This is a genomic window from Streptomyces sp. NPDC023573 (genome assembly GCF_055559735.1).
In genome coordinates this window covers 111044-165751 of the sequence record NZ_JBVHKB010000007.1, presented here as the reverse complement: position 1 = coordinate 165751, position 54708 = coordinate 111044, and the positions used below count along the sequence as shown (strand labels likewise).

54 protein-coding genes (2 of these 54 only partly in view) are annotated in these 54708 nt (G+C 71.6%); 35 read left to right on the top strand and 19 right to left on the bottom strand.

The annotated features are described in order from the left end of the window. A protein-coding gene (locus tag ACZ32T_RS23140) for a tyrosine-protein phosphatase (RefSeq protein ID WP_467269060.1) crosses the window boundary here: on the top strand, positions 1 to 123 show its 3' portion. It extends 675 nt beyond the left edge of the window; the window shows 123 of its 798 coding nt (coding positions 676-798); the start codon falls outside the window, past its left edge; its stop codon occupies positions 121 to 123. Between the two features lie 105 nt (positions 124 to 228). Here ACZ32T_RS23140 and ACZ32T_RS23135 read toward each other — a convergent pair whose 3' ends face one another. Together ACZ32T_RS23135 and ACZ32T_RS23130 are read right to left on the bottom strand one after the other, a co-directional pair. Then, on the bottom strand, positions 229 to 771 hold the full coding sequence (locus tag ACZ32T_RS23135; RefSeq protein WP_467269062.1) for a hypothetical protein: 543 nt from the start codon (positions 769 to 771) through the stop codon (positions 229 to 231). After that, a complete protein-coding gene (locus ACZ32T_RS23130; protein ID WP_467269064.1) occupies positions 768 to 1346 on the bottom strand; it encodes a hypothetical protein in 579 nt (192 codons plus the stop codon). The genes ACZ32T_RS23135 and ACZ32T_RS23130 overlap by 4 nt, the downstream gene beginning before the upstream one ends. Before the next feature lie 227 nt (positions 1347 to 1573). Between ACZ32T_RS23130 and ACZ32T_RS23125 the strand changes: the two genes are divergently transcribed. Together ACZ32T_RS23125 and ACZ32T_RS23120 are read left to right on the top strand one after the other, a co-directional pair. Next, on the top strand, positions 1574 to 1978 hold the full coding sequence (locus ACZ32T_RS23125) for a DnaJ family domain-containing protein (protein WP_467368716.1): 405 nt from the start codon (positions 1574 to 1576) through the stop codon (positions 1976 to 1978). Positions 1979 to 2022: 44 nt separating this feature from the next. Continuing rightward, entirely contained in the window at positions 2023 to 2505 is a 483-nt protein-coding gene (locus ACZ32T_RS23120) for a GNAT family N-acetyltransferase (protein WP_467269067.1), read from the top strand. Positions 2506 to 2574: 69 nt separating this feature from the next. On the opposite strand, the gene ACZ32T_RS23115 is transcribed toward ACZ32T_RS23120, so the two are convergent. Further along, positions 2575 to 2961, bottom strand: coding sequence for a VOC family protein (locus ACZ32T_RS23115; RefSeq protein WP_467269069.1), 387 nt, complete (start codon positions 2959 to 2961; stop codon positions 2575 to 2577). Positions 2962 to 3267: 306 nt separating this feature from the next. Between ACZ32T_RS23115 and ACZ32T_RS23110 the strand changes: the two genes are divergently transcribed. Continuing rightward, complete coding sequence (locus tag ACZ32T_RS23110) at positions 3268 to 3840, top strand: DUF6328 family protein (protein ID WP_467269071.1); 573 nt, start codon at positions 3268 to 3270, stop codon at positions 3838 to 3840. Positions 3841 to 3845: 5 nt separating this feature from the next. Here the strand turns inward: ACZ32T_RS23110 and ACZ32T_RS23105 are convergent, their stop codons facing one another. From ACZ32T_RS23105 to ACZ32T_RS23095, 3 genes are all read right to left on the bottom strand, one after another. Next, positions 3846 to 4673 (bottom strand): VOC family protein, encoded by an 828-nt coding sequence (locus ACZ32T_RS23105; protein WP_467269073.1) that lies wholly within the window; start codon positions 4671 to 4673, stop codon positions 3846 to 3848. 103 nt (positions 4674 to 4776) lie between these two features. Further along, a complete protein-coding gene (locus tag ACZ32T_RS23100) occupies positions 4777 to 5691 on the bottom strand; it encodes a cation diffusion facilitator family transporter (protein ID WP_467269075.1) in 915 nt (304 codons plus the stop codon). Between the two features lie 25 nt (positions 5692 to 5716). After that, a complete protein-coding gene (locus ACZ32T_RS23095) occupies positions 5717 to 6076 on the bottom strand; it encodes a DUF6479 family protein (RefSeq protein ID WP_467269077.1) in 360 nt (119 codons plus the stop codon). Positions 6077 to 6164: 88 nt separating this feature from the next. Here ACZ32T_RS23095 and ACZ32T_RS23090 point away from each other — a divergent pair, with 88 nt between their 5' ends. From ACZ32T_RS23090 to ACZ32T_RS23040, 11 genes are all read left to right on the top strand, one after another. Beyond that, complete coding sequence (locus tag ACZ32T_RS23090) at positions 6165 to 7130, top strand: LLM class F420-dependent oxidoreductase (protein ID WP_467368714.1); 966 nt, start codon at positions 6165 to 6167, stop codon at positions 7128 to 7130. A gap of 162 nt (positions 7131 to 7292) precedes the next feature. Next, a complete protein-coding gene (fdh, locus tag ACZ32T_RS23085; protein ID WP_467368712.1) occupies positions 7293 to 10565 on the top strand; it encodes a formate dehydrogenase in 3273 nt (1090 codons plus the stop codon). Beyond that, on the top strand, positions 10562 to 11464 hold the full coding sequence (locus tag ACZ32T_RS23080) for a 4Fe-4S dicluster domain-containing protein (RefSeq protein ID WP_467368710.1): 903 nt from the start codon (positions 10562 to 10564) through the stop codon (positions 11462 to 11464). Before fdh ends, ACZ32T_RS23080 begins: the two co-directional genes overlap by 4 nt. Beyond that, entirely contained in the window at positions 11461 to 12393 is a 933-nt protein-coding gene (nrfD, locus tag ACZ32T_RS23075; protein ID WP_467368708.1) for an NrfD/PsrC family molybdoenzyme membrane anchor subunit, read from the top strand. Before ACZ32T_RS23080 ends, nrfD begins: the two co-directional genes overlap by 4 nt. 12 nt (positions 12394 to 12405) lie before the next feature. Further along, the gene (locus ACZ32T_RS23070) at positions 12406 to 12801 is read left to right on the top strand and encodes a hypothetical protein (RefSeq protein WP_356706992.1); all 396 of its coding nucleotides are present in this window, start codon (positions 12406 to 12408) and stop codon (positions 12799 to 12801) included. Between the two features lie 36 nt (positions 12802 to 12837). After that, positions 12838 to 13410 (top strand): 2Fe-2S iron-sulfur cluster-binding protein, encoded by a 573-nt coding sequence (locus ACZ32T_RS23065; RefSeq protein WP_467269088.1) that lies wholly within the window; start codon positions 12838 to 12840, stop codon positions 13408 to 13410. Further along, on the top strand, positions 13407 to 14402 hold the full coding sequence (locus tag ACZ32T_RS23060; RefSeq protein ID WP_467368706.1) for an FAD binding domain-containing protein: 996 nt from the start codon (positions 13407 to 13409) through the stop codon (positions 14400 to 14402). Before ACZ32T_RS23065 ends, ACZ32T_RS23060 begins: the two co-directional genes overlap by 4 nt. A gap of 44 nt (positions 14403 to 14446) precedes the next feature. Continuing rightward, positions 14447 to 16543: a xanthine dehydrogenase family protein molybdopterin-binding subunit gene (locus tag ACZ32T_RS23055; protein ID WP_467368704.1), complete on the top strand. Its 2097-nt coding sequence runs from the start codon at positions 14447 to 14449 to the stop codon at positions 16541 to 16543. 152 nt (positions 16544 to 16695) lie between these two features. Next, the gene (locus ACZ32T_RS23050; RefSeq protein WP_467368702.1) at positions 16696 to 17211 is read left to right on the top strand and encodes an ATP-binding protein; all 516 of its coding nucleotides are present in this window, start codon (positions 16696 to 16698) and stop codon (positions 17209 to 17211) included. A 149-nt stretch (positions 17212 to 17360) separates the two neighbouring features. Continuing rightward, the gene (locus ACZ32T_RS23045) at positions 17361 to 18782 is read left to right on the top strand and encodes an NADP-dependent succinic semialdehyde dehydrogenase (protein ID WP_467368700.1); all 1422 of its coding nucleotides are present in this window, start codon (positions 17361 to 17363) and stop codon (positions 18780 to 18782) included. A 38-nt stretch (positions 18783 to 18820) separates the two neighbouring features. Then, positions 18821 to 21208: a phosphoketolase family protein gene (locus tag ACZ32T_RS23040; protein WP_467368698.1), complete on the top strand. Its 2388-nt coding sequence runs from the start codon at positions 18821 to 18823 to the stop codon at positions 21206 to 21208. An 82-nt stretch (positions 21209 to 21290) separates the two neighbouring features. Here ACZ32T_RS23040 and ACZ32T_RS23035 read toward each other — a convergent pair whose 3' ends face one another. Beyond that, entirely contained in the window at positions 21291 to 21698 is a 408-nt protein-coding gene (locus ACZ32T_RS23035; protein ID WP_467368696.1) for a hypothetical protein, read from the bottom strand. A 111-nt stretch (positions 21699 to 21809) separates the two neighbouring features. Further along, positions 21810 to 22925 (bottom strand): baeRF3 domain-containing protein, encoded by a 1116-nt coding sequence (locus tag ACZ32T_RS23030; RefSeq protein WP_467269102.1) that lies wholly within the window; start codon positions 22923 to 22925, stop codon positions 21810 to 21812. A 136-nt stretch (positions 22926 to 23061) separates the two neighbouring features. Between ACZ32T_RS23030 and ACZ32T_RS23025 the strand changes: the two genes are divergently transcribed. After that, positions 23062 to 23556 (top strand): DUF1269 domain-containing protein, encoded by a 495-nt coding sequence (locus ACZ32T_RS23025; RefSeq protein ID WP_467269104.1) that lies wholly within the window; start codon positions 23062 to 23064, stop codon positions 23554 to 23556. A 64-nt stretch (positions 23557 to 23620) separates the two neighbouring features. Further along, the gene (gene glsA, locus ACZ32T_RS23020; protein ID WP_467368694.1) at positions 23621 to 24973 is read left to right on the top strand and encodes a glutaminase A; all 1353 of its coding nucleotides are present in this window, start codon (positions 23621 to 23623) and stop codon (positions 24971 to 24973) included. Between the two features lie 214 nt (positions 24974 to 25187). On the opposite strand, the gene ACZ32T_RS23015 is transcribed toward glsA, so the two are convergent. Next, positions 25188 to 26009 carry an endonuclease I family protein gene (locus tag ACZ32T_RS23015; RefSeq protein WP_467269108.1) on the bottom strand — a complete coding sequence of 274 codons (822 nt, stop codon included), beginning with the start codon at positions 26007 to 26009 and terminating at the stop codon, positions 25188 to 25190. 211 nt (positions 26010 to 26220) lie between these two features. On the opposite strand from ACZ32T_RS23015, the gene ACZ32T_RS23010 reads away from it, so the two are divergent. Together ACZ32T_RS23010 and ACZ32T_RS23005 are read left to right on the top strand one after the other, a co-directional pair. Continuing rightward, entirely contained in the window at positions 26221 to 26427 is a 207-nt protein-coding gene (locus ACZ32T_RS23010) for a hypothetical protein (protein WP_467269110.1), read from the top strand. 72 nt (positions 26428 to 26499) lie between these two features. Continuing rightward, positions 26500 to 27657 carry a methyltransferase gene (locus tag ACZ32T_RS23005; RefSeq protein WP_467269112.1) on the top strand — a complete coding sequence of 386 codons (1158 nt, stop codon included), beginning with the start codon at positions 26500 to 26502 and terminating at the stop codon, positions 27655 to 27657. A 6-nt stretch (positions 27658 to 27663) separates the two neighbouring features. Here the strand turns inward: ACZ32T_RS23005 and ACZ32T_RS23000 are convergent, their stop codons facing one another. Then, a complete protein-coding gene (locus ACZ32T_RS23000; RefSeq protein WP_467269113.1) occupies positions 27664 to 28119 on the bottom strand; it encodes a hypothetical protein in 456 nt (151 codons plus the stop codon). 147 nt (positions 28120 to 28266) lie between these two features. Between ACZ32T_RS23000 and ACZ32T_RS22995 the strand changes: the two genes are divergently transcribed. Both ACZ32T_RS22995 and ACZ32T_RS22990 read left to right on the top strand, forming a co-directional pair. Next, the gene (locus tag ACZ32T_RS22995; RefSeq protein WP_467368692.1) at positions 28267 to 29157 is read left to right on the top strand and encodes an oxygenase MpaB family protein; all 891 of its coding nucleotides are present in this window, start codon (positions 28267 to 28269) and stop codon (positions 29155 to 29157) included. A gap of 34 nt (positions 29158 to 29191) precedes the next feature. After that, positions 29192 to 31432: a serine/threonine-protein kinase gene (locus ACZ32T_RS22990; RefSeq protein WP_467368690.1), complete on the top strand. Its 2241-nt coding sequence runs from the start codon at positions 29192 to 29194 to the stop codon at positions 31430 to 31432. Here the strand turns inward: ACZ32T_RS22990 and ACZ32T_RS22985 are convergent. Further along, the gene (locus tag ACZ32T_RS22985; protein WP_467368688.1) at positions 31381 to 31662 is read right to left on the bottom strand and encodes a hypothetical protein; all 282 of its coding nucleotides are present in this window, start codon (positions 31660 to 31662) and stop codon (positions 31381 to 31383) included. The two genes, ACZ32T_RS22990 and ACZ32T_RS22985, sit on opposite strands and share 52 nt — an antisense overlap. 180 nt (positions 31663 to 31842) lie before the next feature. Between ACZ32T_RS22985 and ACZ32T_RS22980 the strand changes: the two genes are divergently transcribed. Then, entirely contained in the window at positions 31843 to 33417 is a 1575-nt protein-coding gene (locus tag ACZ32T_RS22980) for a phytoene desaturase family protein (RefSeq protein ID WP_467368687.1), read from the top strand. Positions 33418 to 33512: 95 nt separating this feature from the next. Here ACZ32T_RS22980 and ACZ32T_RS22975 read toward each other — a convergent pair whose 3' ends face one another. Both ACZ32T_RS22975 and ACZ32T_RS22970 read right to left on the bottom strand, forming a co-directional pair. Then, entirely contained in the window at positions 33513 to 34157 is a 645-nt protein-coding gene (locus ACZ32T_RS22975) for an SIMPL domain-containing protein (RefSeq protein ID WP_467269123.1), read from the bottom strand. A gap of 27 nt (positions 34158 to 34184) precedes the next feature. Beyond that, entirely contained in the window at positions 34185 to 36047 is a 1863-nt protein-coding gene (locus ACZ32T_RS22970; protein WP_467269125.1) for a serine hydrolase domain-containing protein, read from the bottom strand. Between the two features lie 230 nt (positions 36048 to 36277). Between ACZ32T_RS22970 and ACZ32T_RS22965 the strand changes: the two genes are divergently transcribed. Then, positions 36278 to 37837 carry a fatty acyl-CoA synthetase gene (locus ACZ32T_RS22965; RefSeq protein WP_467269127.1) on the top strand — a complete coding sequence of 520 codons (1560 nt, stop codon included), beginning with the start codon at positions 36278 to 36280 and terminating at the stop codon, positions 37835 to 37837. A 61-nt stretch (positions 37838 to 37898) separates the two neighbouring features. After that, positions 37899 to 38552, top strand: coding sequence for a DNA alkylation repair protein (locus tag ACZ32T_RS22960; RefSeq protein WP_467269247.1), 654 nt, complete (start codon positions 37899 to 37901; stop codon positions 38550 to 38552). A gap of 87 nt (positions 38553 to 38639) precedes the next feature. Here ACZ32T_RS22960 and paaK read toward each other — a convergent pair whose 3' ends face one another. Together paaK and ACZ32T_RS22950 are read right to left on the bottom strand one after the other, a co-directional pair. Continuing rightward, complete coding sequence (paaK, locus tag ACZ32T_RS22955; protein ID WP_467269129.1) at positions 38640 to 39929, bottom strand: phenylacetate--CoA ligase PaaK; 1290 nt, start codon at positions 39927 to 39929, stop codon at positions 38640 to 38642. 115 nt (positions 39930 to 40044) lie between these two features. Next, positions 40045 to 40512 (bottom strand): nuclear transport factor 2 family protein, encoded by a 468-nt coding sequence (locus tag ACZ32T_RS22950; RefSeq protein ID WP_467269131.1) that lies wholly within the window; start codon positions 40510 to 40512, stop codon positions 40045 to 40047. A gap of 147 nt (positions 40513 to 40659) precedes the next feature. Between ACZ32T_RS22950 and ACZ32T_RS22945 the strand changes: the two genes are divergently transcribed. Then, positions 40660 to 41223: a TetR/AcrR family transcriptional regulator gene (locus ACZ32T_RS22945; protein ID WP_467368685.1), complete on the top strand. Its 564-nt coding sequence runs from the start codon at positions 40660 to 40662 to the stop codon at positions 41221 to 41223. A gap of 56 nt (positions 41224 to 41279) precedes the next feature. After that, positions 41280 to 42800, top strand: coding sequence for an alpha/beta fold hydrolase (locus tag ACZ32T_RS22940; protein WP_467269135.1), 1521 nt, complete (start codon positions 41280 to 41282; stop codon positions 42798 to 42800). Between the two features lie 39 nt (positions 42801 to 42839). Here ACZ32T_RS22940 and ACZ32T_RS22935 read toward each other — a convergent pair whose 3' ends face one another. Further along, the gene (locus ACZ32T_RS22935; protein WP_467269137.1) at positions 42840 to 44477 is read right to left on the bottom strand and encodes an FAD-dependent oxidoreductase; all 1638 of its coding nucleotides are present in this window, start codon (positions 44475 to 44477) and stop codon (positions 42840 to 42842) included. A 271-nt stretch (positions 44478 to 44748) separates the two neighbouring features. On the opposite strand from ACZ32T_RS22935, the gene ACZ32T_RS22930 reads away from it, so the two are divergent. The 7 genes from ACZ32T_RS22930 (at position 44749) to ACZ32T_RS22900 (ending at position 49998) form a co-directional block, all read left to right on the top strand. Then, positions 44749 to 45867: a TcmI family type II polyketide cyclase gene (locus ACZ32T_RS22930; RefSeq protein WP_356706964.1), complete on the top strand. Its 1119-nt coding sequence runs from the start codon at positions 44749 to 44751 to the stop codon at positions 45865 to 45867. 68 nt (positions 45868 to 45935) lie between these two features. After that, positions 45936 to 46370 (top strand): cupin domain-containing protein, encoded by a 435-nt coding sequence (locus ACZ32T_RS22925; protein WP_467269139.1) that lies wholly within the window; start codon positions 45936 to 45938, stop codon positions 46368 to 46370. Next, positions 46367 to 47635 (top strand): beta-ketoacyl-[acyl-carrier-protein] synthase family protein, encoded by a 1269-nt coding sequence (locus tag ACZ32T_RS22920; protein WP_365931909.1) that lies wholly within the window; start codon positions 46367 to 46369, stop codon positions 47633 to 47635. Before ACZ32T_RS22925 ends, ACZ32T_RS22920 begins: the two co-directional genes overlap by 4 nt. After that, complete coding sequence (locus ACZ32T_RS22915; RefSeq protein ID WP_467368683.1) at positions 47632 to 48891, top strand: ketosynthase chain-length factor; 1260 nt, start codon at positions 47632 to 47634, stop codon at positions 48889 to 48891. Before ACZ32T_RS22920 ends, ACZ32T_RS22915 begins: the two co-directional genes overlap by 4 nt. A 16-nt stretch (positions 48892 to 48907) precedes the next feature. Beyond that, a complete protein-coding gene (locus ACZ32T_RS22910) occupies positions 48908 to 49165 on the top strand; it encodes an acyl carrier protein (RefSeq protein ID WP_104791180.1) in 258 nt (85 codons plus the stop codon). 1 nt (position 49166) lies between these two features. Continuing rightward, positions 49167 to 49646: an SRPBCC family protein gene (locus ACZ32T_RS22905; RefSeq protein WP_467269143.1), complete on the top strand. Its 480-nt coding sequence runs from the start codon at positions 49167 to 49169 to the stop codon at positions 49644 to 49646. A gap of 19 nt (positions 49647 to 49665) precedes the next feature. Further along, positions 49666 to 49998, top strand: a complete 333-nt coding sequence (locus ACZ32T_RS22900) for a TcmI family type II polyketide cyclase (protein ID WP_401620486.1) — start codon at positions 49666 to 49668, stop codon at positions 49996 to 49998. 69 nt (positions 49999 to 50067) lie between these two features. Here ACZ32T_RS22900 and ACZ32T_RS22895 read toward each other — a convergent pair whose 3' ends face one another. Continuing rightward, complete coding sequence (locus ACZ32T_RS22895; RefSeq protein WP_467368681.1) at positions 50068 to 51153, bottom strand: methyltransferase; 1086 nt, start codon at positions 51151 to 51153, stop codon at positions 50068 to 50070. A gap of 34 nt (positions 51154 to 51187) precedes the next feature. Beyond that, positions 51188 to 52291 carry a right-handed parallel beta-helix repeat-containing protein gene (locus ACZ32T_RS22890; protein ID WP_467269147.1) on the bottom strand — a complete coding sequence of 368 codons (1104 nt, stop codon included), beginning with the start codon at positions 52289 to 52291 and terminating at the stop codon, positions 51188 to 51190. Between the two features lie 120 nt (positions 52292 to 52411). Here ACZ32T_RS22890 and ACZ32T_RS22885 point away from each other — a divergent pair, with 120 nt between their 5' ends. Next, the gene (locus tag ACZ32T_RS22885) at positions 52412 to 52813 is read left to right on the top strand and encodes an ACT domain-containing protein (RefSeq protein WP_467368679.1); all 402 of its coding nucleotides are present in this window, start codon (positions 52412 to 52414) and stop codon (positions 52811 to 52813) included. A gap of 46 nt (positions 52814 to 52859) precedes the next feature. Beyond that, positions 52860 to 53360, top strand: a complete 501-nt coding sequence (locus ACZ32T_RS22880; protein WP_325748050.1) for a hypothetical protein — start codon at positions 52860 to 52862, stop codon at positions 53358 to 53360. On the opposite strand, the gene ACZ32T_RS22875 is transcribed toward ACZ32T_RS22880, so the two are convergent. Beyond that, positions 53323 to 54708: the 3' portion of a family 2 encapsulin nanocompartment cargo protein terpene cyclase gene (locus ACZ32T_RS22875; protein ID WP_467368677.1), read on the bottom strand. It continues 852 nt past the right edge of the window; only the last 1386 of its 2238 coding nucleotides appear in the window; its start codon lies off the right edge, out of view; it ends in the stop codon at positions 53323 to 53325. The genes ACZ32T_RS22880 and ACZ32T_RS22875 overlap by 38 nt on opposite strands.

The following is a 54708-nucleotide window of genomic DNA, read 5'->3' as shown; positions in this document are numbered from 1 at the left end:
GAGGCGGCCCTGGACGCGATGGACGAGCGCTGGGGAGGACTCGACGGCTATCTGGGGAAGGCGCTGCGCCTGCCCCCGGCAGTGGCCGAGCGGCTGCGCGCCGAGCTGGCCGTCCCGGCCTGACGGTCCCGGCCCGCGCCCGGCACGGCGGACCCGCCCCGGACGCGGGCCGGCCCGGCGCCGCGTCGGGGGACGTGGAGCCGGGCCGGTGTACGGCAGGCGTGCCGCTCAGATCCTCAGCAGTTGTTCGCCGATGTCCCGATAGCGCTGCAACGCTATGCGCAGCTCCTCCGTCTGGGCCTCGGTGTCCTGCTCCTGCCAGCCGGCGCGCAGGACGCGCCTGCGTTCCGCGAGGGCCTCGGTCAGGCCGGACACGATCCGGTCGAACGTGGCGTCCGCCTCCTCGACCGCCCGCCGGGGGCTCTCGACGAAGTCCGTGACCGCCTGCTGCATGCGCAGCGCGAGCCTGTCCTGGTCGTCCGGGGGGATCAGCGGTCCGGTGCCGGTGGCGATGGTCCCGTGGTGGCCGGTCCGCTCGGGCCCTGGCGCGGCGGGGGCCGCCCGAGGTGCGGGCGGAACGCTGAGATCTCCCGGCCCTCCGCTCCTCGGCTCGGGGTCCACGCTCCTGCCGGTCATGGGCCCGGCCGCCGTTGCCGGGGCCGCGTCCCGTGCGGCTCCGGGCGTCCTGGCGGACATGGTCCCCGGAGCGTCGACGGGCGGGGGCTCGGTGGCGGAGACGGGCTCGGTCGTGTGCTCGGTGCGGTTCGTCATGCTGCTGCGCTGCCTTTCGCCTCGTGCCGGCCCGTCCGGGCCGGCTCGGCCGGTGCGTCCGCGAGAAGTACGTCGAAGAGGGCCCGGGACTCGATCAGGGCCCTCCTCATCTCCTCCGTGCCGCCCTGGCCCCGCACGGCCGTGTGCACCCTGCGGTAGCCGTCGACCTGCTCGGCGTGGTGGACGGAGAGGGCGGCCGTCTGCTCCTCGAAGCTGTCGCCGGCCGGGAAGCCCCGGTCGTGCGCCAGCTTTGCCAGGAGCGCGTCGGCCTCGACGACCGCCTCCCTGGGGGAGTCGATGAACTGTTCCTGTATCTCTGTCCAGCGGCGGGCGTACGCCTCACGGGCTTCCGGGCGCAGGGGCCGCTCGGACAGCGAGCCGTGCAGCTTCACCCGCTCGGAGAGCTCGTGCTCGGCCGCAGCGGTGTCGCCGTCGTGACGGGCGACCGTCCGGTCGTACTCGGGTCCGAAGCGGCGTTGCAGCCCACGCCCGCCGGTCCTACGGCCACGGACGACGAAGAAGAAGGCGAGCGCGGCCACGAGGACGACGGCAACGATGATCACCACGGTCGTCATGGCCGACGCTCCCGTCGGTTCGCGGTCGGTGCGTCGTGCTGTTTCACTCTCGTCAACCCCTTCCGGTTCGGGCCCGGTTCGGTGTGACGCCCGGGCTGGATGCATCAGGCGTGTTACCCCGTGGGAGCCGTTCATGCGAAAACGCCACCGGTATCCTGGAACCGGCGGACCCGGACGTGTCCGGCGGGCGCGGTCCCGTCCGGTACGAGTGGCGAGAGGGGCGTGCGGTGACCGAGCGCAAACCAGCAGGGGTCAGCTTCGAGACCTGGGTCGACCGGCAGATTCGCGAGGCGGAGGAGCGGGGAGCCTTCGCCGGCCTCCCGGGAGCCGGCAAGCCGATCCCCGGCCTGGAGCGGCCGTACGACCCGATGTGGTGGATCAAGGCGAAGATGGAGCGTGAGGGACTGTCGGCGCTCCCGCCCTCGCTGACGCTTCGGAAGGCGGCCGAGGACGCCCGGCAGGAGGCGTCGCAGGCGCGGTCGGAGGCCGAGGTCCGGCGCATTCTGGCCGAGATGAACGAGAGGATCCGCGAGGCGCTCGCCAGGCCCCCGGAGGGGCCGCCGCTGAACCTCGAGCCCTTCGACATCGACGCGATCGTGGCCGAGTGGCACGCCGGACGAAGCGTGCGCTGACCATCACGCGACTTCCGCTACCCGAAGTGCGTAATACTCATCACATGAGACCGAGCATTACGGACAGGTCTGCCGCCGTCCGCGTCAGACGAGCCGTCGCGCGGGACGCCAAGCGGCTGACCCGTCTGGTCACCAGGTCGCGCGCCTACGAGGGTCCGTACGCGCCCATGGTCGCGGGGTACAAGGTCGGCCCCGACTACATCGAGGCGAACGTCGTCCATGTGGCCGTGGACGCGGACGGCCGCGTGCTCGGCTTCTACGCCTTGGTCCTCTCCCCTCCCGAGCTCGACCTGATGTTCGTCGCCGACGATGCCCAGGGGCGGGGTGTCGGGCGGCTCCTCGTCGCCCACCTGCGCGACGAGGCGCGCCGAGCCGGTGCCGACGCCGTACGTGTGGTCGCGCACCCGCCTGCGGAGGGCTTCTACCGCAGCGTCGGCGCCGAACGCACCGGCACCGTCGCGGCCCGCCCTCCCGCCGTGATGTGGGACCGGCCCGAGCTGACGCTGAGGACCGACGGCGGTCCCTGAGCCGAACGGCCCTGCCCCGGCCACGGGCCGGGGCAGGGGCCGATCACCCGCGCCGGGGTGCTGGGTCGCTTACGACCAGCCTCCGTACGGGCGGGTGATGATCTCCATCCCGTGACCACTCGGATCAGGGAAGTACACCCCGCGCCCGCCGTCGTTGTGATTGATCTCGCCGGGGTGCTTCTTGTGGGGATCGGCGTAGTACGTGATTCCCCGCGTCTCGATGCGCTCGAAGGCCGTGTCGAACTCCGCCTCCGAGATCAGGAACGCGTAGTGCTGCACCGCGATCGACTCGGAGGGAACGGTCGCGAAGTCCAGCGTGACACCGTTCGCGAGGACGACCGGGATGAAGGGTCCCCATTCCGTCCCGACGGTGAGACCCAGGATGTGCGCCAGGAACTCCGCGGACTCGCGGTTGTCCCGGCTGTGGACGATGGTGTGATTCAACTCGACAGACACTGTGGAATGCCTCCAACAGGCATCTCACGGGCTACCTCCACGCCTCACCCGGCCGGTGACCGACGCGCGATGCCGTACGACGATCCTAGGCGAGCAGTCACTGTGCGTCGAGGTCTGGCCCTTGGGCTGCGGTCCTGCCGCCCTTCCCGCCGCTGCTGTGGTGGTTTCCCCGGCGGCTGCCACCATGGAGAGCACGGCCGGCGAGCCGCCCGTGCTGACCGGCCGCCCGGGCAACACGGGCGGGCCGGGATTCACGGCCGCGCGACGGGGCACCAGTACCACCTCTACGAGGTGGGGGAGGCATCCATGGGACAGGGACCGGTGGGCGGCGGGAACGGGACGCACCCCCGCAGCGGACGTCACGAGAGCGACGAGGAGCGGGCCGACCGGCAGTGGAGCGACCTGCTCCAGGAACTCCGGGTCGCGCAGACCGGGGTCCAGATCCTGTTCGGCTTCCTGCTCGCGGTGGTCTTCCAGCCCCGCTTCGCCGATCTGCCCACCGTCGACCGGAACATCTACGTCGTGACCGTCATGCTGGGGTCCGCGACCGCGGCCGCGCTGATAGGGCCGGTGTCGTACCACCGGCTGCTCACCGGCCGCCGGATGAAGCCGCAGACGGTCACCTGGGCATCCCGTATAACGAAGCTGGGGCTCGGCCTGCTCTTCTGCACGATGTGCAGCACGCTGCTGCTCATCCTGAGGGTAGCGCTGCACAACGTGGCGGCACTGTGGCTGGTCGGCGGGATGGCCCTGTGGTTCCTGGTCTGCTGGTTCGTGTTCCCGCTCTGGGCCATAGCCCGGGACAACGGCCACCGGCCCGCCGGGAGAGAGGCCCAGGCCCCCCGGGAGCCGGGCCCCGGGGACGACCCGCGTGCCTGACCGCCTCAGTCCTCGTCCACGCCCGCGGGGCCGCGTACATCCGTCACGGTGAAGAGCCCGCCGTCCGGGTCCCTCAGCGTCGCCTCGTCGCCGTACCGCACGTCACGCCGCTCCACGACGGTCCCGCCGTTCCGCTCCGCCGCCCGGACGGTCGCGTCCACGTCGGGGACCGGAAACTGCACCTGCCAGTGCGGACGCACCTGCGGGTCGGGAGCGGCCTCCACGGCGCCGGAGCTGATCCGGGCCAGCGGGCGGCCGTTGCAGCGTACGAGCACCTCCTCCTTCACGTACGCCACCTCGCAGCCGCCGGGCTCCCCGCTCTCCCAGCCGAGGACCTCGCCGTAGAAGATCGCGGCGTCGAAGGCGTCCCTGGTACGCAGCCGCAGCCAGGCGTGCGCCCGGTTCCCGGACGGCGCGAGGGTGGCCGCGCGGCCTGTCCACTCCCAGACACCGAAGGACGCTCCGCCCCGGTCGGCGGCCAGGACCGCACGTCCCTGCCCGACCGCCAGCGGGCCCACGGCCACGGTGCCGCTCCGTTCCCGGATGCGGTCCGAGACGACGTCGGCGTCCCGGACCGAGAAGTAGGGCATCCAGGCCACGCCCACCTGGTAGGCGGACGCGACCGCGCCGATGCCGGCCACCGGCACACCGTCGGAGCGCGCCATCAGGTAGTCCCTGCCCAGCGGTCCGGGACGGAAGGTCCAGCCGAGAACGGCGCCGTAGAAGCGCCGCGCGTCCTCGAGATCGCGGGTCACCAGATGGACCCAGCAGGGGGCGCTCGCACCGCTCAGCACTGCCGGTTCCGGCGCGCCCCGCGGATCGCTAGGAGTCATGGTCCACTGCCTTATCGGTTCTGCGGCATGACTTCTTCGGTGCCGCGCGGCCAGGACCAGCCTCATCCGACCCGGCGACTCCCGCAACACGCGGCGTCCGCGGTCACACTCCGCCCCGGGGCGGCGCGTTCGTGATGTCGAGGAAGATGTGCTCCGCCTCCGGCCAGGCCCGGGCGATCGACCGCTTGATCCGGACGGCGACCCGCTCGACCTCCTCGCTGTCGATGCCGGGTGCCAGGTCGATCCTGGCCGCCACCAGCACCGAGTCCAGACCGAGGCCCATGGTGAACAGGGCCGCGACGTTGTCGATCTCGGCCTGGGACGCGAGGAGCTCCTCCACGCCCCGGCGCAGCCCTGGCTCGGCGGACTCCCCGATCAGCCGGTCGCGCGCGTCCCGGCCGAGCCGGAAGGCGACGTAGACCAGCAGCAGGCCGATCCCCAGCGAGGCCGACGCCTCCCACACGACATCGCCCGTGACCAGGTGCAGCACCATGCCCGCCATGGCCAGCACCACACCCAGCACCGCCGTGCTGTCCTCGGCGATCACCGTCCTCAGCGCGGGGTCACGGGCCGCGCCCTTCTCCCCGCGGAGCTGGAGCAGGGCGCGGACCAGGGAACCGCCTTCCGCGAGGAAGGCGACCCCGAGGACGATCAGGCCCACCGTGTACCCCTCGGGTGACTCCTGTTCGTCCCGGCCCAGTGCCTCGAAGCCCTGGAAGAACGAGAAGCAGCCTCCCACGACGAAGATTCCGACGGCCGCGAGCAACGACCAGAAGTAGCGCTCCTTGCCGTACCCGAAGGGGTGATGGGCGTCGGGCGGGCGGCGGCTGCGCCTCAGCGCCGCCAGCAGGAAGACCTCGTTCACGCTGTCCGCCACGGAGTGGGCGGCCTCGGACAGGAGGGCGGGGGATCCCGACAGGAATCCCCCCACCCCCTTGGCCACAGCGATGACGAGGTTGGCGGCCAGGGCGACCAGGACCGTGATCCTGGTCCGGCGGTCGGACTTCGACCGGTTCATATTCCCCCCGTCGTCGGCGCCGCGGTCAGTCGCGCGGACGCTCGGGGCCGGGGCCGGTGTCCGGGGTGTCGTCAGGCGGGATCACCTCGTTACCACGGTCACTGAGTTCGTACGGCGACATGGCTCGCCCGTCCTCGGGGAACCGGTCCGAGCCGTGCTGCCCGCTCTCCTGGATCTCCGTCCGGTGCTCCGGACGCGGCGGCTGCTCATCGGGGCGCGGCGGCCGCGACTCCTTGTCGCGTCGCTTCATCCCCAGCCAGAACCCGCCGATCAGCAGAAGCACCACGAACAGCCCGACGATGCCGATGATCACGCCTACCGCTCCCGGCCCCTCGCCGTCGCTGGTGCTGGCGAGCGATTCCCATACTCCGTTCGTTACGTCCATGCATGGCGCATACCCCGGGGAGTCGATCACAGACAGCCATTGACATGAATTCATGTTTTATGGCGATGTCGCGGTAAATGAGTTTCATATGGTTCAGATCGGCTACACGATGATGACCGAGCAGGCCGGCCCCCTCGCCCTCGTCCGGGACGTGGTCGCGGCGGAGGAGGCCGGGTTCGACTTCTCCGTCACCTCCGACCACTACTTCCCCTGGCTGGCTTCCCAGGGACACGCGCCTTATGCCTGGTCGGTCCTGGGAGCCGCCGCACAGGCCACCTCCCGCATCCCGCTGATGACGTACGTGACCTGCCCGACCACCCGTTACCACCCCGCGGTCGTCGCGCAGAAGGCGGCGACGCTCCAGCTCCTCGCCGAGGGCCGCTTCCGTCTCGGCCTCGGTTCCGGAGAGGACCTCAACGAACACGTCGTGGGCGCGGGCCGGCCCTCCGCCCACGTCCGGCTGGAGATGCTCGAGGAGGCCGTACAGATCATCCGCGCTCTCCTCGACGGCGGTTACGTCAACCACCACGGCACCCACTTCGACGTGGAGAACGCCACGCTCTGGGACCTGCCGGACAAGCGTGTCCCCATCGGCATCGCGGTCTCCGGGGAGAAGTCCTGCGAAATCGCGGGAAGACTGGGCGACCTGGTCATCGCGACCGAACCCAGGAGTGAACTCCTGAGCGCCTTCGACCGGCACGGCGGGGCGGGCAAGCCCCGCGTGGGTCAGGTGCCCGTCTGCTACGACACCGACAGGGACGCGGCGGTCGCCCGCGCCCACGACCAGTTCCGCTGGTCGCTGGGCGGCTGGAAGGTCAACTCGGAGCTGCCCGGCCCCTCCGCCTTCGAACAGGCGACCAAGTTCGTCCGCGAGGACGACATCGCCGGAGCGATCCCGTGCGGCTCGGACGTCGAGGCGTTCGCCGAGGCCGTACGCCCCTACCGCGAGGCCGGCTTCACCGAGGTCGCACTCGTCCAGATCGGCGGGGACCACCAGCAGCCCTTCATCGACTGGGCCAGGAGCACGCTCCTGCCGGCGCTCCGCGAGCTGTAGGCGCCCGGCCGGTACACGCCGCGGGCGGGCGGTCACGTTTCCCCGCCGCACACCGGGTACGAGATCTTTCGCGGGCCTGCCCGTCGGACCGCCGCTCGTGTCGCCGACACGGAGCCGTGGGGCGAGCCTGGAGTCAGTCCCCGGACCGCTGGAGGAAATGCGATGGGAGCAGGCAACCCGCTCAACCGCTGGCCCGTGTTCCGGCAGCTGACAGGCGGTGATCCGCTGGGCAGAGGGCGCGCGGTGGTGTCGCGGGAGACGGAGGAGACCCGGCCCCGCACGGCCACGGCGGACCGCGTCGTCCAGTCCGTCTGCCCGTACTGCGCGGTGGGCTGTGGCCAGCAGGTGTACGTCAAGGACGACCGGGTCGTCCAGATCGAGGGAGATCCGGACTCACCGGTCAGCCGCGGAAGGCTGTGCCCCAAGGGCTCCGCGACCCTTCAGCTCACCACCGGCCCGGCCCGCCGCCACCAGGTCCTGTACCGGCGCCCCTACGCGGCCGACTGGGAGCCGCTCGACCTGGAGACGGCGATGGACATGGTCGCGGACCGTGTCGTCGAGACCCGGCGCAGGACCTGGCAGTGGGAGCACGAGGGACTGCGTACGGCCCGGACCCTGGGCATCGCCAGCCTCGGCGGCGCCACCCTGGACAACGAAGAGAACTACCTGATCAAGAAGCTCTTCACCGGGCTCGGCATCGTGCAGGTGGAGAACCAGGCTCGGGTCTGCCACAGCTCCACCGTGTCCGGCCTCGGCACCTCGTTCGGCCGCGGCGGAGCGACCACCTTCATGCAGGACCTCCAGCACGCGGACTGCATCATCATCCAGGGGTCGAACTTCGCCGAGGCCCACCCGGTCGGCTTCCAGTGGGTGATGGAGGCGAAGGCGCGCGGGGCCCGGATCATCCATGTGGACCCGCGCTTCACCCGGACGAGCGCACTCTCCGACCTTTTCGTGCCCATCAGGGCCGGCAGCGACATCGCGTTCCTCGGCGGCATCATCAACCACGTCCTCAGCGAGGAGAAGGACTTCCGGGAGTACGTCCTCAACTACACCAACGCCGCCACACTGGTCGGCGACGACTTCAGGGACACCGAGGACCTCGACGGCGTCTTCTCCGGCCTGGACGAGGAGCGGGGCCACTACGACCCCCGCTCCTGGCAGTACCGGGGCACCGAGGTGCAGGCGCCCTCCGGCGACGTGGACGAGCAGTACGGGGACCGCGCCGGCGACGACGACGCGCACGAACGGGTCCACTCCGCGGCCGGGTCCGAGACCCACGGCTCGGGAGGGCCCCAGGCCCACGCATGGCCCCCACGTGACGAAACCCTTCAGGACCCCCGCTGCGTCTACCAGATCCTCAAGCGCCACTACGCCCGCTACACCCCCGAGATGGTCGAGGAGATCACCGGGGTGAAGCGCGAGGTCTTCCTGGAGGTGTGCGACGCGCTGACCTCCAACTCCGGACGGGAGCGGACCACCGCCTTCGCGTACGCCGTCGGCTGGACCCAGCACACCACCGGTGCCCAGTGCATCCGAGCGGCGAGCGTCCTCCAGCTGCTCCTCGGCAACATCGGGCGGCCGGGCGGCGGCATCCAGGCCCTGCGCGGACACGCGTCGATCCAGGGGTCCAGCGACATCCCGACCCTCTTCAACCTGCTGCCGGGCTATCTGCCGATGCCGCACGCCCACGCCCACGAGGACCTCGACGCGTTGATCCGGGCGAGCCGCACCGACAAGGGCTTCTGGGGCAACATGCGCGCCTACTTCGTCAGCCTGCTCAAGGCCTACTACGGCGACGCGGCCACGGCCGAGAACGACTTCTGCTTCGACCACCTGCCCCGCCTCACCGGCTCCCACGGCACGTACGAGACGGTGATGGCGCAACTGGCGGGGGAGTGCAAGGGCTACTTCCTCATGGGGGAGAACCCTGCCGTCGGCTCCGCCAACACACGGCTGCAGCGGCTCGGCATGGCCCAGCTCGAATGGCTGGTCGTCCGTGACTTCTCGCTCATCGAGTCCGCCACCTGGTGGCAGAACGGCCCGGAGACCGAGACCGGCGAGATGACCACCGGGGAGATCGGCACCGAGGTCTTCTTCTTCCCGGCGGCCGCGCACACCGAGAAGTCCGGCTCCTTCACCAACACCAACCGGTGGCTCCAGTGGCACCACGCGGCCGTCGAGCCCGAGGGCGACGCGCGCAGCGACCTCTGGTTCACCTACCACCTCGGCCGGCGCATCAAGGAGCGCCTCGCGGCGTCCGCCGATCCGATGGACCGCGCCGTCCAGGACCTGGCCTGGGACTACCCCGTCGACGGGCCGCTCGACGAGCCGGTGTCGGCAGCGGTCCTGGCCGAGATCAACGGGCACGGCCCGGACGGCGCCCCGCTCTCGGCCTACACCGAGCTCAAGGACGACGGTTCGACCCGGTGCGGGTGCTGGATCTACTGCGGGGTGTACGCGGACGGAGTGAATCAGGCCGCCCGCCGCAAGCCCCACACGGAACAGGACTGGGTGGCGGCCGAATGGGCCTGGGCCTGGCCCGCCAACCGGCGCATCCTCTACAACCGGGCCTCGGCGGCCCCGGACGGCAGCCCGTGGAGCGACCGCAAGGCCTACGTGTGGTGGGACGACGTCGAAGGCCGCTGGACCGGGTACGACGTCCCGGACTTCGTCCCCGACCGCGCCCCCGGCCACGTACCCCCGCCCGGCGCCGAGGGGCCCGACGCGCTGCGCGGCGACGACCCGTTCATCATGCAGGCCGACGGCAAGGGCTGGCTCTACGCCCCCAGCGGCCTCGTGGACGGCCCGCTGCCCACGCACTACGAACCGCAGGACTCGCCCTTCACCAACGCGCTCCACCCCGCGCACTCCCGCTCGCCGGTCAGACAGCTGCACCCCCGCGAGGGCAACCGCTACCACCCGAGCGGCGACGAACCGGGCGCGGACGTCTACCCGTACGTCGTCACCACCCACCGCCTCACCGAACACTTCACGGCGGGCGGGATGAGCCGCTGGTCGCCCTATCTGTCCGAGCTGCAGCCGGAGTTCTTCTGCGAGGTGTCGCCGCTCCTCGCCTCGGAGAGAGGGCTGGAGCACGGCGGCTGGGCCACGATCGTCACGGCGCGCAACGCCGTCGAGGCCCGCGTCATGGTGACCCGCCGGATCACGCCCCTGACCGTCCGGGGCCGGACCGTGCACCAGATCGGCCTCCCCTTCCACTGGGGACCCAACGGCGTCTCCACCGGCGACGCGGCCAACGAACTGGTGGCCATCGCACTCGACCCCAACGCCCTGATCCAGGAGGACAAGGCGCTCACCGCCGACATCCGGCCCGGACGCAGGCCCAGGGGACCCGCACTGCCCGAACTCGTCGCGGAGTACCGCCGCCGGGCCGGGATCACGGAGACCACCGGAACGCAGGAGACGCAGTGAGGAACAACCTCTTCAGTGGGCCCGAGCCCGACCCGGCGGGCGACGCCGGACACGAGAACGCCCCGCCGCGCGTGGGGTTCTTCACCGACACCTCCGTCTGCATCGGCTGCAAGGCGTGCGAGGTCGCCTGCAAGGAGTGGAACGCCCTCCCCGAGGACGGGCTTTCGCTCACCGGCATGTCGTACGACAACACGGCAGGCCTGGGCGCCTCCACCTGGCGCCACGTCGCCTTCATCGAACAGGCCGTGCCCGCCGGGCGCACCGAACTGCCGCTCGTCGAGCCGGACCCCGCACAGCCCGACGACACGTCCGGCGTCCGGTGGCTGATGTCCTCGGACGTCTGCAAACACTGCACCCACGCCGCCTGCCTGGACGTCTGCCCGACCGGATCACTGTTCCGCACGGAGTTCGGCACGGTCGTCGTCCAGGAGGACATCTGTAACGGCTGCGGCTACTGCGTGCCCGCCTGCCCGTACGGCGTGATCGAGCAACGCCCCGCGGACGGCCGGGCATTCAAGTGCACCATGTGCTACGACCGGCTCGGCGCCGGGCAGGAGCCGGCCTGTGCCAAGGCCTGCCCCACCGAGTCCATCCAGTTCGGGCCGCTCGACGAACTCAGGGAACGCGCCGCGCTGCGGGTGGAGCAGCTGCACGGGGCCGGAGTCACCGAGGCACGGCTGTACGGCCATGAACCGGACAACGGGGTCGGGGGAGACGGGGCGTTCTTCCTCCTCATGGACGAGCCCGAGGTCTACGGCCTGCCCCCGGACCCCGTGGTCACCACCCGGGACCTGCCGGCCATGTGGCGTCACGCGGGGATCGCCGCCCTGTCGCTGGCCACGGGCGCCGCCCTCTCCTACGCCCTTCCCGCACTCACCCGAAGGAGCGGCCGGACATGACCAGCAGCACGTCCAGCAAGGGGGCGGACCGTACCGGGCCCACCTCCTACTACGGCAGGCCCGTCATCAAGGCACCGTCGTGGTCCGCCCGGGACATCGCCGGGTACTTCTTCCTCGGCGGACTGGCCGGCGCCGGTTCCGTCGTCGCCGCCGGAGCCCAGCTGACCGGCCGTGACACCACCGCCAAGGCCCTGAAGGTGTCCTCCCTCGCGGCCGTCAGCCTCTCCGCGGCGGCGCTCGTCCACGACCTGGGCCGCCCGTCGCGGTTCCCCCACATGCTCCGCGTCTTCAAGCCGACCTCCCCGATGAGCATGGGATCCTGGCTGCTCTCCGGCTACGGACCTGCCGCGGGCGTGGCCGCCCTCACCGCAGTCACCGGCCGGCTGCCCAGGACCGGTGCGGCGGCCACCGCGGCCGCCGCCGTCCTGGGGCCCGTCCTGGCGACGTACACCGCGGTCCTGGCCGCCGACACCGCCGTCCCGGCCTGGCACGGCGCACACCGCGAGCTCCCCTACCTCTTCGCGGCGTCGGCCACCGCCGCGGCGGCCGGAATGGCCCTGGTCGCCGGGCCGGTCCACGAGAACGCCCCGGCCCGGTACGCCTGCGTAATCGCCGCCGTCGCCGACGGCGCGGCGAGCCGGGCCATGGAGCGCCGCCTCGGCACCGTCGCGGTGACCTGCCGTGAGGGCCGTGCCGGGACACTGATGCGCGCCGCGCGCGGGCTGACCGCCGCCGGCGCGGCGGCGGCGCTCGTGCTCGGACACCGCAGCCGACCCGTCGCCGCAGCCGCGGGACTCGCGCTGCTCGCGGGCTCGGCCTGCACACGCTTCGGGGTCTTCGCGGCGGGCATCGCCTCCGCCGAGGACCCCGTACACACGGTCGGCCCCCAGCGTGAGGCCGCCGAGCAGCGCTCACAGCGCTCCCAGTGAAAGGAACCCGGAGTGAACAGCACGCAGGAACAGACACAGGAACACCAGGAGAGCGGCGACGTCGTGGTGGCGGTGACCGGGTGCCCCAAGGAGGACGCGCGCACCGTCTTCGACGTGCTGCGCCGTTCCTTCGTCTCCGACCGGCCGGCGGGCGACGCCCCGCAGGACGCGTCGGACACACGGCCCACCGTGTGGACGGCGACCGTCGACGTCACCGAGACGAAGGCCGGCCCCGGGCCCGCGCGGCTCTCCGAGCCCGTGACGGTCGAGGCGCAGGGCGGCTACTGGGCGGTCGACCGGCTCCGCAAGCAGCTCGCGGACGCGTTCACCGTCCGGCTCGTAGGAACAGCGGCGGGCGACCAGGAGCAGGAGATCCGCCTGCGGCTCGAGAGCCACCGGCCCGCGTGACGCCCGCACGAACCGAACCCGGAAGGTAACGCGTACATGGATGCCACCCCGGGGACCGTCGACGCGGATGCGGCCCAGGTGCCGACTCCCGACGACTGTTCCACCTACACCCTGCACGTCAACGGCACAGCACGGACCCTGACGCTCGATCACCGCACCAGCCTGCTGGACGCCCTGAGGGAGCACCTCGGGCTGATGGGCGCGAAGAAGGGCTGCGACCACGGCCAGTGCGGGGCCTGCACCGTGCTCGTCGACGGCCGGCGCGCCAACAGCTGTCTCCTGCTGGCCGTCGCCCAGGAGGACACCCACATCACCACGGTCGAGGGGCTGGCCGAGGGCGACCGGCTGCACCCCCTGCAGTCGGCATTCCTGGAGAGGGACGCCCTCCAGTGCGGCTACTGCACCCCCGGGCAGATCTGCTCGGCGGCCGGCATGCTCCGGGAGGCCGAGGACGGCTTCCCCTCCCACGCCACCCCGCGGTCGGCGCTCGCCGCCGGAGGGCCGGCCTCGCTCGACGCGGACGAGATCCGCGAGCGGATGAGCGGCAACCTCTGCCGGTGCGGTGCCTATCCGCACATCGTCGAGGCGATCAAGGACGTGGCCCCGTGAAACCCTTCGCCTATCTACGCCCCGCCACCGTGACCGAAGCCGTCCGAGCGGGCGCCGGACACCCCGGCGCACGCTTCCTCGGGGGCGGAACCAACCTCGTCGATCTGATGAAGCTCGGCGTGGAGTCGCCCGGCCTGCTCGTCGACGTCAGCCGGCTGCCGCTGGACCGCGTCACACGGACGGACGACGGCGGTCTCCGGATCGGCGCGACCGTGCGCAACAGCGAGCTCGCCGCCCACCCCGACGTACGGAGCGGCTATCCCGCCCTCTCGCAGGCCCTGCTGGCCGGTGCGTCCGGGCAGCTCCGCAACACCGCCACCACCGGCGGAAACCTGCTCCAGCGCACCCGGTGCCCGTACTTCCAGGACGTTTCCAAACCCTGCAACAAACGGACCCCCGGCTCGGGGTGCCCCGCCCGGGAGGGAGTGCACCGCGATCTCGCGGTGCTGGGCCACTCGCAGGACTGCGTGGCCACCAACCCCTCGGACATGGCGGTCGCCCTCGCCGCCCTCGACGCCGCCGTCCTGCTGCACGGCCCCGAGGGGGAGCGGACCGTGCCCGTGACCGACTTCCACCGGCTGCCGGGCGACAACCCGGACCAGGACACGGTGATCCGCCCGGGCGAGCTGATCACCGAAGTGGTGCTGCCGCCGCCTCCCGCCGGTGCCGCCTCCATGTACCGCAAGGCCCGGGACCGCGCCTCGTACGCCTTCGCCCTGGCCTCCGTCGCGGCCGTGCTGAGTGTGCGCGACGGCCGCGTCGACCGTGCCTCGCTCGCCTTCGGCGGGCTCGCGCACCGGCCGTGGCGTGCCCGGGTGGCCGAGGACGTGCTGCGCGGAGCCCCCGCGAACGAGGACACCTTCACACGCGCGGTGGACGCCGAACTCGCGGCGGCCAGACCCCTGCGCGACAACGGCTTCAAGGTGGACCTGGCCCGGCGGCTGGCCGTCGGCACCCTGGCCGAACTCACCACCGAGGCCGCGGCCGACTGATCCGCCGTCGCCCCGCACACCCCCACGAACCGAGGACTTCCGTCATGAGCGACTCCCCCCGGGCGCTGGGCGCGCCCGTCGTCCGCCGCGAGGGCCGGGACAAGGTCACCGGCACCGCCCTCTACGCCGCCGAGCACACCGCCGCGGGCTGTCTGTACGGCTGGATCGTCCCCGCCACCGTCGCGAGCGGCCGCGTCACCGCGATCCGCACCGCCGACGCGCTCGCGGTGCCGGGGGTCCACACCGTCCTGACCCAGGACAACGCCCCGCGGCTGAAGGAACCCGACGACCCGATCCTCGCCGTGCTCCAGGACGACCAGGTGCCGCACCGGGGCTGGCCCGTCGCCCTGGTCCTGGCGGAGAGCCTGGAATCCGCACGGGCAGGCGCGGAGGCCGTGCACGTCGAATACGCCTCCACCGGGCACGACGTCGTCCTCACCGGGGACCACCCCGGCCTCTACACCCCAGAGGAGGCCAACGGCGGCCACCCGGCTCTTCGCGAACGCGGCGACGCCATGCGCGCGTTCGACGCGGCGCCCGTGAAGATCGACGCCACGTACACACTGCGGGGGCTGCACAACCACCCCATGGAACCGCACGCCTCCACGGCGCGGTGGGCCGACGGACATCTGACCGTCCATGACTCCAGCCAGGGATCGACCGCCGTCCGCGAGAGCCTCGCCACGGCCCTCGGGCTCGACCCGGACCGCATCACCGTCATCTCCGAACACGTCGGCGGCGGGTTCGGGTCCAAGGGCACCCCACGCCCCCAGGCCGTCCTCGCCGCGATGGCCGCGCGGCACACCGGTCTCCCGGTCCAGCTCGCCGTCCCCCGTCGGTACATGCCGGCGATCGTCGGCCACCGCGCACCCACCCTGCAGCGGGTCCGGCTGGGCGCCGACCGCGACGGCGTCCTCTCCAGCGTCTCCCACGAGATCGTCACGCACACCTCGCGGATCAAGGAGTTCGTCGAGCAGGCCGCCGTCCCCGCCCGCATCATGTACGCCTCGCCCCACAGCCGTACGGAGCACCGGGTGGCGGCGCTCGACGTGCCCAGCCCGTCCTGGATGCGCGCACCGGGGGAGGCCTCGGGGATGTACGCCCTGGAGTCGGCCATGGACGAACTGGCCAACGCCCTCGGCCTGGACCCCGTCGAGCTGCGGCTGCGCAACGAACCGCAGACCGAGCCCGACAGCGGGCGCCCGTTCAGCAGCCGCAACCTCGCCGCCTGTCTGAGCGAGGGCGCCCGGCGCTTCGGCTGGCACGACCGGGACCCGCAGCCCGCCGCCCGTGAGGACGGGCCCTGGCTCCTCGGCACGGGGGTCGCCTCGGCGACGTACCCCGTCATGGTCTCCAAGTCCGCGGCCTTCGCCCGGGCCGCTCCCGACGGTTCCTACCGCGTCGGGGTCAACGCCACCGACATCGGCACCGGCGCCCGCACCGTCCTGGCACAGATCGCCGCCTCCGTGCTGGACACCCCTCAGGAGAACGTGACGATCGACATCGGCTGCAGCGATCTGCCCGCCGGGTCCGTCGCGGGCGGCTCGTCGGGCACGGCCTCCTGGGGCTCCGCGGTGCACAAGGCGGCCACCGCGCTCGTGCGCCGGCTCGAAGAGCGCACCGGGCCGCTGCCGCCGGAGGGCGTCACCGTCACCGCCGACACCGGCGAGGAGACGGCGCGGGAATCCCCGTACGCACGCCACGCCTTCGGCGCCCACTTCGCCGAGGTGGCGGTCGACTCCCTCACCGGCGAGGTACGGGTGCGCAGAATGCTCGGCGTGTTCGCCGCCGGACGCATCCTCAACTCCCGTACGGCACGCTCCCAGTTCATCGGCGGCATGGTCATGGGCCTAGGCATGGCCCTCACCGAGGGCAGCACCATGGACCCCGCCTTCGGTGACTTCGCCGAGCGCGACCTGGCCTCCTACCACGTGCCGTCCTGCGCCGACGTACCCGACCTCCAGGCCCACTGGATCGAGGAGGACGACCCGCACCTCAACCCCATGGGCAGCAAGGGCATCGGCGAGATCGGCATCGTCGGAACCGCGGCCGCGATCGGGAACGCCGTGCGCCACGCCACCGGCGCCCGGGTGCGCGAACTCCCCCTCACCCCCGACAAACTGCTGCCCTACCTGCCGTGACACCCGGTGCCCGGCTCCCTCGGTTGCGCAAGAGGCCCCCTCGGGTCACCCTGATGAGTGACCCAGAAGTGATTACTGCTCACGCTTCGTGTTCGGGGGTCGTTGGTTCGAACGGGGGAAGCACGTGAGCCTCGCGGTGAGGAGCCTCGACGATGACCGTTCCACTCGACCGGCACTATCTGGTCGAACTGCAGGTGTCGGCAGAGCGCATTTCCCAGCTGCGGCGCATAGTCGCCGCGCACCTTCGTCACTGGAGTCTCGACCTGCACGTCCGGCCGGTGTGCCGGGCCGCGGAGGAGCTCCTGACGAACGTCCAGCGACACGTCGGCGACGACAACCACTGCGTCGTCGAGCTCCGCTGGAGCGGCCGGCACCTGACGGTGTCCGTGGCCGACGACGATTCCCGGATGCCCCGGCTGCTCGACGGCGGTGGCGGCGGCCTCAGCCGCGTCATGGCCCTCAGCGACAGCTGGGGCACCTGTCGGACCACCGACGGCAAGGTCGTGTGGTTCACGCGCTACGCCGAGACGCCGCGCACCACCGGACTGCTGCCGCGTACGCCCCTCCCCGGCGGGCGCACCTTCCTCGGTGGCCCGATGGACGAAGCCGGCCCGGTGGCCGAAGGCAGCCCGGCGGTCGAAAGCGGCCCGGTCGCCGAACTCGTGTGACGAACAGCCCGGTGCCGGCCCGGCCGGCGCGGACGACGTGCCCGAGGCACGCATGATCCGCGCCGGCCGGGTACGTGTGCGTGAGGGGCCGCGTTGCGCGCTGCGGCGTGGCGCGGCACGGTCGAAGAACAACGCAAGGAGGCAGTGCCATGCCCATCGCGACGGTCAATCCCGCGAACGGCGAGACGCTCAGGACATTCGACGCGCTGGACGAGCGGGAGACCGAGCGCAGGCTCGCCGCCGCCCACAGCGCGTTCCGCAGCTACCGCACCACGGACTTCGCCGAGCGCGCCCGCCTGCTGAACCGGGCCGCCGATCTCCTCGACGAGGACCAGCGGGACATCGCCCGCACCATGACCACCGAGATGGGCAAGCCGGTCAAGGCCGCGCGCGCCGAGGCCGCGAAGTGCGCCAAGGCGATGCGCTGGTACGCGGCCAACGCCGAGCGCCTGCTCGCCGACGAGCACCCCGACGACACCGATGTCAAGGACTCCGGTGCCTCCGGCGCCCGGGTGCACTACCGGCCGCTGGGCGTCGTGCTCGCCGTGATGCCGTGGAACTTCCCGCTCTGGCAGGTCATGCGCTTCGCCGCGCCGGCCCTCATGGCGGGTAACACCGGCCTCCTGAAGCACGCCTCGAACGTGCCGCAGACCGCCCTGTACATCGAGGACCTCTTCACCAGGGCCGGGTTCCCCGCCGGCTGCTTCCAGACGCTTCTCATCGGCTCGGGCGCCGTCGAGGCCGTCCTGCGCGACCCGCGGGTCGCCGCGGCGACACTCACCGGCAGCGAACCGGCGGGCCGCTCGGTCGCCTCCGTCGCCGGCGACGAGGTGAAGAAGACCGTGCTGGAACTCGGAGGAAGCGATCCCTACGTCGTCCTCTCCTCCGCGGACGTCGAGAAGGCCGCCGTGACCGCGGTGACCGCACGCGTCCAGAACAACGGCCAGTCGTGCATCGCCGCCAAGCGCTTCATCGTCCACACGGACGTCTACGACGCCTTCACCGAGCGGTTCACCGCGGGGATGCGCGCGCTGACCGTCGGCGACCCGCTGGAAGAGACCACCGACGTCGGCCCCCTCTCGAGCGAACAGGGCCGCACCGACCTGGAGGAGCTCGTCGAGGACGCCCTCGGCAAGGGCGCCACCGCGCTGTGCGGGGGCGGCCGGCCCGACGGGCTGGACCGCGGCTGGTTCTACGAGCCCACCGTCCTCACCGGGATCACCCCCCGGATGCGCATCCACCGCGAGGAGACCTTCGGCCCGGTCGCCACGCTCTACCGGGTGGCCGGCCTCGACGAGGCCGTGGAGCTCGCCAACGACACGCCCTTCGGGCTCAGCTCCAACGTCTGGACGCGTGACCAGGGGGAGATGGAGCGCTGTGTGCGCGACATCGAGGCCGGTGGGGTGTTCTTCAACGGCATGACGGCCTCCCATCCCGCGCTCCCGTTCGGTGGAGTGAAGCGCTCCGGCTACGGGCGGGAGCTCGCGGGGCACGGCATCCGGGAGTTCTGCAACGCCAAGACCGTCTGGTACGGGCCCGGCTCGGCCCCCGACGTACCGGACGCCCGGTAGCCCGGACGCCGTCCAGCCAAGCCCCAGGGAGACGCCTGATGACCGAAGCCCGAACGCCGGCCGGGGCGACCACCCTGTCCGACACCGAGACCGCCGCGCTCGACGCGCACTGGCGCGCCGCCAACTATCTCGCGGTCGGCCAGATCTACCTGATGGCCAACCCCCTCCTCGAGGAGCCGCTGGCCCCCGAGCACATCAAACCGAGACTCCTCGGCCACTGGGGCACCTCGCCCGGGCTGAACCTGGTCCACACCCATCTCAACAGGATCGTCAAGGCGCGCAACCGGCAGGCGCTCTGCGTCTGGGGCCCGGGCCACGGCGGCCCCGCCGTCCTCGCCAACTCCTGGCTGGAGGGCAGCTATTCGCAGACGTACCCCGATGTCAGCCGCGACCGCGCCGGAATGGGGGCCCTGTTCAAGCAGTTCTCCTTCCCCGGCGGTGTGCCCAGCCACGTCGCCCCGGAGACCCCGGGCTCCATCCACGAGGGCGGTGAGCTGGGATACGCCCTCACCCATGCCTACGGAGCCGCCTTCGACCATCCGGAGCTGCTCGTCGCCTGCGTCATCGGGGACGGAGAGGCGGAGACCGGGCCGCTGGCCGCGTCCTGGCACTCGAACAAGTTCCTCGACCCCGTCCACGACGGCGCCGTCCTGCCGATCCTCCATCTCAACGGATACAAGATCGCGAACCCGACGGTGCTCGCCCGGCTGCCCGAGGACGAACTCGACGCGCTCCTGCGCGGATACGGCCACGACCCGGTCTACGTCGAGGGCGACGAGCCCGCCGTCGTCCACCGCGCGCTGGCCGCCGCCATGGACCTCGCCGTGGACCGCATCGGGGAGTACCAGCGAGCGGCCCGCGCCGAGGGCGCCTCCGTGCGGCCCCGCTGGCCGATGATCGTGCTGCGCACGCCCAAGGGCTGGACAGGACCCGAGGCCGTGGACGGCCTCCCCGTGGAGAACACCTGGCGCGCTCACCAGGTCCCGCTGCCGGGGGTCCGGGAAAACCCCGGCCACCTGCGCCAGCTGGAGGAGTGGATGCGCTCCTACCGACCAGAGGAGCTCTTCGACTCCGAGGGCCGGCCCACCGCCCAGGTCCTGGAGTGCGTCCCCGAGGGCACCGCCCGGCTCGGCTCGACGCCGTACGCCAACGGCGGGCTGCTGCTGCGCGATCTGCCGCTCCCTCCGCTGGAGGACCACGCGGTGCGGGTCGACAAGCCGGGCACCGCCCTGCACGAGCCCACCCGTGTCCTGGGCGGGCTGCTCGAAGACGTCATGGCGGCCACCGCCGGCCGCAGGAACTTCCGCGTGGTGGGCCCCGACGAGACCGAGTCCAACCGCCTGGGCGCGCTCTACGAGGCAACCGGCAAGGCCTGGCAGGCGGAGGTCCTGGCGACCGACGAGCATCTGGCCCGCGACGGCCGGGTGATGGAAGTGCTCTCGGAACACCTCTGCCAGGGCTGGCTGGAGGGATACCTCCTCACCGGACGGCACGGGCTGTTCTCCTCGTACGAGGCCTTCGCGCACATCGTCGACTCGATGGTCAACCAGCACATCAAGTGGCTGCGCACCTCGCGCAGGCTGCACTGGCGGGCGCCCATCGCATCCCTGAACTACCTGCTCACCTCGCACGTCTGGCGCCAGGATCACAACGGCTTCTCGCACCAGGACCCGGGGTTCGTCGACCACATCCTCAACAAGAGTCCCGAGGTCGTCCGGGTCTATCTGCCGCCGGACGCCAACACCCTGCTGTCCACCGCCGACCATGTGCTGCGCAGCCGCGACTACGTCAACGTGATCGTCGCCGGCAAGCAGCCAGGCTTCGACTGGCTCACCCTGGACGAGGCGCGCGCGCACTGCGCCCGGGGGGCCGGGGTGTGGGACTGGGCGGGCACCGAGGACGGCAGCCGCGAGCCCGACGTCGTGCTGGCCTGCGCCGGCGACGTACCCACGCTGGAGACGATGGCCGCGGCCGGGCTGCTGCGGCGCCACCTCCCGGAGCTCGCCGTGCGTGTGGTCAACGTGGTCGACATGACGCGGCTGCTGCCTCACGAGGAGCACCCGCACGGCATGCCGGACGCGGAGTACGACTCCCTCTTCACCCGGGACAAGCCCGTGATCTTCGCCTACCACGGCTATCCCTGGCTGGTGCACCGGCTCGCCTACCGGCGAGCGGGCCACGCTCATCTGCACGTCCGGGGCTACAAGGAGGAGGGGACCACCACCACGCCGTTCGACATGGTGGTCCGCAACGACCTGGACCGCTACCGGCTCGTCATGGACGTGGTCGACCGGGTGCCCGGTCTGGGGGTCCGCGCGGTCGCCGTCCGGCAGGCCATGGCGGACGTACGCACCCGCCACCACGACTGGATCCGGGAGCACGGAACGGACCTGCCCGAGGTGGCCGACTGGACCTGGGAGAGCTGACCGCGTGGGGCGGTGGGCCCCGTTGACGACTCCGGCCGGCCCGTTTCCTCGCGGGCCGGCCGGAGTGCGTTCACGCGCGGGCTCAGTGCACGATCGTGCGGACGACGGGCGAGACGGCGCCGCCGCCGACGATCCGAAGGGCGTTCTCGCCCCTGATGCCCAGTTTCACGCGGAGGGTGTACTCGCCGCTGCGGGCGGTCCTCACCGTGGCGGGCAGGGACACCCAGCGCTCGCCCTGCTTCTGCTGGAGGGTGACCGGGGTCCCGGCGCCGACGTTGCGGGCGGAGCCGTGGACGCGGAACTCCTCCCACGCCGTCACGGTGCGGGCGGTCGCGTGCGCGGAGAGGGCCGGACGCGCCGCCAGGTCGTGCGCGCGTTCCCCGGACGGCGGGGCGGGGACCCCGGACGACGCCACGGCCCCGCCCACCGCTCCGGCCAGTGCCACCGCTGTGAGCAGGGCCGCCGCCGATGCGCGCCTGAATCGGTCCATGAATGGCTCTCCTTCGTGCACGACGTGATCAGAGGGATCAACGCGGTGAGATCGACTTCGGAGCGCCAAACCTAGACAAAATTCACATAATCATCACGCAGGGACACGCGGTCAGAAGCGCAGAGCCGCTGCGATCCGGCCGTGGCCGGCGAGGGAGTCGTCGGCCACGAACACCACTTCGCCTCCGTTGTCCAGGACCGTCTCGACGAGTTCGTCAACGATGTCCTCGCGGACCCCTTCATCCTCCGGCGCGACCTCCGAGGGGTCCACGGGCCGCAGGTGGCTGTCGGTGACCCTGACCGTCTGCTGGAAGTGCTCCTCGACCGCCACGAGGGCCACGCGGCTCTCCCTGGCGGCTGTCCAGACCTCGTCGAGGCCGCTGGTGAAGGACTTGGCGCCGCGGGCCGTGTCGAGCCTGTCCCGGACGGCGGCGTCCGACTGCCGGCGCCAGTCGTCCAGTGCCGCCTTCAGCTCGCCGGCCAGCTCGGGCGCGGTCGTTTCCGCCGTCGTTCCCTTCGGGACCTTGCAGGCGGCCGACTTCGCGCACTCGCCGACGTCCTCCAGCAGGGAGAGCGCCTGCGGGAGTCCGACCAGGAACAGCGGCCGGGGGTCCGCCGCCAGCACGCCGCGCAGCTTGCCGTCGACCGTGCGGAAGAAGCTGCGCGTGTCCTCGCTGGAGTAGAGGCTCGGGGCGCCGCCGCTCCGGGCCTGGCGCTCCGGGTCGAAGTTCTCGTGCGGGGGGCTCAGCGGGAATCCGTGCCGGTCCTCCGGGCGCAGCACCTCGTTCGTCCCCGACCAGAGCGCGGCGTGTTCGGCCGAGACGGTGAGGACCCAGAACAGGTCCGCTCCCGCCTTCGCCGCGACGAGGTTACGGGTGAGGTAGGAGTCGCTCAGGACCACCCGCTCGGGGGCCGTGCGCGGCAGCTGCCAGATCTGGTAGCCGTCCGTGTCGGCCAGGACGACCAGTGATTCCAGGGCGCGTCGCTGGTCGACGTCGGCGGCCGCACGGTCCAGCTGGGCCTTCACGGCCTTCCGTGTCTCATGCGTCACCCGGGGGTCCGCGTCCAGCCGGTTGCCGGCCTCGGTCACGAGGTTCCGCAGCCGTACGGCGTCCTGGGTGTTGTCCGGCGCGCGTCGGTGGGTCGGCATCGTCAGCGACACAGCCGGATAGGGCCTGGTCGCGCGAAGTTCCTGCAGCAGGCCGGGCGTCAGGGCGTCCGTATCCATCGTTCCCTCCCGGAGGGTTCGGGGTCCGCGGTGCTGGAGCCGCCCCTCGGTGCGGAGCGGTCGTTCAACGAGTCAATTCATACCTTTTGATCCTAATATGGGCGAATTATTCCCTGTGTTTTCGGAGGTAGATGCGATGTCCACGCTCACGGTGTGGAAGTTCCGGACGGCCGAAGCCGCGGAGAGTGTGGAGACCGCTCTGAAGTCCCTCCAGAAGGAAGGACTGGTCAGGATCCTCGACGCCGCGGTCGTGACCTGGCCGGCCGGGCGTTCCAAGCCGAAGACCAAGCAGTTGATCAACCTCGTCGGCGCGGGCGCGCTGAGCGGCACCTTCTGGGGCATGCTTTTCGGGCTCATCTTCCTGATGCCCCTGCTGGGCGCGGCCGTCGGAGCAGCCGCCGGTGCGCTCGGCGGAAGACTCGCGGACGTGGGCATCGACGACGAGTTCATCGCCGAGGTCAAGCAGAAGGTGACGCCGGGGACCTCTGCGCTCTTCCTGCTCACCCTGGACGAGGTGCCCAGCCGCATCAGCGAGTCGCTGCCCGGCGGCGGCGCCGAACTGCTCCACAGCAACCTCGACGCGGAGCGTGAGGCCAGGCTCCGCGAGATCTTCGGCGACGAAGCGGAATGACGACGCGGGGGCATCGCCTCGGGCCCCCCGCCGGACGCCCCGGCCGGCATCCGGCGGGACCCCGATGAGTGCCTCAGAGGCCGTCACGGACGCGCTGCGCGAGCTCCACGGACGCTTCGCCGCCGTACGCGAAGGGCGGTGCGCCACCTATATCCCGGAGTTGGCCAGGTCGGATCCCGACGACTTCGGTCTCGCCCTCGTCAGCATGGACGGGCACTCCTACAGCGCGGGTGCGGCGGGCACCCCTTTCACCCTGCAGTCGGTCTCCAAACCCTTCGTCTACGCCCTCGCCCTCGCCTCCCTCGGTCTCGAAGAGGTGGGCCGCTGGGTGGGCGCCGAACCGAGCGGTGAGGCATTCAACGCCATCAGCCTGGAACCCGGCACCGGCCGGCCGGCCAACGCGATGGTCAACGCCGGCGCCATCGTCACCACCGCCCTGGTCCCCGACAGCCGCGAGGCGCCCGCCTTCGAGCGCATCCTGACCTGCCTGAGCCGGTTCGCCGGACGGAGGCTTGACGTCGACGAGGACGTGTACGGCTCCGAGGCCGCGACCGGGGACCGCAACCGGGCGCTCGCCTACCTCATCCGCAGCACGGGGACCCTGCCCGTCGACCCGGTGGCCGCGGCGGACACCTACTTCCGGCAGTGCGCGGTGCGGGTCACCGCCCTCGACCTGGCCGTGATGGCCGCCACGCTGGCGCACGGCGGTGTCAACCCGGTCACCGGGGAGAGGGTCGTGTCCCCCGAGGTCGCGGCGCAGGTCCTCGCGGTCATGGCCACCTGCGGGATGTACGACGGCTCCGGCGACTGGCTGCTGAGAGTCGGGCTGCCCGCCAAGAGCGGCGTGTCCGGCGGGCTGATCGCCGCCGGACCGGCCCGCTTCGGCCTGTCCGCCTACAGCCCCCCGCTCGACGCGGCGGGCACGTCGGTGCGCGGCCGGGCGGCGCTCGGCGAACTCTCCGAACGCCTCGGTCTCCACCTCATGAGGAACCCGGCGCTGCCCGGCTCCACCGTCACGCTGGTCACCACCGCCGATGTGCTCCCCTCGGCGCCCTCCGGCCGGCGGGAGCGCGCGCTGCGCGAGCGCGTGGGTGTCGTCGCCGCTCAGGGGGCCCTCGACTTCACCGCCGCCGAGCGGGTGCTGTACGCCATGGACGAGTCGGGCCGGGAGGGGGCCGGTGCGGTGGTGCTCGACCTGCGGGAGGTGACCGGCGCCGACTCCCTCGCCCTCGCACTGCTGCACGCCGGCCTGTCCCGGCTCGCCAGGGAGGGGCGGCGCGCGGCCGTCGTCGACCCGGGTGACCGGCTGGGCCCGCCGGATCAGGTCCGGGAGCGGACCGGCCAGGACCTGCCGCGCTTCGCCTCCCGCGAAGAGGCCGTCGAGCACGGTGCGCGGGCCATGGCCGGACCGGGCTGACCGGACGGGCCCTCCCGGCGGGGGGCTGCCCCACATCGGCCCGACGACGGTCTTGCGCTTGTGCCCGTAGACCACCGGTGTCCGTACGCCGGCGAGCTCCGGCCGCTTCGGCAGCCCGTCCGGGACCACCGCGGCGGAGCCGGTCACGCCCGAGCCGCCGTGCGGGCGGCCCCGCGCGTGACCGGCGGAGCCCGTTGAGCTCCTTGCCGGCTCTCTACCAGATGGCCTCGACCCACTCGGGGTGGTCGATGAACGGGTTCCGGTTGTGCTGGAACCGGTCGAATATCACCTCGTTGCGGTTCTGCTCGAAGCTGTCCGGCGGGTCCTCCTGGCTCCACTGCTTCAGCACGGAGAGCCGCCCGATGTTCGGGGCCGACCCGTTGCTGACGCTGTCGTTCGGCTCCAGGTCGGCGAAGGAGTCGTCGCCCTCGTACCGCACCGCCATGTAGAGGATCATCCGGGCGACATCGCCCTTGACCGCGTCGCGCGGTTCGAAGGAGTCACCGTCGGTGTAGTTGCCGGGCGCCCCGGAGACCGCGCTGCCGCCGTTGTCGAAGTCCTTGTTGCCGCGGGTGGAGTTGACCTGGACGTCCTCGGGGCGCAGGTGGTGGATGTCGGTGCCGGGGCCGGTCGCCGTTCCGAAGTCGCCGTGGGACTTGGCCCAGACGTGCTCACGGTTCCAGTCGCCGGTGTCGCCCCCGTTCTCACTCTTGGACTGGGAGCGGCCGGTGTAGAGGAGGATCACGTTGGACGAGTCGGCGGGGTCCTCGTCGGTCGCCTTGAGCGCGTCCCACACCTGGCTGTAGGAGAGCGTGGTCTGCTCGCTGATGATCGAGTGCAGGGAGCTCTTGAGGGCGGTGCCCGTCTTGCCGAGGGCGTCCTGGTAGTAGGTGTCGTCGAGAGCGGCGGCCGCGGGAGACGATCCGCCGGCCGTGGGGGTCGCGGCGGGCGCGGTGGCCGCGACGCCTGTGAGTACGACGATCGATGCGGCTGTGGCGAGTAGTGGACGCGCGTAGAAACGGCGACGACTGGACATGTGGGGTGTCCTCTCCGGATGGCGGAACGCTGTCGTGACGGCCGGACGTTGGCTGCTCGGTCGGGAGCCTTCCACACGCACGGTGCCGGTCGTGTGAACGTTGCGTATTCATCATGTGCAGGTCAAGTGACAGCTTTTCCGGCCGTGCCGGGGCATCGGATGCGGGGATGTCGCCCCGGCGCGAGAATTGCCGCAAGGACGAGGAGGCGGTATGAGCGAAGAGTCCGAATCCGTATCCGTACCGGAAGTGCGGGGGGTGACCCCTGACCGTCTGCTGCACACCGGGGGCGGCGATCAGCCCACCGCCGAGGATCTGGTGCTCGCCTCCGGGCGGGATCTGACCCCCGAGAACTTGGAGTGGGCACAGCGCAGGCTGTCCGAGGAAGGCCGCTCCGCCATGGACAAACGGCTCCCGTAGAACCCCTGGGACCACCCCGGCGGCGGGGAGCGTGCGGAGCGCTCCCCGCCACTCGGTTAGCCTGAACGCAATATGAACCGTTTGACGACGTCACAGGGCGAATTCGATCTCGCCCGCTTTCCCGAGAACCCGCGCGATCCGTTCCGTGCGTGGGACGCCGCCGACGAGTACCTGCTGCGGCGGCTGGAGGGGGCGGAGGGCAGCGAACCCGTCCGTCCGTCCGGCACCGTGGCCGTCGTCGGCGACCGCTGGGGCGCCCTCGCCACCGTGCTGGCCGCGCACAGCCCCGTCCAGATCACCGACTCGTACCTCGCCCTCCGGGCCACCCAGGCCAACCTGGCGCGCAACGGCGCCGCTCCGGACTCGGTGCGCATGCTGTCGGTCCGCGACACCCCGCCGGACCGCGTCGACCTGCTGCTCGTGCGGGTCCCCAAGAGCCTCGCGCTCCTGGAGGACCAGCTCCACAGGCTCGCGCCCGCCGTGCACGCGGGGACCGTCGTCATCGGTACCGGCATGGTGAAGGAGATCCACACCTCCACCCTCAAGCTGTTCGAGCGGATCATCGGCCCCACCCGCACCTCCCTCGCGGTGAAGAAGGCGCGTCTCATCTTCTGCACCCCCGACCCGTCCCTGCCCAGGACGCCCAGCCCCTGGCCCCACCGCTACCAGCTGCCCGACGACGTCGGCGTGGTCTCCGGCCGCACGGTCACCAATCACGCCGGGATCTTCTGCGCCGAACGGCTGGACGTCGGCACCCGCTTCTTCCTGAAGCACCTGCCGAACCGGACGGGGCCCGACCGCGTCGTCGACCTCGGCTGCGGAAACGGCGTCCTGGGGACGTCGGCGGCGCTCGCCAACCCCGACGCCACGGTCACCTTCGTCGACGAGTCGTACCAGGCCGTCGCCTCCGCCGAGGCGACCTTCCACGACAACGCGGGGGCGGACGCCAAGGCCGAATTCATGGTCGGCGACGGAATGGCGGACGTGCCCCGGACGAGCGTGGACCTGGTCCTCTGCAACCCGCCGTTCCACTCGCACCAGGCGGTCACCGACGCCACGGCCAGGAACATGTTCCACGGAGCGCGTGCCGCGCTGCGCCAGGGCGGGGAGCTCTGGGTCGTCGGCAACCGGCACCTCGGCTACCACACCCAGCTGCGCCGGATCTTCGGCAACTGCGTCACCGTCGCGGGCGACCCCAAGTTCGTGGTCCTGCGGGCCGTCAAGCGCTGAACCACGTCAGGGGAGGTCGTCCCGGCCGAGCCAGGACGGCACCTCGGGCACCTGCGCGTCCCAGGCGGGCGGTGGTCCGGGGTCCGGCTGCGGGAGCTTCGCCTCCGGCGGCGCGTGCCCGCTCACGCCGGGCTCCTCCCGCTCTTCCACCGGGGAGCCAGGCGGCTCCGCGGCGGGCTCGGGCGCCGCGCTGTCGTACAGCTGCTCGGCCACGGTGAACCGGCAGTGGAAGGGCTGCCAGACCCCCTCGACGACCAGCAGGAACCCCTCCGCCTCGCGGTACAGCGTCCGGCGTTTCCGGGTGGTCGGATGGACGGGCTCGAAGCGTTCGGCCCGCGCCCTCAGAGCCCTGAGCGCGTCCTCACGCGTTCCCTCCACGTGGTCCATCACGTCGACCGACCACATCCGCCCCTGCCGCCCGAACCCCAGGTTCTGTTCCACCACCAGTCCCCACCTGGACACAGACACAGCCCCACCCCTCCCCGGAACGTACGCGCCTGCGGTATGCATGTAACTGCGCGGGGACGTCATCCTACGAGTCATGATCTTCCCGGTACGACCGCGCCCGGCCCGAGAGCCCGGCCCCCGCCGAACGGAAGGCACGAGCCGATGAACGACCGGGACCCGGGACTGTTCGGCCCAGGCTCCGTCACCTGGCAGATGCACGGGGACCCCATGATGTGGGTGGCCGGCATCCGCGCCCTCTATCTCCAGGCGCTCCACCCCCGCGCCGTGCGCGGCGTCATGCAGAACAGCGACTTCCGCCAGGACGCCTGGGGCCGCCTGCTGCGTACGGCCGATTTCGTCGGCACCCTCACCTACGACACCACACGCGACGCCGAGAAGGCCGGGGCGCGCGTGCGCAGGATCCACCGGCTCCTCAAGGCCACCGACCCGGTGACCGGCGAGATCTACGGCATCGACGAACCCCAGCTGCTGCTCTGGGTGCACTGCGCCGAGGTCGATTCCTACCTCCAGGTCGAACGCCGCTCCGGTTTCCCGGTCGGCGACTCCCAGGCCGACCGTTACGTCGACGAACAGCGGGAGGCCGCCCGCCTCGTCGGTCTCGACCCCTCCGACGTCCCCGCCACGACCGCTGCCCTGGCCGCCTACTTCGAACAGGTCAGGCCCCAGCTCGCCGCAGGCCGGGAGGCGTCGGACGTCGACGACTTCCTGCGCGACCCGCCGGTGCCCGCCCTGCTGGCCCCGGCGCGCGCCCTCCTCTGGCGACGCGTCGCCGCACTCGCCTACGACTCCCTGCCCGCGTACGCCCATGAGCTGTACGGGAGGGCCGCACCGCCCCCGGCAGCGGTCGACCGCCGCCTGCGCGCCACGGGAACCGTCCTGCGCTCCGTCCCCGCCCGCCTCCGTTGGCAACTGCCGCCCGGCCACATTGTGAAGGCGATGGCACGCCTCGGCCCCGGGAGCCGACCCGCCCCGTACAAACTCCGCAGACGGGCAGCCATACTGGACGGGCCGGGGAGGGCGCAGCGGCGATAGCGGGCAGCGAAGCAAACGGGGGCGACAACAGGCGATGGCGGACACCAGGCTGATCCAGAGCCGGTACCGGCTGCTCGATCTGATCGGGCGCGGAGGCATGGGCGAGGTGTGGCGCGCGCGCGACGAATCGCTGGGCCGGCAGGTGGCGGTCAAGTGTCTGAAACCCATGGGGCCGCAGCACGACCAGGCCTTCACCCGCATACTGCGCGAGCGCTTCCGCCGGGAGGCGCGGGTGGCCGCGGCCCTCCAGCACCGTGGCGTCACCGTCGTCCACGACTTCGGCGAGTCGGACGGCGTGCTCTACCTCGTCATGGAGCTCCTGGAAGGACGCAATCTCAGCCAGCTCCTGGAGGACAACAAGCAGCACCCGCTGCCGGTGGCCGACGTCGTGGACATCGCGGACCAGGTCGCCGACGCCCTCGGCTACACCCACCAGCAGGGCATCGTGCACCGCGACCTCAAGCCCGCGAACATCATGCGGCTCGACGACGGTGCCGTGAAGATCTGCGACTTCGGCATCGCCAGGCTCGGCCACGACATCGGCTTCACCTCGCGTCTCACCGGTACCGGCATCGCCATGGGAACCCCGCACTACATGTCGCCCGAGCAGATAAGCGGCGGGGAGGTCGACCACCGCAGCGACCTCTACTCGCTGGGCTGTGTGCTGTACGAAATCGCCACGGGCGTACCGCCGTTCGACATGGACGACGCCTGGGCCGTGCTCGTCGGACACCGCGACACCCCTCCCGAGCCGCTGCGCACCCACCGCGCCGAACTCCCGGGGTTCTTCGACAAGGTCGTCCTGGACCTGCTGGCCAAGACGCCCGGGGAGCGGCCGGCCGACGCGGGCGACCTGCGGCAGCGCATCGCACTCGGACGCACCGGTGAGCGGAAGGAGACGGGGCGGCTCCAACTCGCCCCTCCCGCCCCGGCCCAGCGCACCGGCGGCGGCACGCCCCGGCTGCCCTTCTGGACCCGGGACATGACCACCGGTCACAAGGCGACCGGCGCGTCGTACGCGGGCACCGCCGCCGTCGACCACGCGGCCGCGCTGACCGGGGCGTGGACCGCAGGGACCGGTCACGTTCGCGTCCGTGAACTTCCGTCCGGGGGCCGCCCCGCCCCGCCGCCCGAACTGCTCGCCACCCTGGCCGGCCGGCACGGCGCCGGACTCGATCTGGGACGGCTGGGGCACTGGGAGGAGGCCGGCGAGGTACACCGGGCGGTCGCCACCGAACGCGAACGCGCCCTCGGCCCCGACCACCCCGACACCCTCGCCAGCAGGTACGAGGTCGGATTCACCCTCAGCCGCACCGGACGGGCCGCTGACGCGCTGCGCGAGTTCGCCCGGGTCGCGGACGGCCGCGAGCGCACCCTGGGCCCCGACCACCCCGAGACCCTCGCGGCCCGGCAGGAGACGGCGTACGTCCTCGGCCAGCTCGGCCGTCACTTCGAGGCCCACCACGTCTATGCCTCGGTGCTCGCCTCGCGGGAGCGCTCCATGGGGCCGGACCACCCCGACACCCTGCGCTGCCGCCACAACCTCGCCTTCAACCTGAGCAGGCTCGGCCGCCTGGAGGACTCGTACCGTATGGCCCGGGAGGTCGCGGCGGCCCGCGGCCGCCTGCTCGGCGCGACGCACCCGGACACCCTGGTCACGCTCTACGAGGTGGCGTACACACTCGGCCGCCTGGACCGCTGGACCGAGGCCCTGCAGACCTACCGTGACGTGGCGCAGGGCCGCGCCGCAGCCCTCGGCCCCGATCACCCCGACACCCTGGCCGCGCGTTACGAGGTGGGCATCAGCCTCGGCAGGCTGGGCCGCAGCGCCGAGGCGCTGGAGCTCTACCGTGCCCTGGTCGAGGACCGCACCCGGGCCGCCGGTCCCACCGACCCCGAGACGCTGCGCGCCCGGCACGGGCTCGGCGTCAACCTGGGGCGGATGGCGCGCTGGGAGGAGGCGCTCGAGGAGTCACGCGAGGTCTGCGCGATCCGGGAACGCACCCTGGGCCCCGACCACCCCGACACTCTGGTCAGCCGTCGAGAGGTGGCCGTGGGGCTGGGCTGGCTGGGCCGCTGGGCCGAGGCGCTCACCGACTACCGTGCGGTCGCCGAGATCCGGGAGCGGGTGCTGGGCGCCGACCACCCCGACACCCTCGCCGGCCGCAACGACGAGGCGCACTGCCTGGAACAGCTCGGCCGCAGCACGGAGGCGGTGGACCTCTACCGGCGGGTCGCCGACCTGCGCAGGCAGCGCGGGATGCCACCGCACTGAACCCGGACCGGGCGGTGGGGGCACGGTCCGTCAGGCCAGGCCCCCCGTACGCGGTAGAGGTCCCGCAGCAGCGCGATCCTTCCCACCGGTACTCCTCGCCGGTCAGCGCCGGCCTCCACGTCCGTGCCGTTGCCGCTGTCCACGGACGGGCCCGAGAGCCGTCCGGTGAGCCGTTCGCGCGCCTGGTCGAACTGCTCCAGCAACGGGACCGGACGGGCGGGTGCGTTCATGGGATCTCCTGTGCCGGGCGGGGGAGGACGGGGTCCGGGCCGCATCCTGCCGCCGAGGCGGCCGGAGGCCCCACGGGTTTTCCCCGTCCACGCCCCGTCCACGCCCCGCCCCCGCCCGCCCACGCCCGCCACGAGCCGTCACCCCTGTCCGGAGGCGATCCGCCCGTGTTACGAAGGAGCATGAGCGCAGACGAGACATCCTCACCCGGCGCCCCCGCGCACCCCGCCTACGACGCGGTGATCGTCGGCGGCGGCCACAATGGCCTGGTCGCCGCCGCCTATCTCGCCCGCGCCGGGCAGTCCGTGCTCGTCCTGGAGCGTCTCGGCAGCACCGGGGGAGCGGCCGTGTCCACCCGCCCCTTCGAAGGGATCGACGCCCGGCTCTCCCGCTACTCCTATCTCGTCTCGCTCCTCCCGCAGAAGATCATCCGCGAGCTCGGCCTCGACTTCGCCGTGCGGAAGCGGACCGTCTCCTCGTACACCCCGGCCGTGCGCGGCGGCCGGCCCACCGGACTGCTCGTCGGCGGTGACGGCACCCGGGAGTCCTTCGCCGCGCTCACCGGCGACGGCCGGGAGCACGAGGCCTGGCACCGCTTCTACGGGATGACGGGCCGCCTCGCCGAGCGGGTGTTCCCCACGCTCACCGAGCCCCTGCCGGCCCGCGAGGCCCTGAGGGCGCGCGTGGACGACGCGGACGCCTGGCGCATGCTGTTCGAGGAGCCCATCGGCGTAGCCGTCGAGGAGAACTTCGCCGACGACCTCGTCCGCGGAGTCGTGCTCACCGACGCCCTGATCGGGACCTTCGCCGATGCCCACGACCCGTCCCTCGTCCAGAACCGCTGCTTCCTGTACCACGTGATCGGCAATTCCACGGGGGACTGGGACGTCCCGGTCGGCGGCATGGGCGCGCTCACGGACGCCCTGGCCGGTGCCGCCCGCGCGGCGGGAGCAGAGATCCGCGTGCTGCACGAGGCGACCCGTATCGAGACCGACGGCACCCGCGCCGAGGTCACCGTCCGCTCACCCGACGGGGAACACGTCGTCGGCGCCCGCCGGGTCCTGGTCAACGCGTCGCCGCAGGCCCTGGCCGAGCTCCTCGGCGAACAGCCGCCCGCCCCCGCCGAAGGTGCCCAGCTGAAGGTGAACATGCTCCTCACCCGGCTGCCGAGGCTGCGTGACCCCGCGGTCGACCCGCGCCGGGCGTTCGCCGGAACCTTCCACATCGCCGAAGGGTACGAGCAACTGGCCACCGCCTACCGGGAGGCGGCGGCCGGACGACTGCCCGGGAGTCCGCCCAGCGAGATCTACTGCCACTCGCTGACCGACCCCTCGATCCTCGGGCCCGACCTCGCGGCCCGTGGCTACCAGACCCTCACCCTGTTCGGCCTGCACACCCCCGCCCGGCTGTTCGCGGCGGACAACGAAACGACGCGCGAAGCCCTGGTCGGCGCCACTTTGGCCGAACTCGACGCCCATCTCGAGGAGCCCCTCACCGAGTGCCTGGCCCTCGACGCCGACGGCCGGCCGTGCATCGAGGCGAAGACACCCCTCGACCTGGAGCGCGACCTGAGACTTCCCGGCGGCCACATCTTCCACCAGGACCTCGCCTTCCCGTACGCCACCGGGGAGACGGGCCGCTGGGGCGTCGAGACCGCCCACGCCAACGTCCTGCTGTGCGGAGCGGGCGCGGTGCGCGGCGGCGGGGTCAGCGGGGTGCCCGGCCACAACGCCGCCATGGCGGCGCTGGGCCGGTGACAGAAACCCCCGCAGGGAATGAGGAAGCGCGGGCCTCCGGGGGAGGCCCGCGCTGGTTCTCGCGCCGGTGCGAATCCTTGCCCGCGCGGGTGTGTTCAGCCGCCGATGAGTGAGAGGCCGAGGACGACCCCTGCCGAGACGGTCACCTTGCCGGGTGACAGATCGCCTTCTCCGCCCCCGCTCTGGTGGCTGCTGTGGCTGCGGTAGTTCTGCACCTGTTCCGCGTCCACGTCCTTGATGTGGATGACGGGCCCGAGCCGCACTCCGGCCGCCTCCGCGTACAGGGCCGCCTTCTCCCGCGCCGCGGTCACGGCCGCCGTGCGCGCACGGGCGCGCAGTTCCCGTTTCGCGCGTACGTCGAACTCGACGCCCTTGACCTCGTTGGCCCCGGCGTCGACGACGTCGATGAGCACGGTCTCCAGGAGGTCCAGCTCACGCAGCTCGATCACGAAGGAGGCCGTGCACTCATAACCGAGGAACGTGCGCTCGTTGCCGTAGCTCCACTGCGACGACAGGTTCAGCCTCGACGTCGACACGGCTGCCTCCGGCACCTCGTGCCCGCGCAGGACCTCCCGGATCCGGTTCACCCCGCTCCGTGTGGCGGCGAACGCCTCGCCCGGCTGGTTCTCGGTCTGCGATATGGCGACCCGGAGGCGTGCCAGGTCGGGTGCGGCGTCGACGCTTGCCGCCCCGAACACCGACACGCCCCACGGGGTGTCTATGGACTGGGTTCCGTTCATGCCGGTCATCCAACCAGGCGGGCGGGCTCAGTCCGAGGAGACGGTCCATCCGTCCGCCTCGACGCGTCCGGCGTCGCCAGGCCGGTTCCCGTCGAAGAGCGCACGGCCGCGGTCCTCCACCCGGACGTCGTCCACGTAGACACCGCGCCCCACGTACAGCTGGTCGGTGACGTAGCGCCAGCGCAGCCGGACCTCGGTGCCCCGCCATTCTCCGAGGTCCGCCTCCAGCCGGTGCCAGACGCGTCCCGACCAGCCGGAGAGCGATCCGTCCGGATGGGACCGTGACTCCCCTGGCCGGTCTCCGCCCGTCGGTACGGTGGTGAAGGGGACGGGCCGCCACGTCGTACCGGAGTCCGAGGACGCCTCCAGGGCGAGCGCGTCGGAAGCCGGCTCGGTGTCCCACCACAACGCGCAGCTCAGCGACGGGCGTGGGGAGACCGGGCGCACAGTGGGCAGGGTGAGCGTCGCGGTGGCGGCGCTCGCCATACCGGAGAACCAGGCGGTACGGCCCCGGGCCGGCCGGACGGGCACCGCCCGTGCCATCCGGTTGGCCGCCGCCACCCGCGGAGCACTGCCGGAACGCCATGTGCGTACCGGGTGCACGGAGTTACCGAGAATGATCAGGAATGAGTCCGTCGTCGGATCCAGGACCAGACTCGTGCCGGTGAATCCGGTGTGGCCCGCCGTGCGCGGGGTGGCCATCGCGCCCATGTACCAGTGCTGGTAGAGCTCGAAGCCCAGGCCGTGCTCATCGCCGGGGAACGCGGTGTTGAAGTCGGTGAACAGCAGCTCCACGGACTCCTCGGACAGGATCCGGGAGGTGCCGTAACTTCCGCCGTTGAGCAGCGTGCGGGCCAGCACGGCCAGATCCCAGGCGCACGAGAAGACTCCCGCGTGGCCGGCGACCCCGCCCAGGCTGTACGCGTTCTCGTCGTGGACCTCGCCCCAGACCAGCCCGCGATCCAGCCCCGACCAGGGCAGCCGGGCGTCCTCGGTTGCCGCGATCTTCGGCTTCCAGGAGGCGGGCGGGTTGTAGCGGGTGCGGTGCATCCCGAGTGGAGCGGTGATCTCGTCGCGGAGCAGGGCATCCTGGGTGCGGCCGGTGATCTTCTCCAGGATCAGCTGCAGTGAGATGAGATTGAGGTCGGAGTAGAGGTACGCCGTGCCAGGAGCAGAGGCCGGAACCTCGTCCCAGAGCAGGCGCAGCTTCCCCTCACGGGTCGGCTCCTTGTAGAGCGGGATCCACGCCCGGAAGCCAGAGGTGTGCGTCAGCAGCTGACGGACCGTGATGTCCTGCTTGCCGCCGCCGGCGAAATCAGGGAGGTAGGACGCGGCGGTCGCCTCGAGCTCCAGCGCCCCTCGCTCGATCTGCTGCACGGCGAGGATCGAGGTGAACAGCTTGGACACCGACGCCAGGTCGAAGACCGTGTCCTCGGCCATCGCGATCTGCCGGTCGGGCGGGAACTCCACCCCGGTGTCCGTCTTCTCGTCGTACGCCGCATAGCGCACCGCGCGGCCGATCGGCCGGTGCAGGGCCACGGTGCCGCCCCGGCCCGCGAGCAGGACCGCACCCGCGTACCAGGGGTGTGCGGGGGAGCCGGCGAGGTACTTCTCCGCATCGGCGACGAGCAGGTCGAGCTGGTCCGGCAGCAGCCCGGCACGTGCGGCCGACCCTCGGCGCAGTGTCGGCCGGTCCCGTCCCGCTCCCATTGCCGCCCCGGTCTCCGATGCCCCGCCGCCCAGCGGCCCCGTGCTCCTCTCGGCACCGGCCGCCGCTCCCGCCGCCCCCGCGAAGGGGATCGGGGCGAGGGCGAAGGCCCCGCCCAGCGCCAGTATCCCGCCGCCCAGCCTCCGGCGGTCCATTCCCCGTCCCGACACGTCTCCGGCCATACGGAACCCCTTCCCCTCACGTCGAAAGCACCCGCGCGAAAGTAACTTTCGAAATCTCGTACGGTCATGAAACTTCCTGCCGAAGCAGAGATTACTGTCACCACCGCCGCCCGAGGGACCCCTCGCGCGACAAAGAATCTGATGAAGCGTCAGCCGATGGAGAGGGGCCCACGCCGACACGGACGTTCCGGGCTCTTGACCCTCGACGGCCGGCCACCCAGGATCACGCCATGACAGGTGTACGCAGCAGCACAGTGGACGGCGTCCTGACCCGCAGCGCACGGCGCGCCCCGGAACACACCGCCGTGCGGTACGCCGAGCGGTCCTGGACCTATGCGGCCCTCGACGAGGCGGTCAGCACAGCGGCCGCCGTGCTGATCACCGCGCACGGACTCCGCCCCGGTGACCGGGTGGCCTCCTACGCCCACAACTCGGACGTGTACCTGATCGCCTATCTGGCCTGCGCCCGTGCCGGGCTGGTCCATGTACCGGTCAATCAGAACCTCACCGGCGAGGACCTGGCATATGTCCTCCGCCAGTCCGGCAGCGCACTCGTCCTCGCCGACCCGGGACTGGCCCCGCGCGTCCCGGCGGGTCACGAGGTACGGCCGCTCCGCGACGCGGCGGACTCCCTCCTCGGCGAGCTGGACACCCCGCGCGCCTTCGCCCCCGTACACGAACCCGGCGCCGACGACCTGGTGCAGCTGCTCTACACCTCCGGCACGACCGCCCAGCCCAAGGGCGCGATGATGACGCACGGCGCACTGGTCCACGAGTACGTCAGCGCGGTCACCGCCCTGGACCTGCGCGCCACGGACCGGCCGGTGCACTCGCTGCCCCTGTACCACTCCGCGCAGATGCATGTGTTCCTGCTGCCGTACCTCGCGGTGGGCGCCGAGAACACCATCCTCGACGCCCCCGACGCCGGCCGGATCTTCGATCTGGTCGAAGCCGGTCAGGCGGACAGCCTCTTCGCGCCGCCGACCGTCTGGATCGGACTGGCCAACCACCCGGAGTTCGCCACCCGTGAGCTCGGAGCGCTCCGCAAGGCCTACTACGGTGCGTCGATCATGCCGGTGCCCGTCCTGGAACGTCTGCGCGAGCGACTGCCGGAGCTGGCGTTCTACAACTGCTTCGGGCAGAGCGAGATCGGCCCCCTCGCCACCGTCCTCGGACCCGACGAGCACGAAGGACGGATGGACTCCTGCGGGCGGCCTGTGCTCTTCGTCGAGGCGAAGGTGGTCGACCAGGACGGCAAGGAGGTGCCCGACGGCACGGCGGGCGAAGTGGTCTACCGCTCCCCCCAGCTGTGCCAGGGCTACTGGGACAAACCGGAGGAGAGCGCGGAGGCCTTCCGTGACGGCTGGTTCCACTCCGGTGACCTCGCCGTGCGCGATCCAGAGGGCTACTTCACGGTCGTCGACCGGGTGAAGGACGTCATCAACTCGGGAGGCGTGCTGGTGGCCTCCCGGCAGGTGGAGGACGCCCTCTACACCCACCCCGCGGTGGCCGAGGCCGCCGTGGTGGGGCTGCCCGACGCGCGGTGGATCGAGGCCGTCACCGCGGTCGTGGTGCTCCGGGGCGAGGCCTCGGAGGGAGAGCTGATCGAGCACACCCGCTCGGCGCTCGCCCACTTCAAGGCACCGAAGAGGGTCCTCTTCGTCGGTGAACTCCCACGCAACGCCAGCGGCAAGATCCTGAAGAGGGAGCTGCGGGACCGGTTCTCCGGTACGGACGCCGCAGCGGGTCCGCCTCCGGCGGGTGCGCCGGGGGGCCGGCTTCCCTCGTAGGCTGAAACCTGCAGCTGAGCGACGGGAGAGTGGCGTGGCCGGGACGACGGTGGCCGAGGTGATGGCCGAGCTGGCCGAGCTCGAGGACGCGAAGGTACGCGAGGTGAACGAGAGACACGGCGACGACCACGGCGTGAACCTCGGCAAACTGCGCGCACTCGCGAAGCGGCTGAAGACACACCAGGAACTCGCGTGCGGGCTCTGGGAGACGGATGACACCGCGGCGAAGCTGCTGGCGCTCCTGATCTGCCGCCCGAAGGCGTTCGGCCGCGACGAGCTGGATGCCATGGTGCGCCAGGCGCGCACTCCCAAGGTGCACGACTGGCTCGTGAACCATGTGGTGAAGAAGAACCCGCACGCCGAAGAGCTGCGTCAAGCCTGGTCCGCCGATCCGGACCCGGTGGTCGCCGGTGCCGGCTGGGCGCTGACCACCGAACGCGTGGCGAAGAAGCCCGAGGGCCTCGGCCTCGGCGGGCTGCTCGACGTCATCGAGGCGCGGATGCAAGGCGCCCCGCCCCGCCTGCAGTGGGCGATGAACCACTGCCTGGCCCAGATCGGGATCGAACACCCCGGCCACCGCGCCCGTGCGATGGACATCGGTGAGCGCCTGGAGGTGCTCAAGGACTATCCGACTTCCCCGGGCTGCACTTCTCCGTACGCGCCCGTCTGGATCACCGAGATGGTGAGCCGCCGGCAGGGCGGGTCCGCGGCCTGACCGGCGCCGGCGGCCCCTTCACACGGAGCCGCGGACAGAGCGACCTGCGCAACGGCCGCCCGTCCGCCGAGCCCGAGCCCGGCTCCCTCAGCGGACCTCCCTGAGATCGACGATCCGCCTTATCTTGCCGACGGACCGCTCCAGCGTCTCCGGGGCGACGATCTCCACCCCGACGCTCACGCCGACCCCGTCCTTCACGGCCGCCGCGATGGACCGGGCGGCCTCCTCGCGCTCGGCCGCAGAGGCGCCGGCCCGTGCCTCCGCCCGCACGGTCAGCGCGTCCATCCGCCCCTGGCGGGTCAGTCGCAACTGGAAGTGCGGAGCCACTCCCGGCGTCCGCAGCACGATCTCCTCGATCTGCGTGGGAAAGAGATTCACCCCGCGCAGGATCACCATGTCGTCGCTCCGGCCGGTGACCTTCTCCATCCGGCGGAAGACACGGGCCGTCCCCGGCAGCAGCCGCGTCAGGTCACGGGTGCGGTAGCGGATCACCGGCATGGCCTCCTTGGTGAGCGAGGTGAAGACCAGCTCACCCTCCTCCCCGTCCGGCAGGACCTCCCCGGTGAACGGGTCGACGACCTCCGGATAGAAGTGGTCCTCCCAGATGTGCAGCCCGTCCTTGGTCTCGACGCACTCCTGTGCCACCCCAGGACCCATCACCTCGGACAGCCCGTATATGTCGACGGCGTCGATGGCAAAGCGTTCCTCGATCTCGCCGCGCATCTGCTCGGTCCACGGCTCGGCGCCGAAGATGCCGACCTTCAGCGACGTCCCCCGGGGATCGACTCCCTGGCGCTCGAACTCGTCCAGCAGGGTCAGCATGTACGAGGGCGTGATCATGATGATCTCCGGCCGGAAGTCCTGGATCAGCTGCACCTGGCGCGCCGTCATGCCCCCGGACGCCGGGATGACCGTGCAGCCGAGGCGCTCCGCCCCGTAATGCGCTCCCAGGCCGCCGGTGAACAGGCCGTATCCGTAGGCCACATGCGCCTTGTGGCCCGGCCGCCCGCCCGCCGCCCTGATCGACCGGGCGACCACGTCCGCCCAGGTGTCCAGGTCGCTCTGGGTGTACCCGACCACCGTGGGCCGGCCGGTCGTGCCGCTGGAAGCGTGGATCCTCCGTACCCGGTCCTCGGGAACGGCGAACATCCCGAACGGGTAGTTGTCGCGAAGGTCGGCCTTGACGGTGAACGGGAAGCGGGGAAGATCGGCGAGCGTACGGCAGTCGTCGGGGCGCAGCCCCGCCTTGTCGAACGCCGCCCGGTAGAAGGCGACGTTCTCGTAGGCGTGCCGCAGCGTGGCCCGGAGCCGCTCCAACTGCAAGGACTCGAGCTCGTCGCGGCCGAGCCGCTCGCCGGCGTCAAGCAGCGCGGTCATACGGATCATCCCCTCGCCGACCGGCGACCGACCATTCGGTCGCCTCCTGGGAGCAGTAATTCAGGAGGCGGGGGGTTCTGGCAAGGGGTACGGACTGCCTGTGGACAACTCCTGGTCAGAAGCCCAGCCCGGTGAGCCCGGGGTGGTCGTCCGGCCGCCGTCCGGGCGCCCAGCGGAACCGGCGCCCGGTCTCCTCGATCGGGACGTCGTTGATCGACGCGTGGCGCACCCGCATGAGTCCGGCGCTGTCGAATTCCCAGTTCTCGTTGCCGAAGGACCGGTACCAGCGGCCTGTGTCGTCGTGCCACTCGTAGGCGAAGCGCACGGCGATCCGGCTGCCGTCGTGTGCCCACAGTTCCTTGACGAGGCGGTAGTCCAGCTCCCGGGCCCACTTGCGTGCCAGAAAGCCGATGATCTCCTGTCGCCCGGTCACCCACTCCGAGCGGTTGCGCCAGCGGGAGTCCGGTGTGTAGGCGAGCGCCACCCTCTCGGGGTCCCGGCTGTTCCAGGCGTCCTCGGCGCGGCGGACCTTTGCGACCGCGGACTCCCGCGTGAAAGGCGGAACGAGCGGCTGCGCGTTCATGCGACTCCTCCGAAAGCGGGAGAACGTGCGTTCTCCTCGTGGTGCCGTACTGTATGAGAACGCACGTTCTCCCGCAAGGCCGCCGACAGGGCGTACAGGCGCGGGGCGCGGACCGGGGCGCGCGACATGCCGACGAGGGGACTCACCGTGGAAGCAGCACAAGCTCGGTCCTCGGCACTGGAAACCGCCGAGGAGCTGTTCTACGCCAGGGGCGTCCAAGCGGTCTCCATGGACGAGATCCGAGCCGCCTCGGGCGTCTCGCTCAAGCGCCTCTACGCGCTCTTCCCCTCCAAGTCCGCGCTGGTCCGCGCCTGCCTCGAAGCCAGGGACACCCGGTGGCGCGCACAGCTCGCCGCGTATGTGGACAGCCGCCCGGGCACGCCGCGGGACCGGGTCCTCGCGGTCTTCGACTGGCTGCACGTGTGGTTCTGCGAGCCCGGCTTCCGCGGCTGCGCCTTCAACAACAGCTTCGGCGAGATCGGCGCGACGGACGCCGCCGTCGCAGGCATCGCACGCCTCCACAAGGAAGCCTTCCACGCCTACGTCACCGGCCTGGTCACGGCCGCGGGACAACCGGAGGAATCCGCCGTCGCCTGCGTACTGCTCGCCGAAGGGGCGATCGCCACCGCAGCCGTCTCCGGAACGCCCGAGCCCGCACACCAGGCCCGGAAGGCGGCCGCGCAGCTCCTGTCCGACGCCCCCGTTCCCTGATTCGCTCTGGGCGTACGCACCTGCAACGGGCTGCCCGCACTGCTTGGATGGCTGTCATGCCGATCTTCAGCACGTACGACGGAACCGGACTGGCCTACCACCTGGTGGGCGAGGGCGAACCGCTGATCTGCCTGCCGGGCGGCCCCATGCGGGCGGCCCGGTACTTCGGCGACCTCGGCGGCCTGTCCCGGGTACGGCAGCTGGTGCTGCTGGATCTGCGGGGCACCGGGGACTCCGCCGTCCCGGACGACCCGTCGACCTACCGGATCGACCGTCTCGTGGAGGACGTCGAGGCGCTCCGCGCGCACCTCGGCCTCGAACAGGCTGATCTGCTGGGACACTCCGCCTCCGGCGAACTCGCCGCGCTTTACGCCGCGACATACCCCGGGCGACTGCGCTCCCTCACGCTCGTCACGCCCGGGACGGGCACCCTGGGCCTTCCCGCCACCGACCAGGACCGGCGCGACGCCGCAGCGCTGCGCGCCCACGAACCTTGGTACGCCGAGGCCAGGGCGGCGCTGGACGAGATCCAGGCCGGACGCGCCACACCCGGGGCCTGGGCGGGGATCAGGCCGTTCATGTACGGCCGCTGGGACGCCGCCGCCCAGGCCCACGCCGCCGGATCCCCCGCGCAGCGCAACGCGTCGGCCGGGTCGCTCTACTACCCCGAGGACGGCCTCGACACCGGTGCCGCGGTCGCCGCACTCCGCGAGCTGCCCGTGCCCGTGCTCGTCCTCGCGGGGGAGTACGACGGCGGCCCCACCCCCGACCGCGCGGCGGAACTCGCGGCGCTCTTCCCCCACTCGGAGTTCGTCGTCCAGCGGGGCGCCGCCCACTTTCCGTGGATGGACGACTCCGGCGCCTTCGTCCGCACCGTCACAGCCTTCCTCGACCCCGAGGTCAACACTGTGCAGGCGGGCGGTATCCGGCTCGCGTACCGCACCTGGGGCGACCCCTCGGCTCCGCCCGTCGTCCTCGCCCACGGGCGGGGCGGGAGCAGCCTGGACTGGACGGGCATCGCCGGACATCTCGCGGCCCGCCACCGGGTGTACGCACTCGACTTCCGCGGCCACGGCCTCAGTGACTGGCCGGGCCGCTACTCCTTCGAGCTCTTCCGTGACGACCTGCACGCCTTCCTGGAGGCCCGTAATCTCTCCGGCGCCACGGTCATCGGGCACTCCATGGGCGGAGCGGCAGCCCTGCTGCTGGCCGAGCGGCACCCGGAACTGGTCGGTGCCCTGGTCATGGAGGAGGCCCCACCCCTGCTCCCGCTCGACCCGCCCCGCGGGCCGGCCGAACGGCCGCCGGGCGAGCTCGGCTTCGACTGGCAGGTCGTTCCGTCCATCGACGCACAGCTCAACGACCCGGACCCGGCCGCACGGGAGCGTCTGGGCGAGATAACAGCGCCGGTACTCGTCGTCGGTGGGTCCCGCAGCCACGTCGACCAGGGACAACTGGCCTGGATGGCGGAGCAGACACCCGGAGGACGGTTCGCCTCCGTCGACGCCGGCCACCTGGTGCACGCCGACAACCCGGAGGCGTTCCTCGCGGCGCTCAAGTCCTTCGGCCTCGGCTGACGGGCCCCACAGGGCCCGCCGGCCGCACCTTCCGCCGCGTCAGCCGCGGTGGAGCAGAGTCACCATGACCTCGTACAGCGTCGCCTCCGGGTCCGCCGCCGTGCCGTGCGATCGCCAGGCCACGAACCCGTCGGGCCGCACCAGGACGGCGCCTTCGGCGGACGTCCCATGGGCGGCGGCCCAGTCGGCCCCCTCCTCGTGCCGCAGGTCGGCGTCCGGGGCGGAGCCGATCCCGAAGGCCTCCAGCGGGACCGACAGGCGCTTGGACACCTGCTCCGCCGCCGCACGCCAGTCCGGATACCGGGCATCGCACAGCAGCACGAACGACTTCTCGTAGAGATCCAGCGTCGACACACGCCCGCCGTCCCGCCGCAGCCACATGTGCGGGGCCCTGGTTCCGGGTTCACCCGTCAGGCCCATACCTTCGGGTACCACCGGAAGGGCGGGGTCGACGTCCAGGACGGCGCCGCGCACATAGCGGTAGCCGAGCGCGACCGTGAGCATGCCGCCCTTGCGGCCGCCGCCACCCGGGCCGGGTGATCCGGCGTACCCCGGGTGGCTGTGCTCGCCCGAACGGGCCGACGCACGCGCACTCGTGGCCTTCGCCACGGGCAGCCGCTCCGCCTCGTACGTCTGGAGAAGCCCCGGCCCCGCCGCCTCGTCGAGCACGGCAGCCAGCTTCCACGCCAGGTTGTGCGCGTCCTGGATACCGGTGTTGGAGCCGAACGCCCCGGTGGGGGACATCTCGTGCGCCGAGTCCCCGGCCAGGAAGACCCGGCCGGAACCGTACCGCTCGGCGACCCGCTCGGCGGCGTGCCACGGCGCCTTGCCGGTGATCTCGACGTCCAGGTCCGGCGCGCCGACCGCCCTGCGGATGTGCTCCGCGCACCGTTCGTCGGTGAAGTCCTCCAGCGTCTCGCCCCGGTCGGGCTGCCACGGCGCGTGGAACACCCACTGCTCCTGGTTGTCCACGGGCAGCAGGGCCCCGTCCGCGTCCGGAGTGGTCAGGTAGCAGACGATGAAGCGCCGGTCGCCCACCACGGAGGCGAGCCGCCGCGAGCGGAACGTGATGCTCACGTTGTGGAAGAGGTCTCCGGGTCCCGTCCGGCCGATGCCCAGCTGCTCCCGGACCGGACTGCGGGGCCCGTCGGCCGCGACCAGATAGTCGGCGCGCACCGTGGTGTGCTCCCCGGTCTCCCGGTCCTTGACCACGGCGGTGACCCCGTCGACATCCTGCTCGAAGCTGAGCAGCTCGGTGGAGAACCGCAGCTCGCTGCCCTGCGCCCGGGCATGCGAGACCAGGACGGGTTCCAGGTCGTTCTGGCTGCACAGGCACCAGCCGCTCGGGCTGAACCTCGCGATCCCGCCGCCCGGGTCGATCTCCTTGAACAGCCATTCCTGGTCGTCGCCGGTGAGCGACCCGGCCTGAAGGATTCCGTGATTGTCCGCCAGCACGGACGCGGCGTCCCGGATCAGCTGCTCCGCCCCCGCGGTCCGGAACACCTCCATCGTCCGGACGTTGTTCCCCCGCCCCCGCGGGTGGGTCGAGGTGCTGCTGTGTTTCTCCACCAGCAGGTGGCGGACGCCGAGCCGGCTCAGGAAGAGGGAGGCGGACAGGCCCACCAGGGAGCCACCCACGATGAGGACCGGTACGCGGAGGTCGACGTTCTCGTTCATCAGTTGCTCCAGCTCGGACGCATGACGGATGCAGTGTCCATGCCCTCGCGGGAGGCCTCCGGCCGGGCTTCGGCCGGCGCCTCACCTGAACGGTTCATAAATCTCGCGCCGCTCGTACCAGCGTTCCACGATCAGTCGCGGGAGCGATGCTCGCGATGCGGGGACGGACTTCATGCCGGCGGGCAGGGACCTGCGCCGCTTCCACCGAAACCGACGGATGACGAGAGGCCACGGGACGTGGCCCCCGCACCGTCTCGAAGGAGAGCGAAAGATGACAACCCTCTCGGAACGGATATCTCAGTCCGCCTTCGACGGTTCGAGGCTCCGGGTCATACTGCTGCTGGACCTGCACGACGGCGCCCAGAACCAGTTCCTCGAGGCGTACGAGCACATGCGCAACCAGGTGGCCTCGATCCCCGGACACATCAGCGACCAGCTGTGCCAGTCCATCGAGAACCCCTCGCAGTGGCTCATCACCAGTGAGTGGGAGAGCGCGCCGCCCTTCCTCGCCTGGGTGAACAGCGAGGAGCACGTGGCGACCGTCCAGCCGCTGCACAGCTGCGTACGCGACACACGCTCCCTGCGCTTCAGCGTGCTCCGGGAGACCGGGGCGGCGTTCGAGGGCACCCCCGAGTCCGCCAAGGGCCGCCTCCAGGCCGCGCCGCGGCTGGGCGACGGCGTCGTACGCCACGCGCTCACCTTCACCGTGAAGCCCGGCACGGAGGAGATGGTCGCGAAGATCCTCGCCGACTACGACTCCCCGCAGTCCCGCGTCGACGAGAACACCCGGCTGCGCCGCACCTCGCTCTTCATGCACGGAAACCGCGTCGTGCGAGCGGTCGAGGTCGAGGGTGACCTGATGGCGGCACTGCGCCACGTCTCCCGCCAGCCCGAGGTCAGGGCCGTCGAGGAGGCCATCAACCCGTATCTGGAGCAGGACCGCGACCTCAGCGACCCCGACTCCGCCCGGATGTTCTTCACCAGGGCCGCGCTCCCCACCGTCCACCACGTGACAGCGGGCCGGCACGCCCCCGAGGGCGTCCAGCGCCACTCGCTGTTCTACCAGGCCAAGGAGGGCTGCGGCATGGCACTGGCCCGGCTGCTCGCCGGCCAGGACGAGGAAGCGGCGAACGACGCGTCGAGCCCCATCGAGAGCAGCACCATCTTCCAGCGCGACGACATCGTGGTGCGGCTCCTCGAGGTGAGCGGCCCGCTCGACGCCCAGCCCTCACAGGCACTCGGCATCGGCGGCCACCGCAAGGCGGCCATGCTCGGCCGGCTGCTCGACGGCGGTGCGAACGGCATGCCGACGACCGACCAGGAGGCCGCGCGCTTCCTCGCGCAGGCCGAGATGGACCTGATCACCGACCGTCGGGCCGCGGAGTCCTGACGCGTCACCGGCAGCGGGGCCACCCCCGCCGCCGTCACACCGCACAACGTGCCTGGAGGAGAACAGCCATGACCACCCACCGGCCTCGCATCGTGGACCTCAGCGAGACTCAGCCCAACCGCAGGCGCGGAGGCGACCTGCGCGCCATGCTCACGCCCACGGCGGTGGGCGCCACCAGCGGCTTCATGGGGCTGGCCATCGTCGCCCCGGGAGACCGGATCGGCGAGCACTACCACCCGTACTCCGAGGAATTCGTGTACGTCGTGGACGGGCTCCTCGAAGTGGACCTGGACGGCGAATCGCACCCGATGCGGCCCGACCAGGGCCTGCTGATCCCGCCGCACGTCCGTCACCGCTTCCGCAACGTGGGCGACGTGGAGGCCCGCATGGTCTTCCACCTCGGCCCGCTCGCGCCGCGGCCCGAACTCGGGCACGTGGACACCGAGGTCACGGAGACCGCTGAGCGCGGAGCGCCGCCAGAACGAACGGGGGCGGCCTCATGACCCGGCGCGTGGCCGTCACCGGGGTCGGCGTCGTCGCACCCGGTGGCATCGGAGCCCCGGCTTTCTGGGACCTGCTCGCCAACGGCCGTACCGCGACACGCGGGATCACGCTGTTCGACCCCGCGGAGTTCCGGTCGCGTATCGCCGCCGAGTGCGACTTCGATCCCGTCGCCCACGGCCTGGACGCGGACCTGATCGCCCGCTCGGACCGGTACATCCAGTTCGCCCTGGTGGCGGCCAGGGAAGCGCTGGGCGACGCCGGACTCGACCTCGAGAAGGAGGACCCCTGGCGCGTCGGGGTCTCCCTCGGGACCGCGGTCGGCGGCACCACGCGCCTGGAGCACGACTACGTCGCGGTCAGCGGCAGCGGTGCGCGCTGGGACGTCGACCACCGGCCGGCGGGTGCCCACCTGGAGCGCGCGTTCGCGCCCAGTACGCTCGCCTCCGCGGTCGCGGAGGAGGTCGGCGCGCACGGGCCCGTGCAGACGGTCTCGACCGGCTGCACCTCCGGTCTCGACGCGATCGGGTACGCCTTCCACTCCGTCGAGGAAGGACGCGTGGACGTCTGTGTCGCCGGAGCCTCGGACACACCGATCACCCCCATCACGGTGGCGTGCTTCGACGCGATCAAGGCGACCTCGGCGAACAACGACGACCCGGAGCACGCCTCCAGGCCGTTCGACGCCCGCAGGGACGGCTTCGTCATGGGCGAGGGCGGCGCCGTCCTCATCCTCGAGGAACTGGAGCACGCCCGCGCCCGCGGCGCGACCGTCTACTGCGAGATATCGGGCTACGCCACCTTCGGCAACGCCTACCACATGACCGGGCTGACCACCGAGGGACTGGAGATGGCCGAGGCCATCAACACCGCCCTCGCACACGCCCGGCTCGACGGATCGCAGGTCGACTACGTCAACGCGCACGGTTCGGGCACCAAGCAGAACGACCGGCACGAGACGGCGGCGGTGAAACGGGCCCTGGGCGCGCACGCGTACAAGGTTCCGATGAGCTCCATCAAGTCCATGGTCGGCCACTCCCTCGGCGCCATCGGCGCGATCGAGATCGCCGCCTGCGTCCTGGCCCTGAAGCACCAGACGGTGCCGCCGACGGCCAACTACGAGACCGCGGACCCCGAGTGCGATCTCGACTACGTACCCCGCACCGCTCGGCCCCTCAAGCTGCGCAGCGTGCTCTCGGTCGGCAGCGGCTTCGGCGGATTCCAGTCCGCCGTCGCCATGACCAGAACAGGCGGGAGGACCCCATGAACGCCCCGGCAACCCCGGTACGCCGCAGTTCCGTCATCACGGGGATCGGTGTCGTCGCCCCCAACGGGACCGGCGCCGGTGCCTTCTGGAAGCAGACCCAGGAAGGGGTCAGCGTCCTCGACACGGTGTCCCGCGAGGGCTGCGAGAACCTCCCGCTGCGCGTCGCGGGCGAGGTCAGGGACTTCGACCCGGTCGCCTTCATCGAGGAGCGCTTCCTCGTCCAGACCGACCGCTTCACGCACTACGCGATGGCCGCCGCCGATCTCGCGCTGGACGACGCGCGGCTCGGACGCGCGGACTACGAGGGCGCGCCGTTCAAGGTGGGCGTGGTCACCGCCGCCGGCTCCGGCGGAGGCGAGTTCGGCCAGCGCGAGCTGCAACGGCTGTGGGGCGAGGGCTCCCGTTTCGTCGGCCCGTACCAGTCCATCGCCTGGTTCTACGCGGCCAGCACCGGCCAGATCTCGATCCGCGGCGGTTTCAAGGGGCCGTGCGCCGTCGTCGCCAGCGACGAGGCCGGCGGCCTCGACGCGCTGATGCACGCCGCGCGGTCCATCCGGCGGGGAACGGACGCGGTCGTGGTCGGCGCGGCCGAGGCACCCCTCGCGCCGTACTCGGTGGTCTGCCAGCTCGGCTACGAGGACCTCAGCCTCTGCGACGACCCTGCCCGGGCCTATCGGCCGTTCACCGCGGACGCCTGTGGATTCGTGCCCGCCGAGGGCGGCGCCATGCTGGTCGTCGAGGAGGAGACGACGGCCCGCGAACGCGGTGCGACCGTCCGGGCCGAACTGGCCGGCCACGCCGCGACCTTCACCGGCGCGGCCCGCTGGGAGGAGTCCCGCCCGGGACTGGCCCGGGCGATCGAAGGCGCGCTCCGCGAGGCGGACTGCGCGCCCGAGGAGATCGACGTCGTGTTCGCCGACGCCCTCGGCGTGCCCGCGGCTGACCGGGCCGAGGCCCTCGCCATCGCCGATGCCCTGGGCGCGCACGGACGGCGCGTCCCGGTGACCGCGCCCAAGACCGGCACCGGCCGTGCCTACTGCGGCGCACCCGTGCTCGACACCTCCGCCGCGGTGCTCGCCATGGAACACGGCATGCTCCCGCCGACGCCCAACGTCTTCGACGTGTGCCACGACCTGAACCTGGTCACCGGGCGCGCGCGTCCCGCCGAACTGCGCACCGCGCTCGTCCTGAGCCGCGGGCTGATGGGCTCGAACTCGGCCCTGGTGCTGCGCCGCCCCACCGACAACCCGCTCTGAGAAGGAGTAGCCCCTCATGACCGCTCAGCTGACGTACGAAGAACTGGCCGCGCTGATGAAGAGCGGCGCCGGCCTGACGGTCGACCCGTCGGAGATGGCGAGCCGCCCCGGCTCCGCCTTCGACGCGTACGGCCTGGACTCGCTCGGCCTGCTCGGCATCGTGGCCGCGCTGGAGAACCGGTACGGCCACCCGCTGCCGGTCGACGCCGACCGGTGCAAGACGCCCGGCGAGTTCCTCGACCTCGTGAACAACACTCTCGTGACAGGAGCCTGACATGACTGGACGCACCGAGAACGAGATCACCATCGCCGCCCCCCTGGACCTCGTCTGGGACATGACGAACGATCTCGAGAACTGGCCCCAGCTGTTCAGCGAGTACGCGTCCGTCGAGGTGATGAAGCGGGAGGGCCAGAAGACGACCTTCCGCCTCACCATGCACCCCGACGACAACGGCAAGGTCTGGAGCTGGGTCTCCGAGCGCACCACGGACCGCCAGGGACGCAACGTACGCGCCCGGCGCGTGGAGACCGGACCGTTCCAGCACATGGACATCCGGTGGGAGTACTCGGAGGTCCCGGGCGGTACGCGCATGCACTGGCGCCAGGACTTCGCGATGCGCCCCGACGCACCGGTCGACGACGCGTGGATGACCGACAACATCAACCGCAACTCGCGCGTCCAGATGGAGCTCATCCGAGACAAGATCGAGCAGCGCGACCGGGAGCGCCGCTCCGCCTCGGTCCCCGCCAACTGATGCCCCGAAAGGCAGCCGGATGCACCACGCACTGATCGTCGCCCGGATGGCGCCCGAGTCCGCGCCGGACATCGCGAAGCTGTTCGCGGCCTCGGACAACACCGACCTGCCGCACCTCGTCGGCGTCAACAGGCGCACCCTGTTCCAGTTCGGCGACGTGTATCTCCACCTGATCGAATCCGAACGGCCCCCCGGCCCGGAGATCGCCAAGGTGACGGAGCACCCGGAGTTCAAGGCCATCAGCGACCGGCTGACCGCCTTCGTGAGCCCCTACGACCCGGAGACCTGGCGCGGTCCGAAGGACGCGATGGCGCAGCAGTTCTACCGGTGGCAGAGCGACGGCTCGGCCTGACAGACGGAAGACCGCCCCGGGTCCGGCACTCAGGTGCCGGACCCGGGGCGGTCTCCGCGTGTGCCCGCGCTACGGCACGACGCACTCGAAGGCGTGCAGGTACGCGTTGACCGGGTGGATCTCGCCGACCCGCAGGCCGGCGTCGGACATCCGCCCGACCAGACTCTCCCGGGTGTGCTTGGCACCCCCGACGTTCAGCAGGAGCAGCAGGTCCATGGCGGTGGTGAACCTCATCGACGGGGTGTCGTCCACGAGGTTCTCGATGATCACCACACGGGCGCCGGAGCGGGCCGCGGCGACCACGTTGCGCAGGGTCCTGCGGGTGCTCTCGTCGTCCCATTCGAGGATGTTCTTGATGATGTAGAGGTCCACCTCGAACGGGATGTCCTCACGGCAGTCGCCGGGCACGATCCGTACGCGGTCCGCGAGGCGGCCGCCGTCCCGCAGCCTGGCGTCCGCACGGGCCACTACACCCGGCAGATCGAGGAGCGTTCCCTGGACCGAGGGGTGCTTCTCCAGCAGACTCGCGAGCACATGTCCCTGGCCGCCGCCGATGTCGGCGACCGAGGAGACCCCGGTGAGGTCCAGGAGGTCGGCGACGTCCTGCGCCGACTGCACGCTCGAAGTCGTCATCGCCCGGTTGAACACCTGGGCGGACTCGCCCGCGTCCTGGTGGAGATATTCGAAGAAACCCTTGCCGAACGTCTCGGGGAAGACGCTCGAGCCGGAGCGCACCGCGTCGTCGAGCCGCGGCCAGACCTCCCAGGTCCAGGGCTCGGTGCACCACAGGGAGATGTAGCGCAGGCTGTTCGGGTCGTCCTCGCGCAGCAGCCGGGACATCTCGGTGTGGACGAACTTCCCCTCCGCCGTCTCCTCGAAGATCCCGTAGCAGCACAGAGCGCGCAGCAGCCGGCTCAGCGGTACGGGCTCGGCGTCCACGACCAGGGCGAGCTCGGCCGCCGATGCCGGTGCCTCGCCCAGCGCGTCGGCCACACGCAGCCTCGCCGCCGCGCGCACGGCCGCGGCGCAGGCGGCCCCGAACGCGAGCTCCCGGAGCCGCATGGACGCCGGCGGGTTCTGGGCGGCGGAGACCGGGGGTGCGGGGAGAGGCGCCGCGACGGGGGTGGTGTCGGGGGTGGGACTCACGGTGGTCATACCGTCTCGTTTCTCCTCGTACGGCGGTGGGCCGTCATCCGGCACACATCCCGGCCGGGACGGACGTCCCGCAGGTGTTGCTGACGAAGGTGTTGCCGGTACCCGAGGTGTCGCGGTTGGCGAGGTCGGCCGGCTTGTTGCCCTGCACGAGGTTGCGGCTGATGGTGTTGTCGGTGTTGAGCGCACCCACGAAGCTCTTGAACAGCAGGATGCCGCCGGAGAGCGGGGTCGAGCCGACGTTGTCACGGATGACGTTGGAACGGACCACCGTGGCCTCGCTGCCGGTGAGGACGATGCCGGACCCCTGGATCGCGGACAGACGCGAGGTGGCCGGACAGAACTTGTTGTTCTCGACGATCCGGTTGCCGCTGATGGTCATCGCCCCCGCCGCGGGCTTGGACTCGTCGCCCACGACGAAGACCCCGCTGCAGTTGCCTGTCAGGGTGTTGCCGTCGATGACGAGATTCCTCACCCGGCGGGCGGTGACGCCGATGCGGTTGCCGCTGACGGAGTTGTCCACGACCAGGGTCCCGCCGGTGTCGGTCGCCCCGCCTTCCTCGCTGACCGAGTTGGCGACGAAGATGCCCGCGTCGCCGTTGCCGGTGGCGGTGTTGTGCCGGAAATCACCGCGGGTGGAGCGCTCCTGGGCGATGCCCCAGGTGCCGTTCTTGCCGGCTGCCACCTTGCGGACGGAGAGCCCGTCGGTCCAGGACGCCCAGATGCCGCTCTTGTCGAAGCCGGAGACCGTCAGTGAACGGATGCGGACATCGTCGACCGTGCGGCTCTTCGTCCCGATGACGCAGATCCCGTTCCCGCCCGTGGCACACGCGTTGGCCGCCTTGGCCTTCTCGGCGGTCTTGGCTCCCTTCGCGGCCGGCGGGGCGATCACCGTCCGCTCACCGGTGCCCCGCAGGGTCAGGCCGGGCTTGGTGATCAGGACGCTCTCACGGTAGGTGCCGGCCAGGACGACGACGGTGTCCCCGGGCCGCGCCGCGTCCACCGCGCTCTGGATCGATTCGCCCGGGTGCACCACGAGGTCACTGTGCCCGGACGCGGCGGAGGGCACGGCCGCGAGCCCCAGGGCGGTAGCCGTGGAGACGGTGATACCCGCCAGGCATTTCATGTGTCTTCTGCTCATGAGCCGAAGCTATGGGCGATCAACCGCCGGTGCCACGCAAGGTGAGCGTATGGATACATGGCGTGCCTGAATGGCTTACTGCGTCCGCGCGCCCCGCCTTCGCGGCCGTACCGTGGCCCCATGACGGGCGAGCGCGATCTTCGGACACTGCTGCGGGGGATGCGGCCGGAGCTCAGGCCCGGCCGCTACGTCTACGCGACCCTTCCCGGTGGCGCGACGCCCCCCGGTGTCACCCCGGTGGTCACCGTCTCCGAGCAGGAAGGGCTGACGCTCGTCGTCCCCCAGGCACAGGCCGAGGAGTCAGGGCTCGCATACCGCTTCGTCGCCGCGTGGATCACTCTTCGTGTGCATTCCGCACTGGACGCAGTCGGGCTGACCGCCGCGGTCTCCCTGGCCCTCACCGACGAGGGGATCAGCTGCAACGTCGTCGCCGGATTCCACCACGACCACCTGTTCGTGCCGTACGCCCGTGCGGCCGACGCCGTCCGGGCGCTCGAAGCACTGGCCGCGGAGTCCGCGTAGGAGTGCCCGGCTCCGCAACGTGAGCCGGGACACGTAACATGGCCCCATGTCCTTCCTCCGCCGCCGTAGCGCCGCCACACCCGCGGGCCCGGACTTCGATGTCCTGGCCATGGACCCGGGGGACTGGCCCGGCAACCTCGGCGCCGGTCTGCTCCCCGCTCCCGACGGGAGCTGTCAGGGCGTGTTCCTGCGGTACGACCTGTTCGGCGGGCGCGGCCCCGCGATGATCATCGGCAATCTGCCGGAGGGCTCACCGGCCCGCGAGACCGAGGAGGGCCAGGTCCCCTTCGAGGTCGCCCAGCTGCTCCTCGCCCTGGAGAACGACGAGCCGGTCGAAGTCACCGGCACCGAGGACGTGCCCGTCATGCAGGGCGACAGCCTGCTGATCGTGCGCCGCGTCAAGCTCTCCGAGAGCCGGATCTCCTGCGTCCAGTTCGACCGGAGCGACGGCGTGCTCGTCACCATCGCCAGCTGGGACCGGCCGATCACCGACGATCTGTACGCCCTGCTCAAGCCACTTCCCGCGGAGCTGTTCCAGCAGGGCTGAAACGTCCCTGCGACAACAGGCGTGTGACCCGCGCCGCCGACGTCCCGAACCCCGTGGGGCCACTGATGTGCCACGGGGTCCCGGTGCCCCGGCGCAGATCCTCCTCCCGGTAGCGCCGGCAGTCCCGGTGCCAGATCAGGATCCCCGCCATCCAGTGCTGGAGCTCCAGCACATAGCCGGCCAGAACCTCCCTCGCCTCCGCGTCCAGATCGAAGTCGTCGTAGAGAACAGGCAGCTCCTGCTCCGCGACATGCTGGAACTGGCGCATCCGCGAGTTCATCAGGTCGTCCACGATCGAGACCCCCGTCGGATAGTCCACCCCGAAGAAGTTCTGGACGACCAGGACCCCGTTGTGCACCTCGCCCTCGTACTCGATCTCCTTCTGGTACGAGAAGAGGTCGTTCAGCAGGCACGCGTAGTCCGCCGCCGCGTTCTCCAGGGAACGCATCGGGCCGCTGCGGTAGACGGCGTCCGGCACCTTCCTGCCGTGGCCCAGCCGGCACAGGCTCATCGTGAGATCCGAGCCGAACGTCGCCCGGCGCATCTCCATGTAGTCCACCGGGTCGGGAATCCGGTTCTGCGCCTGGTTCGCCAGCTCCCAGAGCCAGCTCGCCGTCATCGACTCCACCGCCTCCCGGAAGGTGCGGCGGGCACCCTCGCCCATCGGCCCCGCCGTCCGCCGCCAGAGGTCCGCCAGCCCGCGCTCCAGCGCGTTGACCGGCTCGGGCACGGACGACCCGTCCAGCGGCATGAACAGCGACAGCCGCTCGTTGGCAAGCCGCGCCCCCGCCAGGTCACGCGTCCGGCCGTGCACCACGGGGAACCAGTCGTCACCGTACGTCCCCCAGGTCAGCCATCCCGAGGAGAGATCGAGCTCGTCAGGGGTCGCGTCCGGATGCAGTCCCGCCGCACACAGCGGCAGATCGGTCGCGACGAGCCGCTCCTCGTCCCAGATGTGCGAACCCGGCACCCCCGGCTGGGCCTCCAGCAGCCCCATCCGGCGTGACCAGTCCACGATCCGCAGGCGCGCCCCGTCGAGGTGCGGGCTCAGCGTCGTGCTGAACGGCATGTCGAAGTCCGGCAGCAGTGACGGACCGACGTGCTGGTACGGCACATGCGTATGGCTGCGCAGCCGGAGCGATTCGGAGCGGGGGGTGAGGCGCAGCGAGGCCGCGGCCATCCCGAAACCGGGAACGCTCTCACCCGCGCCCCCACCGTTCATGTAGCGGCTCGAGCGCATGTGCCACTCATGGCCGCCGGACTGCCAGTCCTGGAGGCCCTTGACGTACGCCAGGACAGCGGCCGTCCCCTCAGGGGTGAGGCCCCTCTCCGCGCAGAGCGGCGCGAG

What these genes read in the sequence shown, in the direction of transcription:
- fdh (WP_467368712.1), top strand. Translation starts at nt 7,293, where the DNA reads ATGGGAGCAGGCAACCCGCTCAACCGCTGGCCCGTGTTCCGGCAGCTG.
- ACZ32T_RS22975 (WP_467269123.1), bottom strand. Translation starts at nt 34,157, where the DNA reads ATGAACGGAACCCAGTCCATAGACACCCCGTGGGGCGTGTCGGTGTTC.
- ACZ32T_RS22985 (WP_467368688.1), bottom strand. Translation starts at nt 31,662, where the DNA reads ATGAACGCACCCGCCCGTCCGGTCCCGTTGCTGGAGCAGTTCGACCAG.
- ACZ32T_RS23030 (WP_467269102.1), bottom strand. Translation starts at nt 22,925, where the DNA reads ATGGATACGGACGCCCTGACGCCCGGCCTGCTGCAGGAACTTCGCGCG.
- ACZ32T_RS23090 (WP_467368714.1), top strand. Translation starts at nt 6,165, where the DNA reads ATGGTTCAGATCGGCTACACGATGATGACCGAGCAGGCCGGCCCCCTC.
- ACZ32T_RS22980 (WP_467368687.1), top strand. Translation starts at nt 31,843, where the DNA reads ATGAGCGCAGACGAGACATCCTCACCCGGCGCCCCCGCGCACCCCGCC.
- ACZ32T_RS22935 (WP_467269137.1), bottom strand. Translation starts at nt 44,477, where the DNA reads ATGAACGAGAACGTCGACCTCCGCGTACCGGTCCTCATCGTGGGTGGC.
- paaK (WP_467269129.1), bottom strand. Translation starts at nt 39,929, where the DNA reads ATGACCGCGCTGCTTGACGCCGGCGAGCGGCTCGGCCGCGACGAGCTC.
- ACZ32T_RS22905 (WP_467269143.1), top strand. Translation starts at nt 49,167, where the DNA reads ATGACTGGACGCACCGAGAACGAGATCACCATCGCCGCCCCCCTGGAC.
- glsA (WP_467368694.1), top strand. Translation starts at nt 23,621, where the DNA reads ATGAGTGCCTCAGAGGCCGTCACGGACGCGCTGCGCGAGCTCCACGGA.
- ACZ32T_RS23010 (WP_467269110.1), top strand. Translation starts at nt 26,221, where the DNA reads ATGAGCGAAGAGTCCGAATCCGTATCCGTACCGGAAGTGCGGGGGGTG.
- ACZ32T_RS22940 (WP_467269135.1), top strand. Translation starts at nt 41,280, where the DNA reads ATGCCGATCTTCAGCACGTACGACGGAACCGGACTGGCCTACCACCTG.
- ACZ32T_RS23110 (WP_467269071.1), top strand. Translation starts at nt 3,268, where the DNA reads ATGGGACAGGGACCGGTGGGCGGCGGGAACGGGACGCACCCCCGCAGC.
- ACZ32T_RS22890 (WP_467269147.1), bottom strand. Translation starts at nt 52,291, where the DNA reads ATGAGCAGAAGACACATGAAATGCCTGGCGGGTATCACCGTCTCCACG.
- ACZ32T_RS23040 (WP_467368698.1), top strand. Translation starts at nt 18,821, where the DNA reads ATGACCGAAGCCCGAACGCCGGCCGGGGCGACCACCCTGTCCGACACC.
- ACZ32T_RS23005 (WP_467269112.1), top strand. Translation starts at nt 26,500, where the DNA reads ATGAACCGTTTGACGACGTCACAGGGCGAATTCGATCTCGCCCGCTTT.
- ACZ32T_RS22915 (WP_467368683.1), top strand. Translation starts at nt 47,632, where the DNA reads ATGAACGCCCCGGCAACCCCGGTACGCCGCAGTTCCGTCATCACGGGG.
- ACZ32T_RS23050 (WP_467368702.1), top strand. Translation starts at nt 16,696, where the DNA reads ATGACCGTTCCACTCGACCGGCACTATCTGGTCGAACTGCAGGTGTCG.
- ACZ32T_RS22885 (WP_467368679.1), top strand. Translation starts at nt 52,412, where the DNA reads ATGACGGGCGAGCGCGATCTTCGGACACTGCTGCGGGGGATGCGGCCG.
- ACZ32T_RS23120 (WP_467269067.1), top strand. Translation starts at nt 2,023, where the DNA reads ATGAGACCGAGCATTACGGACAGGTCTGCCGCCGTCCGCGTCAGACGA.
- ACZ32T_RS22995 (WP_467368692.1), top strand. Translation starts at nt 28,267, where the DNA reads ATGAACGACCGGGACCCGGGACTGTTCGGCCCAGGCTCCGTCACCTGG.
- ACZ32T_RS22880 (WP_325748050.1), top strand. Translation starts at nt 52,860, where the DNA reads ATGTCCTTCCTCCGCCGCCGTAGCGCCGCCACACCCGCGGGCCCGGAC.
- ACZ32T_RS23055 (WP_467368704.1), top strand. Translation starts at nt 14,447, where the DNA reads ATGAGCGACTCCCCCCGGGCGCTGGGCGCGCCCGTCGTCCGCCGCGAG.
- ACZ32T_RS23065 (WP_467269088.1), top strand. Translation starts at nt 12,838, where the DNA reads ATGGATGCCACCCCGGGGACCGTCGACGCGGATGCGGCCCAGGTGCCG.
- ACZ32T_RS23015 (WP_467269108.1), bottom strand. Translation starts at nt 26,009, where the DNA reads ATGTCCAGTCGTCGCCGTTTCTACGCGCGTCCACTACTCGCCACAGCC.
- ACZ32T_RS23100 (WP_467269075.1), bottom strand. Translation starts at nt 5,691, where the DNA reads ATGAACCGGTCGAAGTCCGACCGCCGGACCAGGATCACGGTCCTGGTC.
- ACZ32T_RS23045 (WP_467368700.1), top strand. Translation starts at nt 17,361, where the DNA reads ATGCCCATCGCGACGGTCAATCCCGCGAACGGCGAGACGCTCAGGACA.
- ACZ32T_RS23035 (WP_467368696.1), bottom strand. Translation starts at nt 21,698, where the DNA reads ATGGACCGATTCAGGCGCGCATCGGCGGCGGCCCTGCTCACAGCGGTG.
- ACZ32T_RS22895 (WP_467368681.1), bottom strand. Translation starts at nt 51,153, where the DNA reads ATGACCACCGTGAGTCCCACCCCCGACACCACCCCCGTCGCGGCGCCT.
- ACZ32T_RS22900 (WP_401620486.1), top strand. Translation starts at nt 49,666, where the DNA reads ATGCACCACGCACTGATCGTCGCCCGGATGGCGCCCGAGTCCGCGCCG.
- ACZ32T_RS22950 (WP_467269131.1), bottom strand. Translation starts at nt 40,512, where the DNA reads ATGAACGCGCAGCCGCTCGTTCCGCCTTTCACGCGGGAGTCCGCGGTC.
- ACZ32T_RS23130 (WP_467269064.1), bottom strand. Translation starts at nt 1,346, where the DNA reads ATGACGACCGTGGTGATCATCGTTGCCGTCGTCCTCGTGGCCGCGCTC.
- ACZ32T_RS23025 (WP_467269104.1), top strand. Translation starts at nt 23,062, where the DNA reads ATGTCCACGCTCACGGTGTGGAAGTTCCGGACGGCCGAAGCCGCGGAG.
- ACZ32T_RS23105 (WP_467269073.1), bottom strand. Translation starts at nt 4,673, where the DNA reads ATGACTCCTAGCGATCCGCGGGGCGCGCCGGAACCGGCAGTGCTGAGC.
- ACZ32T_RS23095 (WP_467269077.1), bottom strand. Translation starts at nt 6,076, where the DNA reads ATGGACGTAACGAACGGAGTATGGGAATCGCTCGCCAGCACCAGCGAC.
- ACZ32T_RS23135 (WP_467269062.1), bottom strand. Translation starts at nt 771, where the DNA reads ATGACGAACCGCACCGAGCACACGACCGAGCCCGTCTCCGCCACCGAG.
- ACZ32T_RS22965 (WP_467269127.1), top strand. Translation starts at nt 36,278, where the DNA reads ATGACAGGTGTACGCAGCAGCACAGTGGACGGCGTCCTGACCCGCAGC.
- ACZ32T_RS22960 (WP_467269247.1), top strand. Translation starts at nt 37,899, where the DNA reads ATGGCCGAGCTGGCCGAGCTCGAGGACGCGAAGGTACGCGAGGTGAAC.
- ACZ32T_RS22920 (WP_365931909.1), top strand. Translation starts at nt 46,367, where the DNA reads ATGACCCGGCGCGTGGCCGTCACCGGGGTCGGCGTCGTCGCACCCGGT.
- ACZ32T_RS22910 (WP_104791180.1), top strand. Translation starts at nt 48,908, where the DNA reads ATGACCGCTCAGCTGACGTACGAAGAACTGGCCGCGCTGATGAAGAGC.
- ACZ32T_RS22930 (WP_356706964.1), top strand. Translation starts at nt 44,749, where the DNA reads ATGACAACCCTCTCGGAACGGATATCTCAGTCCGCCTTCGACGGTTCG.
- ACZ32T_RS22970 (WP_467269125.1), bottom strand. Translation starts at nt 36,047, where the DNA reads ATGGCCGGAGACGTGTCGGGACGGGGAATGGACCGCCGGAGGCTGGGC.
- ACZ32T_RS22990 (WP_467368690.1), top strand. Translation starts at nt 29,192, where the DNA reads ATGGCGGACACCAGGCTGATCCAGAGCCGGTACCGGCTGCTCGATCTG.
- nrfD (WP_467368708.1), top strand. Translation starts at nt 11,461, where the DNA reads ATGACCAGCAGCACGTCCAGCAAGGGGGCGGACCGTACCGGGCCCACC.
- ACZ32T_RS22925 (WP_467269139.1), top strand. Translation starts at nt 45,936, where the DNA reads ATGACCACCCACCGGCCTCGCATCGTGGACCTCAGCGAGACTCAGCCC.